Origin of the sequence: Rhodococcus sp. 21391 (genome assembly GCF_016772255.1) — a bacterium.
Taxonomy (GTDB): Bacteria; Actinomycetota; Actinomycetes; order Mycobacteriales; family Mycobacteriaceae; genus Rhodococcus_F; species Rhodococcus_F opacus.
In genome coordinates, this window is the sequence record NZ_CP063781.1 from 5,740,881 (window position 1) to 5,797,914 (window position 57,034).

General features: G+C 67.4%; 58 protein-coding genes (2 of these 58 only partly in view). 36 read left to right on the forward strand and 22 right to left on the reverse strand.

The annotated features are described in order from the left end of the window. On the forward strand, window positions 1-593 hold the 3' portion of the coding sequence (locus GO592_RS26440) for a C-terminal binding protein (protein WP_007300887.1). Its footprint begins 367 nt before the window's first position; only the last 593 of its 960 coding nucleotides appear in the window; its start codon lies off the left edge, out of view; it ends in the stop codon at window positions 591-593. 29 nt (window positions 594-622) lie between these two features. Here the strand turns inward: GO592_RS26440 and GO592_RS26445 are convergent, their stop codons facing one another. After that, entirely contained in the window at window positions 623-1,405 is a 783-nt protein-coding gene (locus tag GO592_RS26445; RefSeq protein ID WP_007300886.1) for a class II aldolase/adducin family protein, read from the reverse strand. 356 nt (window positions 1,406-1,761) lie between these two features. On the opposite strand from GO592_RS26445, the gene GO592_RS26450 reads away from it, so the two are divergent. Then, entirely contained in the window at window positions 1,762-3,297 is a 1,536-nt protein-coding gene (locus GO592_RS26450; protein WP_172652192.1) for an acetyl-CoA hydrolase/transferase family protein, read from the forward strand. Window positions 3,298-3,333: 36 nt separating this feature from the next. Here the strand turns inward: GO592_RS26450 and GO592_RS26455 are convergent, their stop codons facing one another. Then, on the reverse strand, window positions 3,334-3,918 hold the full coding sequence (locus GO592_RS26455) for a TetR/AcrR family transcriptional regulator (protein WP_005258658.1): 585 nt from the start codon (window positions 3,916-3,918) through the stop codon (window positions 3,334-3,336). Window positions 3,919-4,015: 97 nt separating this feature from the next. Between GO592_RS26455 and GO592_RS26460 the strand changes: the two genes are divergently transcribed. From GO592_RS26460 to GO592_RS26470, 3 genes are all read left to right on the forward strand, one after another. After that, complete coding sequence (locus GO592_RS26460) at window positions 4,016-5,413, forward strand: cytochrome P450 (protein WP_007300884.1); 1,398 nt, start codon at window positions 4,016-4,018, stop codon at window positions 5,411-5,413. Between the two features lie 71 nt (window positions 5,414-5,484). After that, on the forward strand, window positions 5,485-7,008 hold the full coding sequence (locus GO592_RS26465) for an MFS transporter (RefSeq protein WP_007300883.1): 1,524 nt from the start codon (window positions 5,485-5,487) through the stop codon (window positions 7,006-7,008). Continuing rightward, entirely contained in the window at window positions 6,998-7,591 is a 594-nt protein-coding gene (locus GO592_RS26470; protein ID WP_005258654.1) for an acyl-CoA-like ligand-binding transcription factor, read from the forward strand. Before GO592_RS26465 ends, GO592_RS26470 begins: the two co-directional genes overlap by 11 nt. A gap of 10 nt (window positions 7,592-7,601) precedes the next feature. Here the strand turns inward: GO592_RS26470 and lhgO are convergent, their stop codons facing one another. Continuing rightward, a complete protein-coding gene (gene lhgO, locus GO592_RS26475) occupies window positions 7,602-8,807 on the reverse strand; it encodes an L-2-hydroxyglutarate oxidase (protein ID WP_007300882.1) in 1,206 nt (401 codons plus the stop codon). A gap of 42 nt (window positions 8,808-8,849) precedes the next feature. On the opposite strand from lhgO, the gene GO592_RS26480 reads away from it, so the two are divergent. From GO592_RS26480 to GO592_RS26535, 12 genes are all read left to right on the forward strand, one after another. Continuing rightward, window positions 8,850-9,122, forward strand: a complete 273-nt coding sequence (locus GO592_RS26480) for a helix-turn-helix domain-containing protein (protein ID WP_005244633.1) — start codon at window positions 8,850-8,852, stop codon at window positions 9,120-9,122. 80 nt (window positions 9,123-9,202) lie between these two features. Beyond that, window positions 9,203-9,772, forward strand: a complete 570-nt coding sequence (locus GO592_RS26485) for an ATP-dependent Clp protease proteolytic subunit (RefSeq protein ID WP_007300881.1) — start codon at window positions 9,203-9,205, stop codon at window positions 9,770-9,772. 145 nt (window positions 9,773-9,917) lie between these two features. Further along, window positions 9,918-12,224, forward strand: coding sequence for a carbamoyltransferase HypF (gene hypF, locus GO592_RS26490; RefSeq protein WP_007300880.1), 2,307 nt, complete (start codon window positions 9,918-9,920; stop codon window positions 12,222-12,224). A gap of 44 nt (window positions 12,225-12,268) precedes the next feature. Then, on the forward strand, window positions 12,269-13,018 hold the full coding sequence (locus GO592_RS26495; protein WP_007300879.1) for a HypC/HybG/HupF family hydrogenase formation chaperone: 750 nt from the start codon (window positions 12,269-12,271) through the stop codon (window positions 13,016-13,018). Next, window positions 13,015-13,707: a D-sedoheptulose-7-phosphate isomerase gene (locus GO592_RS26500; RefSeq protein WP_007300878.1), complete on the forward strand. Its 693-nt coding sequence runs from the start codon at window positions 13,015-13,017 to the stop codon at window positions 13,705-13,707. Before GO592_RS26495 ends, GO592_RS26500 begins: the two co-directional genes overlap by 4 nt. Then, on the forward strand, window positions 13,704-14,804 hold the full coding sequence (gene hypE, locus GO592_RS26505; protein ID WP_007300877.1) for a hydrogenase expression/formation protein HypE: 1,101 nt from the start codon (window positions 13,704-13,706) through the stop codon (window positions 14,802-14,804). Before GO592_RS26500 ends, hypE begins: the two co-directional genes overlap by 4 nt. A gap of 26 nt (window positions 14,805-14,830) precedes the next feature. Next, window positions 14,831-15,103: a HypC/HybG/HupF family hydrogenase formation chaperone gene (locus tag GO592_RS26510; protein ID WP_005244643.1), complete on the forward strand. Its 273-nt coding sequence runs from the start codon at window positions 14,831-14,833 to the stop codon at window positions 15,101-15,103. A gap of 25 nt (window positions 15,104-15,128) precedes the next feature. Further along, window positions 15,129-16,256, forward strand: a complete 1,128-nt coding sequence (hypD, locus tag GO592_RS26515; protein ID WP_007300876.1) for a hydrogenase formation protein HypD — start codon at window positions 15,129-15,131, stop codon at window positions 16,254-16,256. 24 nt (window positions 16,257-16,280) lie between these two features. Continuing rightward, window positions 16,281-17,072 (forward strand): DUF6390 family protein, encoded by a 792-nt coding sequence (locus GO592_RS26520; protein ID WP_039952890.1) that lies wholly within the window; start codon window positions 16,281-16,283, stop codon window positions 17,070-17,072. Between the two features lie 36 nt (window positions 17,073-17,108). Next, on the forward strand, window positions 17,109-17,609 hold the full coding sequence (locus GO592_RS26525) for a hypothetical protein (protein ID WP_007300874.1): 501 nt from the start codon (window positions 17,109-17,111) through the stop codon (window positions 17,607-17,609). 27 nt (window positions 17,610-17,636) lie between these two features. Further along, window positions 17,637-18,209 carry a hemerythrin domain-containing protein gene (locus tag GO592_RS26530; RefSeq protein ID WP_007300873.1) on the forward strand — a complete coding sequence of 191 codons (573 nt, stop codon included), beginning with the start codon at window positions 17,637-17,639 and terminating at the stop codon, window positions 18,207-18,209. A gap of 97 nt (window positions 18,210-18,306) precedes the next feature. Next, the gene (locus GO592_RS26535) at window positions 18,307-19,254 is read left to right on the forward strand and encodes a ScbA/BarX family gamma-butyrolactone biosynthesis protein (RefSeq protein WP_082325049.1); all 948 of its coding nucleotides are present in this window, start codon (window positions 18,307-18,309) and stop codon (window positions 19,252-19,254) included. Here GO592_RS26535 and GO592_RS26540 read toward each other — a convergent pair. Further along, complete coding sequence (locus GO592_RS26540; protein ID WP_005244660.1) at window positions 19,251-19,898, reverse strand: ScbR family autoregulator-binding transcription factor; 648 nt, start codon at window positions 19,896-19,898, stop codon at window positions 19,251-19,253. The two genes, GO592_RS26535 and GO592_RS26540, sit on opposite strands and share 4 nt — an antisense overlap. A 35-nt stretch (window positions 19,899-19,933) precedes the next feature. Between GO592_RS26540 and GO592_RS26545 the strand changes: the two genes are divergently transcribed. Together GO592_RS26545 and GO592_RS26550 are read left to right on the forward strand one after the other, a co-directional pair. After that, the gene (locus GO592_RS26545) at window positions 19,934-20,911 is read left to right on the forward strand and encodes an NAD-dependent epimerase/dehydratase family protein (protein WP_039952888.1); all 978 of its coding nucleotides are present in this window, start codon (window positions 19,934-19,936) and stop codon (window positions 20,909-20,911) included. 132 nt (window positions 20,912-21,043) lie between these two features. After that, window positions 21,044-21,835 (forward strand): hypothetical protein, encoded by a 792-nt coding sequence (locus GO592_RS26550; RefSeq protein WP_007300870.1) that lies wholly within the window; start codon window positions 21,044-21,046, stop codon window positions 21,833-21,835. A gap of 9 nt (window positions 21,836-21,844) precedes the next feature. Here the strand turns inward: GO592_RS26550 and GO592_RS26555 are convergent, their stop codons facing one another. The 11 genes from GO592_RS26555 to GO592_RS26600 all read right to left on the reverse strand — a co-directional run bounded on the left by GO592_RS26555 (window position 21,845) and on the right by GO592_RS26600 (window position 30,630). Next, complete coding sequence (locus tag GO592_RS26555; RefSeq protein WP_007300869.1) at window positions 21,845-22,099, reverse strand: HypC/HybG/HupF family hydrogenase formation chaperone; 255 nt, start codon at window positions 22,097-22,099, stop codon at window positions 21,845-21,847. Window positions 22,100-22,102: 3 nt separating this feature from the next. Further along, window positions 22,103-22,615 (reverse strand): hydrogenase maturation protease, encoded by a 513-nt coding sequence (locus GO592_RS26560; RefSeq protein ID WP_007300868.1) that lies wholly within the window; start codon window positions 22,613-22,615, stop codon window positions 22,103-22,105. Window positions 22,616-22,622: 7 nt separating this feature from the next. Then, the gene (locus tag GO592_RS46600; RefSeq protein ID WP_016884051.1) at window positions 22,623-22,742 is read right to left on the reverse strand and encodes a DUF6893 family small protein; all 120 of its coding nucleotides are present in this window, start codon (window positions 22,740-22,742) and stop codon (window positions 22,623-22,625) included. Beyond that, entirely contained in the window at window positions 22,739-24,196 is a 1,458-nt protein-coding gene (locus GO592_RS26565) for a hypothetical protein (RefSeq protein WP_007300867.1), read from the reverse strand. Before GO592_RS26565 ends, GO592_RS46600 begins: the two co-directional genes overlap by 4 nt. Beyond that, a complete protein-coding gene (locus tag GO592_RS26570; protein WP_007300866.1) occupies window positions 24,193-24,840 on the reverse strand; it encodes a DUF6084 family protein in 648 nt (215 codons plus the stop codon). The genes GO592_RS26565 and GO592_RS26570 overlap by 4 nt, the downstream gene beginning before the upstream one ends. Further along, a complete protein-coding gene (locus GO592_RS26575) occupies window positions 24,837-25,481 on the reverse strand; it encodes a DUF5947 family protein (RefSeq protein WP_007300865.1) in 645 nt (214 codons plus the stop codon). Before GO592_RS26575 ends, GO592_RS26570 begins: the two co-directional genes overlap by 4 nt. Then, window positions 25,481-26,437, reverse strand: coding sequence for a NifU family protein (locus GO592_RS26580; protein ID WP_050998709.1), 957 nt, complete (start codon window positions 26,435-26,437; stop codon window positions 25,481-25,483). The genes GO592_RS26575 and GO592_RS26580 overlap by 1 nt, the downstream gene beginning before the upstream one ends. A 10-nt stretch (window positions 26,438-26,447) precedes the next feature. Next, complete coding sequence (locus GO592_RS26585; RefSeq protein ID WP_007300863.1) at window positions 26,448-28,241, reverse strand: nickel-dependent hydrogenase large subunit; 1,794 nt, start codon at window positions 28,239-28,241, stop codon at window positions 26,448-26,450. Window positions 28,242-28,298: 57 nt separating this feature from the next. Beyond that, entirely contained in the window at window positions 28,299-29,354 is a 1,056-nt protein-coding gene (locus tag GO592_RS26590; RefSeq protein ID WP_005244678.1) for a hydrogenase expression protein HypE, read from the reverse strand. Window positions 29,355-29,514: 160 nt separating this feature from the next. Beyond that, entirely contained in the window at window positions 29,515-30,294 is a 780-nt protein-coding gene (gene hypB / locus GO592_RS26595) for a hydrogenase nickel incorporation protein HypB (RefSeq protein ID WP_007300862.1), read from the reverse strand. Window positions 30,295-30,300: 6 nt separating this feature from the next. Beyond that, window positions 30,301-30,630 (reverse strand): hydrogenase maturation nickel metallochaperone HypA/HybF, encoded by a 330-nt coding sequence (locus GO592_RS26600; protein ID WP_007300861.1) that lies wholly within the window; start codon window positions 30,628-30,630, stop codon window positions 30,301-30,303. Window positions 30,631-30,771: 141 nt separating this feature from the next. Here GO592_RS26600 and GO592_RS26605 point away from each other — a divergent pair, with 141 nt between their 5' ends. After that, on the forward strand, window positions 30,772-32,034 hold the full coding sequence (locus GO592_RS26605) for an ATP-binding protein (RefSeq protein WP_007300860.1): 1,263 nt from the start codon (window positions 30,772-30,774) through the stop codon (window positions 32,032-32,034). Between the two features lie 39 nt (window positions 32,035-32,073). Here GO592_RS26605 and GO592_RS26610 read toward each other — a convergent pair whose 3' ends face one another. The 4 genes from GO592_RS26610 to GO592_RS26625 all read right to left on the reverse strand — a co-directional run bounded on the left by GO592_RS26610 (window position 32,074) and on the right by GO592_RS26625 (window position 35,958). Further along, entirely contained in the window at window positions 32,074-33,222 is a 1,149-nt protein-coding gene (locus GO592_RS26610) for an acetyl-CoA C-acetyltransferase (RefSeq protein WP_007300859.1), read from the reverse strand. 13 nt (window positions 33,223-33,235) lie between these two features. After that, window positions 33,236-33,850, reverse strand: coding sequence for a TetR/AcrR family transcriptional regulator (locus tag GO592_RS26615; protein ID WP_005569817.1), 615 nt, complete (start codon window positions 33,848-33,850; stop codon window positions 33,236-33,238). Between the two features lie 90 nt (window positions 33,851-33,940). Continuing rightward, window positions 33,941-34,741, reverse strand: coding sequence for an SDR family oxidoreductase (locus tag GO592_RS26620; protein WP_005569818.1), 801 nt, complete (start codon window positions 34,739-34,741; stop codon window positions 33,941-33,943). After that, entirely contained in the window at window positions 34,738-35,958 is a 1,221-nt protein-coding gene (locus GO592_RS26625; protein WP_007300858.1) for an acyl-CoA dehydrogenase family protein, read from the reverse strand. The genes GO592_RS26620 and GO592_RS26625 overlap by 4 nt, the downstream gene beginning before the upstream one ends. Before the next feature lie 48 nt (window positions 35,959-36,006). Here GO592_RS26625 and fadD3 point away from each other — a divergent pair, with 48 nt between their 5' ends. From fadD3 to GO592_RS26650, 5 genes are read left to right on the forward strand one after another with little or no spacing between them, the layout of a single operon-like run. Continuing rightward, window positions 36,007-37,554 carry a 3-[(3aS,4S,7aS)-7a-methyl-1,5-dioxo-octahydro-1H-inden-4-yl]propanoyl:CoA ligase gene (gene fadD3, locus GO592_RS26630; protein ID WP_007300857.1) on the forward strand — a complete coding sequence of 516 codons (1,548 nt, stop codon included), beginning with the start codon at window positions 36,007-36,009 and terminating at the stop codon, window positions 37,552-37,554. Further along, a complete protein-coding gene (locus GO592_RS26635) occupies window positions 37,551-38,423 on the forward strand; it encodes an enoyl-CoA hydratase (RefSeq protein WP_005254492.1) in 873 nt (290 codons plus the stop codon). The genes fadD3 and GO592_RS26635 overlap by 4 nt, the downstream gene beginning before the upstream one ends. After that, on the forward strand, window positions 38,424-39,584 hold the full coding sequence (locus GO592_RS26640) for an acyl-CoA dehydrogenase family protein (protein WP_007300856.1): 1,161 nt from the start codon (window positions 38,424-38,426) through the stop codon (window positions 39,582-39,584). Further along, window positions 39,581-40,549, forward strand: coding sequence for an acyl-CoA dehydrogenase family protein (locus GO592_RS26645; RefSeq protein ID WP_007300855.1), 969 nt, complete (start codon window positions 39,581-39,583; stop codon window positions 40,547-40,549). Before GO592_RS26640 ends, GO592_RS26645 begins: the two co-directional genes overlap by 4 nt. Then, window positions 40,546-41,595: an acyl-CoA dehydrogenase family protein gene (locus tag GO592_RS26650; protein ID WP_007300854.1), complete on the forward strand. Its 1,050-nt coding sequence runs from the start codon at window positions 40,546-40,548 to the stop codon at window positions 41,593-41,595. Before GO592_RS26645 ends, GO592_RS26650 begins: the two co-directional genes overlap by 4 nt. Window positions 41,596-41,646: 51 nt before the next feature. Here GO592_RS26650 and GO592_RS26655 read toward each other — a convergent pair whose 3' ends face one another. Next, window positions 41,647-42,459 (reverse strand): HAD family hydrolase, encoded by an 813-nt coding sequence (locus GO592_RS26655; protein ID WP_039952882.1) that lies wholly within the window; start codon window positions 42,457-42,459, stop codon window positions 41,647-41,649. Window positions 42,460-42,525: 66 nt separating this feature from the next. On the opposite strand from GO592_RS26655, the gene GO592_RS26660 reads away from it, so the two are divergent. After that, window positions 42,526-43,407, forward strand: a complete 882-nt coding sequence (locus GO592_RS26660; RefSeq protein ID WP_039952881.1) for an aldo/keto reductase — start codon at window positions 42,526-42,528, stop codon at window positions 43,405-43,407. A gap of 68 nt (window positions 43,408-43,475) precedes the next feature. Here the strand turns inward: GO592_RS26660 and GO592_RS26665 are convergent, their stop codons facing one another. Continuing rightward, entirely contained in the window at window positions 43,476-44,651 is a 1,176-nt protein-coding gene (locus GO592_RS26665) for a cytochrome P450 (RefSeq protein WP_007300851.1), read from the reverse strand. 141 nt (window positions 44,652-44,792) lie between these two features. Here GO592_RS26665 and GO592_RS26670 point away from each other — a divergent pair, with 141 nt between their 5' ends. The 3 genes from GO592_RS26670 (at window position 44,793) to GO592_RS26680 (ending at window position 48,561) form a co-directional block, all read left to right on the forward strand. Continuing rightward, window positions 44,793-45,644, forward strand: a complete 852-nt coding sequence (locus GO592_RS26670) for an SDR family oxidoreductase (RefSeq protein ID WP_172649859.1) — start codon at window positions 44,793-44,795, stop codon at window positions 45,642-45,644. Further along, complete coding sequence (locus GO592_RS26675; protein ID WP_007300849.1) at window positions 45,641-46,369, forward strand: acetoacetate decarboxylase family protein; 729 nt, start codon at window positions 45,641-45,643, stop codon at window positions 46,367-46,369. Before GO592_RS26670 ends, GO592_RS26675 begins: the two co-directional genes overlap by 4 nt. Window positions 46,370-46,524: 155 nt before the next feature. Next, window positions 46,525-48,561 carry a neutral/alkaline ceramidase gene (locus GO592_RS26680; protein ID WP_007300848.1) on the forward strand — a complete coding sequence of 679 codons (2,037 nt, stop codon included), beginning with the start codon at window positions 46,525-46,527 and terminating at the stop codon, window positions 48,559-48,561. Between the two features lie 17 nt (window positions 48,562-48,578). Here GO592_RS26680 and GO592_RS26685 read toward each other — a convergent pair whose 3' ends face one another. Further along, a complete protein-coding gene (locus tag GO592_RS26685; protein WP_007300847.1) occupies window positions 48,579-49,478 on the reverse strand; it encodes a LysR family transcriptional regulator in 900 nt (299 codons plus the stop codon). Window positions 49,479-49,588: 110 nt separating this feature from the next. Here GO592_RS26685 and GO592_RS26690 point away from each other — a divergent pair, with 110 nt between their 5' ends. From GO592_RS26690 to GO592_RS26720, 7 genes are all read left to right on the forward strand, one after another. Then, complete coding sequence (locus GO592_RS26690; protein ID WP_007300846.1) at window positions 49,589-51,070, forward strand: aldehyde dehydrogenase family protein; 1,482 nt, start codon at window positions 49,589-49,591, stop codon at window positions 51,068-51,070. After that, window positions 51,067-52,785, forward strand: coding sequence for a hypothetical protein (locus GO592_RS26695; protein WP_007300845.1), 1,719 nt, complete (start codon window positions 51,067-51,069; stop codon window positions 52,783-52,785). The genes GO592_RS26690 and GO592_RS26695 overlap by 4 nt, the downstream gene beginning before the upstream one ends. Further along, complete coding sequence (locus GO592_RS26700) at window positions 52,785-53,789, forward strand: membrane dipeptidase (protein ID WP_007300844.1); 1,005 nt, start codon at window positions 52,785-52,787, stop codon at window positions 53,787-53,789. Before GO592_RS26695 ends, GO592_RS26700 begins: the two co-directional genes overlap by 1 nt. Continuing rightward, window positions 53,786-54,538 (forward strand): hypothetical protein, encoded by a 753-nt coding sequence (locus GO592_RS26705; RefSeq protein WP_007300843.1) that lies wholly within the window; start codon window positions 53,786-53,788, stop codon window positions 54,536-54,538. The genes GO592_RS26700 and GO592_RS26705 overlap by 4 nt, the downstream gene beginning before the upstream one ends. Next, a complete protein-coding gene (locus tag GO592_RS26710) occupies window positions 54,531-54,935 on the forward strand; it encodes a RidA family protein (protein WP_007300842.1) in 405 nt (134 codons plus the stop codon). Before GO592_RS26705 ends, GO592_RS26710 begins: the two co-directional genes overlap by 8 nt. 110 nt (window positions 54,936-55,045) lie before the next feature. Further along, entirely contained in the window at window positions 55,046-56,386 is a 1,341-nt protein-coding gene (locus tag GO592_RS26715) for an MFS transporter (protein ID WP_007300841.1), read from the forward strand. Between the two features lie 250 nt (window positions 56,387-56,636). Next, window positions 56,637-57,034, forward strand: the 5' portion of a protein-coding gene (locus GO592_RS26720) for a hypothetical protein (protein ID WP_005572080.1). Its footprint extends 451 nt past the window's final position; only the first 398 of its 849 coding nucleotides appear in the window; the start codon lies at window positions 56,637-56,639; the stop codon falls past the right edge of the window.

A 57,034-nucleotide genomic window follows, 5' to 3' on the forward strand; every position in this document is an offset into this window, starting at 1 on the left:
TGCATGCCGGCGGGTGGGACGTCACCGCCACGCCGCCGCGGCGGATCGCGGGAACAGTGCTGGGCCTCTACGGCTTCGGCCGGATCGCCGGCGCTTTCGCATTGCGCGCCCGAGCCGTGGGGATGACCGTCCTCGTCAGCGGCCGCGGACTGGGCGACCGCGTAGGGGAACTGGCGGCCGAGGGTATCGAGGTGGTCGGGTTCGAGGACCTGCTGCGCCGTTCCGACGTGCTGAGCCTGCATGTTCCCCTGACTCCCGAGACGCAGGGTCTGATCGACGCCCGTGCGCTGTCGACGATGAAGCGCGGCGGGTATCTGGTGAACGTCTCCCGTGGCGGGCTCGTCGACCACGACGCGCTCGGAGCCGCGCTGCGCGGTGGGCACCTCGCCGGTGCGGCCGTCGATGTTCTTCCGAACGAACCGCCCGCACAGGACGATCCGATCCTGCAGATCCCGAACCTCGTGATCACCCCGCACGCCGCGTGGTACTCACCGCAGGTCGCGCACACCCTGGCGCAGCAGTCGGCGCGCAACGTCGCGGCGGTCCTGACCGGCACATCCCCGGCGGGAGTCGTTGCCGCACCGGGGATGTGATCGCCCCTGCCAGTCCTCGTGAGCCGCCGTCAGTCCTTGTAGTCAGGGGCGGTGCGGTCCAGCATCCGCAACAGCGCCGCCCACGCCATCTCGTAGGCCTGATCGTCGGTGTAGTCGTCCGTGGCCTCGCCGGCGAACTGGCGGGCGGTGTGCTCGGCGATCTCGGGCGACGGAACGCGCAGTTCACCGGACGCCTGGGCAGCGATCTGGATGTCACACGCCTTTTCCAGATAGAACATTCGCAGAAACGCCTCGGCGGCGGATGCGCCCACGGTGAGCAGTCCGTGATTGCGCAGGATCATCGCGGGGTGGTCGCGTAGGTCCTCGACCAACCGCACACGTTCGGCCGTGTTGAGCGCGATGCCCTCGTAGTCGTGGTAGCCGACCCGGTTGTAGAACTCCATCGAGATCTGGTTCAGCGGCAGCAGTCCGTGCTCCTGCGCGGCCACCGCGCACCCGGCCTTCGTGTGGGTGTGCAGCACGCACTGCGCGTCCGGCCGGGCCTCGTGAATCGCGCCGTGGATCACGAACCCCGCAGGGTTGACGTGATATTCGGACGGTTCGACGAGTTCGCCGTCGAGTCCGATCTTCACCAGGTTGGAGGCTGTGACTTCTTCGAAGAGCAGACCGTACGGGTTGATGAGGAAATGATGTTCGGGCCCGGGAAGCCGGACCGAGACGTGCGTGAAGATGAGGTCGGTCATCTTGAAATGCGCCAGCAGGCGGTACACCGCCGCGAGTTCACGACGCAGTTCCGCCTCGGTCTTCGCCGGGCTCGTTCGGGCCTGCGATGTAACGGTGGGTGCACTCATGCGGGATCTCCTTGATCACCGAAGGGATTTCGGCTTAAATATATCAACTGATTTATTTACATGCCAGCGTTCTGCCGATCCCGTACCCTCCGCCTCTCCATCGGCGTTCTCGCCGAGCTTTCACACGGGAAGCGCTCTCATGTGACCAGAATCACGATACGAGGCGGCCGCGTGCGCGATTCGACGGGTGACCTCGCAGAACCGACGAGCGGCGGGCTCGCCGCGACGAACGGTCGCGGACGACGCGCAGTGGCGAACACCGGATGTGATCCGACGAACTTTCGGGTGTTCGCGTCACGTCGCCCACTTCTACACTGGCCGCCGTGAGCCTCCAGATCAGTGATCCCGCGTCCCCGTTGCAGTCGAACCGGATTAGACATTCGGCGTTTCAGCAGAAGGTGACGTCGGCGGAGGAAGCGGTGAAGGCCATCGGTCCGGGTGACACCGTCGCTGTCAGCGGTTTCGCCAGCGCAGGGACACCCAAGGCGGTCATCCCGGCCTTGGCTGACCGGATTCACGCCGCCCGGGCGGCCGGCGCGAATTTCACCATCGACTTGCTGACCGGGGCGTCCGTGTCGACGGAGACCGAGAGGATGCTCGCCGAGATCGACGGAATCGCCCTGCGGATGCCCTACCAGGCGGAATCCACGGCGCGGCAGAAGATCAACCAGGGGCGGATGGATTACGTCGACATCCACCTCTCGCACGTGGCCCAGCAGGTGTGGGAGGGCTACTACGGCGTGGTGAACGTCGCGGTCGTCGAGGTTTCCGGCATCACCGAGACCGGTGAGCTCATCCCCTCCGCGTCGGTCGGAAACAACAAGACCTGGCTCGACGTCGCGGAGAAAGTCATTCTCGAGGTCAACTCGTGGGTCCCGGACGCGATGGATGGTATCCACGACATCTACTACGGCACAGCGCTGCCCCCGCACCGCCGGCCGATCGAACTCACCGACGTCGAGGACCGCATCGGGCAACCGCATTACCGGGTGGACCCGGCCAAGGTTGTTGCGGTGGTGGAGACGAATGCCCCCGACAGTGCGAGTGCGCTGACCGCTCCCGATGCGGTCAGTGAGGCGATCGCGGCCCACGTGCTGGACTTCTTCGACCACGAGGTGAGGCGTGGCCGGCTCCCGGAGAACACCCTGCTGCCACTGCAGGCGGGCGTCGGAAACGTGGCCAATGCCGTGCTCGGGGGACTCGATCGCGGCCCGTATCGGGGTTTGACCTGCTATTCCGAGGTCATCCAGGACGGGATGCTGCACTTGATCAAGCACGGCACCGTCCGGTTCGCGTCGGCTACCGCGTTGGCGCTCTCGGAGGCGGGGATCGAGGAGTTGACCTCCAACATCGACTTCTACCGGCAGCACATCCGGCTCCGTCCGCAGGAAATCAGCAACCACCCCGAGGTGGTCCGCCGATTGGGAATCATCGCGATGAACGGGATGCTGGAGGCCGACATCTACGGGAACGTCAATTCGACGCACGTGATGGGCACCAAGATCATGAACGGCATCGGCGGTTCCGGGGACTTCGCGCGCAACGGGTACCTGTCGATGTTCCTCAGCCCGTCCACGGCGAAGAACGGGGCGATCTCGTCGATCGTCCCGATGACCCCGCACGTCGACCACACCGAGCACGACACCCAGGTGCTGGTCACCGAGCAGGGCCTCGCCGACTTGCGGGGGTTGTCGCCGCGCCGGAGGGCACGGGTGATCATCGAGCGCTGTGCGCATCCGGAATTCCGGCCGCTGCTCACCGACTACGTCGAGCGGGCGACGGCCACTGCGGGAGCCGGCCAGACGCCGCACCTGCTCGGGGAGGCGTTCTCGTTCCACCAGCGGTACCTCGAGTCCGGCTCGATGCGGCTCCAGGACGGTCCCGCCCGGTAGCCCGGACCCCCGGCAGAGCCGGACGCTGAGCGCGGCTCAGTCGAGCCGCCCACCCAGCATTCCGCGCAGCGAGCGCAGGCAGAGTTCACGTAGTTCACCCTCGGCGATCGACGGGTGATCGAGCCAGTCCATGCACACGGCGCGCACGAAGGCGATCCACCCGCGCACCGCGACGCCGACGAGTTCCCGTTCGCCGTCGGGGGGATCGAGCGCGTCGACGATGCGGCGCTGCTGGGCGTCGAGTTCCCGCTCGACGATGGCCCGGATGTCGGCGTCGGCCGACAGTGCGCCGTGGTTGATGGCCCGGACTCCGTGCCGGTGGCTCGCGACGTGCTCGAAGTACGCGTCGAGGCCGGCCGCGACCTGTTCCTCGACGGGGAGCGTGGAGTCGGGGGCCGTCACCTCGAGCAGTCGTTCGGATTCGCGTTCGACGATCGCGGCGAAGAAATCCCGCTTCGTCGGGAAGTAGTGGTACATCAATCCGCGCGACACCTCGGCGAGTTCCGCGACCTCCTCGATCCACACGTCCTCGTAGGGGCGGTCCGCGAACAGCCGCGCGCCGATGTCGAGCAACTGCGCCCGGCGCTGCTCCGGGGCGAGCCGACGGCGGGCGCTGGTCATGCCAGTCACAGTACTGCTTGACACCGGTTCAGTAAGGCGTACCTTGCGTACTAGACATCAATTCAGTAACGCAGGCCACATCGACACGGGGGTCGACATGAGCGTCGAATCACTGCACACCACATCGGAGGCGACCATCCCGCATCCTCGATGGCGGCTTCCCGTCGTCGGGGACGTCTTCGGGATCAGCGTCCGCACTCCCGTGCAGAATTCGATGGAGATCGGCAGAAAGCTCGGGCCCATCTTCGAGCGCAACGTCCTCGGCAATCGGTTCGTATTCGCCTCCGGGGCAGACATGGTCGCGGAACTCTCCGACGAATCCCGGTTCGCGAAGCACCTGGCGCCCGGTGTCGCGTCGCTGCGTGAGGTGGGTGGCGACGGGTTGTTCACCGCCTACAACCACGAGCCGAACTGGAGCAAGGCGCACAACCTCCTCGCCCCGGCATTCACCAAATCCGCGATGCGGTCGTATCACCGCACGATGCTGGATGTCGCAGGCGAACTGGCGGAGCACTGGGACGAGCGGGTGGACGGCTCCCCCGTCGACGTCTCCTCCGACATGACGAAGCTGACGCTCGAGACCATCGGCCGCACCGGCTTCAGCTATTCCTTCGACTCGTTCAGACGCGAGCGGCCGCACCCCTTCGTGCAGGCTATGGTCGGAGCGCTGAGCCATTCGCAGCGCACCACGTTCGTGAAGTCCAGCGCGCTCGGGCGCCTGCTGATGCGACGGTCGGATCGACGCAACGTCGCCAACCTCGAACACATGGCCGAAGTCGTCGACGAGGTGATCCGTGCCCGTCGCGACAGCGCCGAGGCCGGCCCCGAGGACCTGCTCGAACTCATGCTGCGGGCAGCGCGGGAGGACGATCCCCATCGGATCGACGAGTTGAACATCCGCCACCAGGTGGTGACGTTCCTGGTCGCGGGGCACGAGACCACCTCCGGCGCATTGTCGTTCGCCCTGTACTATCTGTCGCGACATCCCGACGTCCTCGCGAAGGCGCAGGCGGAGGTCGACGCGGTCTGGGGCGACGAAGAGCCTGCGTTCGAGCAGATCGCGAAACTCCGCTACGTGCGCCGGGTGCTCGACGAATCGTTGCGGCTGTGGCCGACAGCCCCCGCCTACGGCAGGGAGGCGACCGTCGACACCACCCTCGTCGGCAAGTACCCGATGAAGGTTGGCGACTGGGTTCTCGTCCTCATCCCCGCCCTCCACCGCGACCCCGTGTGGGGTGACGATCCCGAGGCGTTCGACCCCGACCATTTCCTGCCCGAGCGCATCCGGTCCCGTCCCGCGCACGTGTACAAGCCGTTCGGGACCGGCGAGCGCGCCTGCATCGGACGACAGTTCGCCCTGCACGAGGCGGTCCTGGTTCTCGGCACGATCCTGCGTCGATACGACATCGTGGGCGACCCGAGCTATCGACTGAAGGTCGCCGAGCGGCTCACCCTCATGCCCGAGGGCTTCACGCTGCAGCTCCGCCGGCGCTGACCGGTCCCTTGACAGCCACAAAGTGAAAGTTACTATCAAAATATAGTAACTTCCTTTCGAGTGGAGCTGTCATGAGTGAAACGACGGTCATCGAAGTCGCCCCACGCCGCTGGTGGGCGCTCGGAGCCCTGTCCGTGGCCATGCTGACCATCGGTCTCGACATCACGGTCCTGACGGTGGCACTGCCGACACTGGCGGTCGATCTCGGAGCGGACAACTCGCAATTGCAGTGGTTCAGTTCCGCATACACGCTGGTCCTCGCGGCCGCACTGCTTCCTGCGGGTGCGCTCGGCGACCGGTACGGCCGCAAGAAACTCCTGCTCGGCGCCCTCGTCCTGTTCGGTGTCGCGTCGCTGCTCTGCAGTTACGCGACCACGTCGGGTCAACTGATCGCCGGACGCACCCTGCTGGGGCTGGGGGCCGCGGTGATGATGCCGCTGTCGATGGCGGTGCTGCCCGTACTGTTCCCCGACGCCGGCGAACGGTCGCGGGCACTGACCATCTGGGTGACGTCCACCGCGATCGGCCTGCCCCTCGGCCCGATTCTCGGCGGGTGGTTGCTCGAAAACTTCTGGTGGGGATCGGTGTTCCTGATCAACGTGCCGCTGGTCGTCGTCGGCGCGATCGCCGTCGCGACCCTGGTCCCGGAATCGCGCAGCGAGGAGCAGTCGCCCACCGACTATCTCGGCGCCACACTGTCGTCATTCGGATTACTCTGCCTCACTTACGGTTTCATCAAGGCAGGCCAGGACGGCTGGGGCGACACACTGGCATTGACGTCGATCGCGGCGGCCGTGGTCGTGCTCGGACTGTTCGCGATGTGGGAGCGTCGGTCGCGTCATCCCCTGATCGACACGTCGCTGTTCGCCAGTCCCGGATTCCGCTGGGGCACGATCTTCACGACGCTGGTCAACTTCGGGATGTTCGGGCTGTTCTTCACGGTTCCGCAGTACTTCCAGGCCGTGCTCGGGGTCGACGCGCTGGGTAGCGGCCTCCGTCTGCTGCCGTTGATCGGCGGACTGCTGGTCGGCACCCGGCTCTGCGACCAACTGCTTCGGCGCGCCGGCGCCCGGCCGGTCATCGTCATCGGGTTCGCCCTCCTCACGGCGGGACTCGCGACCGGCGCCCTGACCTCCGTCGATTCCGCGTACTGGTTCACCGCGACATGGATCGCACTCGTCGGCGCGGGAATGGGTTTCGTGATGCCGGCGGCGATGGGTGCGGCCCTGGGCGCACTGTCGGCCGAACGGTCCGGTTCCGGCTCGGCGCTGATCCAGGCGCTGCGGCAGGCAGGCGGAACGATCGGGGTCGCGGTGCTGGGCACCGTGCTCGCCACCCGCTACCGGACCGAACTGGGCGCACTCGACGTGGATCCGGTCCGCGACGGCGTCAACGCCGGCGTCGCAGTGGCCGAGGCGACCGGCGACCCGTCGATGCTCGCGCACGTCCAGGCGTCGTTCCTGTCCGGGATGGGGCTCATGCTGTGGGTGTGCGCGGGCATCTGCGCCGTCGCGATGGTGCTCGCAGCGCGGTTCACGCCCCGCGATACCCCGGCCCGGGAGCAGGATGAGTCAGAATCGGTACATGTCCATTGACGCTCGACCAGGCCTGCGGGAGCGGAAGAAGGCGCGCACCCGGCTGACCATCCGTTCCGAGGCGTTTCGGTTGTTCCGTGAACAGGGCTACGCCGAAACCACGATCGAGCAGATCGCGGAGGCGGCGGACGTGTCGCCGAGCACGTTCTTCCGCTACTTCCCCACCAAGGAACAACTGGTGCTCGCCGACGACCTCGATCCGGTCATGATCGAGGCGATCGAAGCGCAACCGCCGGACGTCCCGCTGATCACCGCATTCCGGAAGGCGGCCGAGTCCGTGTTCGCCGGCCTGTCCCAGGCAGACTTGGACTTCGAGCGGAAGCGTCAGGAACTGCTGTACTCGGTCCCGGAACTTCGCGGTGCCATCATGCAGGAAATGGTGCGCAGCATCGACATGATCGCGGGTGTCATGGCGCGCAGGGTCGGACGCACCGCCGACGACTTCGAGGTCCGCGCGCTCGCCGGGGCGATCGTCGGGGTCATCCTCGGTGTGGTCGATCTGCTTCCCGGTGATCTGCCGCTCGCCCTGCGCGCATTGGAGTTCCTCGAGGACGGGTTGCCGCTCGGGCGTGCCACGTCGTAGACCCGGCAGGTCACGCGGTCGCGCGGGCGATAACCTCCGTCACGACGTGTTCGGCGATGGCGAGGGACGACGTCGCACCCGGTGATGGCGCGTTCCGGACATGAACGACGCGTCCCGCCCCGGTGATGACGAAGTCGTCCTCGAGGCTGCCGTCGGCGTTCATCGCCTGAGCGCGGATGCCCCGAGGTCCGCGGGTGACGTCGGAGCGGCGCACGTCGGGCACGTACTTCTGCGCCTCCTTCACGAACTGTCCCGTGCTGAAGACGGTGCGGGCCTCACGGACTGCCGCCGCGGTGTTGTGCACGGCGAACCGCCAGAACCCGGGAAACCCGACCGCCGACATCACGTCTGACGCCGACCAACCCCGACGGTCGTATGCCTCCCGCCCGAAGGCGAGAAAGGCGTTCGGTCCGAGCATGATTCGTCCGTCGATCCTCTTGGTGAGGTGGACGCCGAGGAACGGGTATCGCGGGTCCGGAACCGGGTAGATCAGCCCCTTCACGAGCGAGGACCGCTCGGGCTCGAGCAGGAAGTAGTCGCCGAAGAAGGGCACCACCCGAGGTGATCGCGGTTCACCCGACATCAGTGCCACCCGGTCGGACTGCAGTCCCGCGCACGTGACCACCAGGTCGAAGGCCTCGCTGCCCTGCCGGGTGGTGACCACCGTTTCCGCGGTCCGGTTGTCCAGGCCCACGATCTCCCGGCCGAGGAGGACGCGTCCGCCCGCGGCGGCGATGTCCGCGGCGAGAGCCTCCGCGACCGCCACGTAGTCGATGATCGCGGTGTGCGGCGAGTGCACGGCGGCGACGCCGCGTGCGTGCGGTTCGATCTCGGGGATCTCCTCCCCCGGGACCTTGCGGATGCCGGGGACGCCGTTGGCCACCGCTCTGTCGAAGATGGCGTCCATCCGCGCCACTTCGGACGAGTCGTGGGCGACCACCACTTTGCCGCATTCCTCGTAGGCCACACCCTTGTTCTCCGCGTACTGCTGCAGGAGGGTGACGCCACGGCGGCACAGGCGCGCTTTCAGGCTGCCCGGCGGGTAGTACAGGCCGGCGTGGACGACGCCGCTGTTGTGGCCGGTCTGGTGGGCCGCGACCCGCGATTCCTTCTCGAACAGCGTTACCTCGACGCCGTCCATCCGGTGCAGAAGTTCCCGGGCGACCGCCAGACCGATGATGCCGCCGCCGATGACGGCCGCACGAACCTTCGCCATGAGCACCCCTCCGTATACCGTTTTCGAGATACCATCGATGGTATGTCGACCACCCCTCGACGCACGTCTTTTCCCGGACTGGAGCACCTGTCCGATCGGCGTCGAGCGCTGCTGGACGAGCTCGTCAGCACTCGCCGCGAGCGCGGTCTGACGCAGACGGAGATCGCCGCCCACATGGGCACGTCGCAGTCGGCCGTGGCCCGGCTCGAACGCGGCGACGTCGACCCCCGCCTGTCGACGCTCGAACGGTATGCGGAGGCCGTGGGCCGGACGGTCGACTGGACGATCTCAGCGCACCGGGAGTCATCACCATGATCTGGCCACCACCCACCCCACCACCGGTCCCGCCGTTTCACACGCCCTGGCAGCCGGATCCCCGGCAGCCGCCCGCACCGATGCACGTCACGTCGGTGCCCGCTCCCGGTCCCGACTGGCTGGCCGAGCGCCTGTTCGACAAACGGATCGTGTCGCTCACCGGCCGACTCGACGCCGAGGCCACCAACCGCGCGGCGGCGTCGCTGGCGTTGCTCGACGCCTCGGACGACGGGGAGGTCCAGCTGTGGCTGCACGGCGTCGACGCCGACATCGACGCGGCCGCCACCCTCCTCGACACCCTCGACCTGATGAGCGTCCCGCTGCACGTCCACTGCCGCGGCGACGTTCGGGGAATGGCGATCGCCCTCCTCGCGCCCGCCGATCGCCGGACGTCGGCGTCGCACGCCACGTTCCACCTCCGCGAGCCGCAGACGTCCTGCGCCGGTCCGGCGTCGGACGTCGCCATCGCCGCCGAACACCACGAGCAGCAACTGCGGAGGCTGCAGCAGCGCATCGCCGACTCCTGCGGGCGCCCCGTCGACACGGTGATCGGTGACATGCGGGACCACCGGATCCTCACCGCCGACGAGGCGCGCGACTACGGGTTGATCGATGCCGTCACCGGCGCGCGCTCGGTCGACGGGGAGTAATCCGGCGGACGCACTCGTTGTCGGCTCCCGCGCACGAATTCGGCGCAATTTCGAGTGCGCGAACCGAGGAAGGGTGCGGCTGTGCGGCTGGACGTCAACGGGCGGGCTCTTGCGCCCCGCACCTCGACGGGGGAATCATCCGAGGATGACGGTCGAACGATCGCGCATCACGGTCCACGGGGTCGTGCAGGGGGTCGGCTTCCGCCCGTTCGTCGCGCGACTGGCCGACGACCTGGGACTGCACGGCCACTGCGGCAACGACGACGTCAGCGTGTTCATCGAGATCGAGGGCAAGTCCGCGTCGGTGTCCGAGTTCGTGCGCCGGCTCCGCGCGGACGCGCCGCCGATGGCCGTGATCGTCGACGCGACCGCCCAGCCCGTTCCGGTGCGCGGGGACCAGTCGTTCCGGATCATCGACAGCCGGCACGTCCCCGGCGCGCGGACACTGGTGTCGCCGGACGTGGCGACGTGCGCGGATTGTCTTCGAGAACTGGCCGATCCGCACGATCGGCGGTATCGCCACCCGTTCGTCAACTGCACCAACTGCGGGCCGCGGTTCACGGTGATCACCGACCTGCCCTACGACCGGCCCAACACCACGATGTCCGAGTTCCCGCTGTGCGCGGCGTGCCTCGCCGAATACCGCGACCCCGCGGACCGACGGTTCCACGCCCAGCCGGTGTGCTGCCCCGACTGCGGTCCGCACCTGTTCGCCGAGATCGACCGGCACCGGATCGACGGGGACGACGCCGTCCTCACCGCGGTGCAGGGGGCGTTGCGGGACGGCCGGATCGTGGCGGTCAAAGGCCTTGGCGGGTTCCACCTCGTGTGCGATGCCGCCGACCCGACCGCCGTCGAGACTCTGCGGGCGCGCAAGCACCGCCCCGATAAACCGTTCGCGGTGATGACCGCGGACCTGTCCATCGCCGCCGAGCTGTGCGAGATCTCCGAGCCCGAGAGCGCGCTGCTGCGACACGCGGCCCGGCCGATCCTGTTGCTGCGCAAGAAGAACACTGCGTCGATTGCCGACGGCATCGCGCCCGGGATCGACGACCTCGGGGTGATGCTCCCCTACACCCCGCTGCACCATCTCCTGTTCACCCGGACCCCCGGCAGCGACGTCGACCCACCGCGGGTGCTGGTCATGACGTCCGGCAACCTGAGCGGCGAACCCCTCTGTTTCGACAACGACGACGCCCGTACTCGATTGGCGGACATCGCCGACGTGTTCCTGATGCACGACCGCCGCATCGCGGTGCCCTGCGAGGATTCCGTCCTGGCGGTGGCGGCCGGGGCGGTACTGCCGATCCGCCGCTCGCGCGGGTTCGCACCGCTGCCGGTCGTGCTGCCTGCGCACGGCCCGGAGATCCTCGCGGTCGGCGCGGAGATCAAGAACACCTTCTGCCTGACCCGGCAGGACTACGCGTTCTGCTCGGCGCACCTCGGCGACATGGGCAGCCTGGAGAGTCAGCGCGCCTTCGAGACGTCGGTGCGGCAGTTGACGCATCTGCACGGCATCTCCCCGGAGGCCGTGGTCGCCGACCGGCACCCCGGATATTCGACGCACCACTGGGCCCGGCGCTACAGCGAGAGGACCGGCGTCCCCCTGCTCACCGTGCAGCACCACCACGCGCACGTCGCGTCGCTGATGGCCGAACACGGACTGGTCGGGACGACGGTGCTCGGTGTCGCGTTCGACGGGACCGGGTACGGCTGCGACACCACCGTGTGGGGCGGCGAACTCCTCCTGGTCGGCCCGAACATCCTCGACACGAGGCGGGTGGGTCACATCCAGCCCTTCTCGTTGCCGGGCGGTGACGCCGCCGTCCGGAATCCGGTGCGGGTGGCGCTGGCTCTCCTGCACGAGTGCGGGATCACCGACGTCGACGGGCTGCCGTGCGTGGAGGCGGTCCCCTCGGCGGAGCGCGCGGCCGTGGAGTCGCAACTTCTGTCGGGTCTCGGTTGCGTCAGGACGACGAGCGCGGGCCGCCTGTTCGACGGGGTCGCGTCGCTGCTCGGGGTCCGGCACCGGGTCACCTACGAGGCGCAGGCGGCCGTCGAACTCGAGGCCCTCGCCCGGACCGCCCCGCACCCGGCTCCCCTGGCCATGGGCGTGGAGAACGACCAGCTCAGGCTGCCTCTTCTGGTGTCCGGACTGGTTGCCGGCCTCCGCGACGGGACCCCACCCGCGGCGCTCGCACTGGGCTTCCACCATGCCCTCGCCGCCGCGACCGCCGGCCTCGTCGACCGGGCCGCCACCGCGACCGGCGCGTCGACGATCGGACTCACCGGAGGAGTCTTTCAAAACCGTTTATTCCTCGCACTGGTGAGAGCACACTGGGAGAGCAGCGGTTATCGAGTCCTCACCCACCACCGGGTGCCTCCCAACGACGGAGGACTCTCCCTCGGCCAGGCGGTGATCGGTGCCGCGGCAACCATGCGCGGACCGTGACGTCGGCAGCCCCCGACCGGCCGGTCCGGGACGGGAGCTAGTGAATGACCACCACCGCAGAGGCGGGCGGGCACCTTGTCGACACGGACCTGTCTGCGGATCTCGCTGCCGCAGCATTGTCACTCGCCCGCAGATTCCATGACGGCGCGACGCTCTGGGTGATCTCACCCCAGTGGGAACCGCACGCCCATCACGTCGCCGTCGAATTCGTGCATCCCGTGATCATGGGTAAACGGGCGCTGCCGTCGGTGGCCCTCGTCGAACCCGATCCGGTCGCGCAGGCCCGGGTGGCGAGCAGGCCCGGCGACATCCTGCTGGCCGTGGCGTCGGCGAACGAGCCCGCCGTGGTCGACGCGATGCGCCGCGCACCGGCGTGGGGCGCGATGACGCTGTGGATCGGGGCGGGCCCCCGACCTCCGGCCGGTGCGGCGAACCACATCCTCTGGGTCGACTCGGAGGATCCGATGGTGCCGGCCACCGGGCGGTTCGTCCTCATGTATCACCTGCTGTGGGAACTCACCCACGTCTGCTTCGAGCACTCGGGACTGCTGAAGCCCGAGGCCGAGGAGTGCGACGAGACGGTCTGCGTCACGTGCAGCGACGAGGGCCGTCTCGGTGAGGTGGTGATCGAGCCGGCCGAACCGCTCGGACCCGCCCTGGTCCGCACCGCCGCGGGCGAGGAGTGGGTGGATGTCAGCGTCCTCGGCGACGTTCAGCCGAACGACCTCGTCCTGGTGCATGCGGGTGCCGCGATCACCAGACTGGACGACGCCGGGCAGGAGGCGAACCGATGACGACGCACGATTCGGAGAGCACCAGCTTCCTCTACCCGTTCATCGATTCGGAGGAAACCGACGCCCAGAGCCTCCTCGACGACCTCGCCGCCTCCGCGCGGGGGAAGGCCGCCGAGAGCGCGCGGCTGCAGAAGGAGTCCCTCGACGAGTACGGCGACGGCCTGATCGCGGCCGGCATCGACATGGCCGACAGGTTCCGTCGCGGCGGCCGGCTCTACACGTTCGGCAATGGTGGCAGCTCCACCGACGCCGCCACGCTGGCATCGCTGTTCAGCCGTCCCGCCCGCGGACGGCCGGTGGCGGCGTGGTCGCTCGCCGCCGATCAGGCCGTGGTGACGGCGCTCGGCAACGACGTGGGTTTCGATCTGATCTTCAAGCGGCAGATCATCGCGCACGCCCGGGACCGGGACGTCGCGATCGCACTGTCGACGTCGGGCAACTCCGACGATCTGATGACCGCGCTCACCGAGGCGAAACAGCGGGGGCTGCTGACCATCGGGTTCGCCGGGCACGAGGGCGGCCGGATGGCGGCGATGGCGTCCGCCGGCGAACTCGACTTCTGCTACACCGTCCACTCGCAGAGCATCCACCGGATCCAGGAGAGCCACGCGATGCTCGGGTACCGGCTGTGGTCGGTGGCCCAGGAACACATGGCGCGGCCCGCTCCCAACTCCGTGGAGGCTTCATGAGCACCACCGAACCGGCAACCTCGGCGGAACGCGAAGACCGGGTCCTCGAGCGGATCGACAAGTTCCGGCAACGCCGGCCGCGGCTGCTGGACGAGGTGGTGACCCTCGCTCACGGTGCGGGCGGGAAGTCGTCGGCGGCCCTCGTCGACGCGGTGTTCGTCGAGGCGTTCCGCAACGAGGAGCTCGAGCAACTCGGTGACGCGGCCGCGCTCACCATGCCCTCGGGTGAGCGGCTCGCGTTCTCCACCGACTCGTACGTGGTTCAGCCACTGCGTTTTCCCGGCGGTTCCATCGGGCATCTCGCGGTGCACGGGACGGTGAACGATCTCGCCGTGTCCGGTGCGCGCCCGCGGTGGTTGTCGGCGGCGTTCGTCATCGAGGAGGGTTTCCCGATCGCCGAACTGCGGGAGATCGTCGCCGACATGAGCGAGGCGGCCGTCCTGTCCGGAGTGCAGATCGTCACCGGCGACACCAAGGTCGTCGGCAAGGGCGCCGCCGACGGCGTCTACATCTCCACCGCCGGTGTCGGTGTCATCCCGGAGGGCAGGCGGCTGTCGGCGGATCTCGTGCGCGCCGGCGACAAGGTGCTGTTGTCGGGAACCATCGGCGCCCACGGCATGGCGGTCATGCTCGCCCGCGGTGACCTGGCGATCGAGGCCGACATCGCCTCCGACACGGCCCCGGTGAACTCGTTGGTGGAGACGCTTCTGAAGGCGGCACCGTCGACGCGGTGGATGCGGGACGCCACCCGCGGCGGCGTCGGCACCGTGTGCAACGAACTCGCTCACGCCTGCCAGCTCGCCGTGATCGTGGACGAGCAGTCCCTGCCCATCGAGCCGCAGGTGCTGGGCGCCTGCGACATGCTCGGCATCGACCCGCTGTACGTCGCGAACGAGGGGAAGTTCGTCGCGATCGTCGCGGCGGACGAGGCGGATGCGGCCGTCGCGGCGATGCGATCCCACCCGAGGGGAGCCGATGCCACCGTGGTCGGCGAGATCCTGGCCGAACCGCCCGGCATCGTCGCACTGCGAACCTCGTTCGGCGGCAGCCGGATCGTCGACATGCTCGTCGGTGACCCGCTCCCCCGAATCTGCTGAAGAACAGCCCGAGAAGGAGAACCACGATGTGTCTGGGGATACCCGGTCAGGTGGTCGACATCGTCGACGCCGAACAGCATCTGGCCAAGGTGGACGTGAACGGCGTCCAGAGAACGATCAGTGTGCGACTGCTCGCCGAAGAAGGTCTCGTCGTCGGTGACTGGGTACTCGTGCACGTCGGTTTCGCGATGGCGAAGATCGACGAGATCGAGGCGCAGCTGACGTTGGATCAGGTGCAGAAGATGGGCGCCGACTACGTGAACGAGATCGACGCGTTCAACTCGTCCGAAATCGCGTGACTACAGCAAGAACGAGGTAACAGGGATGAAGTTCGTCGACGAATTCCGGGACCCGGCGGCGGCACGCGCCCTGGTCAAATCCATCACCGAACTGGCCCGTGGCGACGAGTTCAAATTCATGGAGGTGTGCGGCGGCCACACCCACACGATCTACCGGCACGGCATCGAGCATCTCCTGCCGGAATCGGTCGAACTGGTGCACGGACCGGGATGTCCGGTGTGCGTCATCCCCATGGGCCGCGTCGACGACGCCATGTGGCTGGCCGAACAGCCCGGCGTCATCTTCACGACGTTCGGCGACATGATGCGGGTGCCCGGATCCAAGGGCAACCTCATCGAGGCCAAGGCCCGTGGCGCGGATGTCCGCTTCGTGTATTCGCCGCTGGACGCGCTGAAGGTGGCACTCGACAATTCCGACCGCCAGGTGGTGTTCTTCGCCGTCGGGTTCGAGACGACGGCACCGTCCACCGCGGTGACGTTGGTGCGCGCGCGGGCGCTGGGCGTGAAGAACTTCAGTGTGTTCTGCAACCACGTCACCATCGTTCCGCCGATCAAGGCGATCCTCGAGTCCCCCGACCTGCGGTTGTCGGGTTTCCTCGGTCCGGGCCACGTGTCCACCGTGGTGGGGCTGCGGCCGTACCGGTTCGTGTCCGAGGTGTACGGCAAACCGATGGTGGTCGCGGGCTTCGAGCCGCTCGACATCCTCGCGTCGGTGCACATGCTGCTCCAGCAGATCCGGGAGGGCCGCTGCGAGATCGAGAACCAGTACAAGCGCGTGGTGCGCGCAGAGGGCAACGTGCAGGCGCTGAAGCTGATGGCCGAAACGTTCGAATTGCGCCCGCACTTCGAGTGGCGCGGGCTCGGGTTCATCTCGCAGAGCGCGCTCAAGGTCCACCGGAACTACGCGGAGTTCGACGCCGAGGAGAAGTTCTCGATGCCGGGTGTGCGGGTGGCGGATCCGAAGGCGTGCCAGTGCGGTGAGGTTCTCAAGGGCGTCATCAAACCGTGGGAATGCAAGGTCTTCGGGACGGCCTGCACACCGGAGACGCCGATCGGCACGTGCATGGTGTCCCCCGAGGGCGCGTGCGCCGCGTACTACAACTTCGGTCGGCTCCACCGCGAGACGGCGCAATTGCTGGGTCAGCGAGGCTGACCGGTGATGCCGCGCGAACACAGGATGCCGTCCGGGCATCGCGTGTTCGCGCAGTATGCGCACGCCCCGAATGCCTTGGGCTACTGCGGCCCTCCCGGTTCGGAGCGACTGCAGGCGGTCGCGTGCGGTGCGGCGCCGGATACCGACGTGGTGGCGTTGGCGAAGCAGTTCAGCGGCGCCTGGCCGTACCAGAAGGTGATCGCCCAGCTCGCCGGAATACCGGACCCCTTGGACGAGAGAGTCGTTCGAGCCTACTGGACCTCGGACGAACTCTCGGGCCGCATCGACCGCGCCGAGTTCGGCGCGGCACTGCTCGCCCGCCTCGCGTCGCAGGCCGGCCACTACTGGAAACACCTCACCGAGGATCTGCTCGGGGAGGCGGCGCCCACCCACAACTTTCACGTGTTCGGCGTGTATCCGTGGTCGCGGCTTCTGGACACCGGAATGCCGCAGCCGCTGCAGGTTCTCGACTCGTGCCGCATCCGCTGGGGTGAGGTGGTCGGCATCGATCACGACCGGGCCGTCGTCCGGTCGCGTCGCCTGTCGTGGGACGGCACCCGGTTGTCCCTCGGGCCCGAACAGGAAGACCCGGCCGACTACCGCGTGCCCGAAGGTGCTTTCGTCGCCGACCTCACCGTGGGTGACCGGGTGGCGGTGCACTGGGATTTCGTGTGCGACCGTCTCGACCCGGAGCGGGTGGACCGGTTGCGCGGGCAGACGGAATGGCAACTTGCACAGACCAATCAGCGACTGCTTCGGCAATCGACCCCGACCTCACGGAAACGGACCGACACGAACGTTTCCCCGCTACCATGACTACAACTCACGGCCTGTGGCCGGATCGGAGCCGACATGAAGAAGATCCTGAACTCGTTGTCCGAAGAAGAGTTCGTGCTGATCCGCGAGACCAAGAAGGCGCAGATGGCCGACTTGGACGAAGACAAGCTGATCACATTGCACACCCGCATCCGCCGTGCCCGCAACAAGCACGTCAAGCTGTACCGCCAGGAAGGCGCAGCGAAGGTCGCGGACAAGGGCGCGCGCGGAGCCGGTAAAGCGGCCAACACGCGCAATGCCGACAAGGTGGAAGTCTTCGAGGCAGCACTCAGCAGGGTGAGCGGCCAATTGGCGACGGCGGCCCGCGCGAGCGCCCGCGAACTGAAAGACGAACGCCTCGCCCGTGCCCGCAGCGACTCCCCGTCCTTCAGCAAACTCGGCGACAGCAACGGCAAGGTCGGCTCGTCCGGCAAGGCACGCGCCGACGCCACCCGGAAATCATCCGGGCGCAAGAAGTTCGAAGCATCCACCATCGCCGCAGGCGCACGACGGCAAGCGAAGAAGGACAAGCGGTAAGTCCGAATTGCGACGATGGGTCGAATCATGCCTGACATCATCGAGTTGATCTTCGACGACCACGAGTGGTTCCGACGACAGTTCGCCACACTGGACGAACTGAAGGCTCGCCGCCGGGTGGACATCACTGCCGTCGAGGCGGTGTGGACCCCGTTGGCGAAACGCCTGGATCTGCATGCCGCGGCCGAAGAGGAAATCTTCTATCCCCACCTTCTCCGCGTCGGTGAGGAGGCCGCGGAGGAGGAAACCCTCGACGCGATCGGGGACCACAACGACATCCGCGACGGCGTCCGTGAGGCGGCGGGGTATCCGATCCTCTCCGAGGAGTGGTGGGCGGCTGTCGGCCGAACGCGCCGGGCCAACGATGAACACATGGCCGAGGAGGAACGCGAGGGGCTGGCAGATTTCCGGACCGCCCCGGCAGAACTTCGCGAATCGCTCGGGCGACGCTTCGCCGAGTACTTCCTCGTTCACCGTTCCACGCGGGATGTGGACACCTCGGACAAGGATCCGCAGGAGTACGTCCGGGAGGTCGAAGAGGGGCTCGACGAGGACAGCAGCGCGGGATCGCTTCGGATCGGAAGCTTGAAGGGCCGGTAACGACGCACTCCCCCCACATCACAGACCGCGCGGTCTGTGTTCTATAGTTCGGCGGTCCGCGGCATCGGGCCGACCGGTTCTGTGGGGAGATGGGGTTGTGGCGCGAGTTTCCCGTCCGATGCCCGATGCGCTTCCCCCGATGTCGTTCGAGCGGAGCGTGCCGCGCAGGTACGTCCATCGCCAATCCGTGGCCGAGGTCTTCCTCACCGACTGTGTGTCGCTGCCCGGGCCGGATCGGTTCGTGGTCGCCGCGCAGTGGCCCCGCCTGCACGGGTTCTACCGCGCCCGGGGCGGGAGCTACGACACGATGCTGCTGGCGGAAACGCTCCGGCAGACCGCGATCTACCTGGGGCACACCCGCTTCTCCGTTCCGCTGCCGAACCGGTTCGTCATGCAGCACCTCCGGGTGCAGGCGGTGCCCGGCGCGCTCGAGGTGGGCGCGGCGGCCGCCGAAGTGATCGTCGAGGTCACCGTGTCCGAGCACGTGCACCGCGGCGGGGCGCTGTCCGCATTCCGCGTGGACCTGCGGTTCCGGCTCGGCGGACAGGACGTCGGCACTGCAACGGGTCATGCGGCAGTGTTTCCTCCGGCCGCGTACTCACGGGCCCGATGGGGTGAGCGCGGACCGCGGTCGATCGGGGCGTCGTGGTGTCCCGCGCCCGTTCCGGCGGGGCTGGTCGGTCACGTCGACGACGCGCACGTGGTCCTGGGTTCACGGCGTTCCGAGAACGAGTGGGAGTTGCGGATCGACGACACGCACCCCGTGCTGTTCGACCATCCGTGTGATCACATTCCCGGGATGCTGCTGCTCGAGGCATTGCGGCAGGCCGCCTGCGCCCGGCTCGGCGTGCCGGAAGCGCACCTCGTTTCGCTGGGCGCCACGTTCCACCGTTTCGCCGAACTCGACGAGCGGGCCACGATCCGCCTGGACGTGGTGGACGACGGTGCGCTGTCGATCCGCGGATCGTTGGTGCAGGGCGGAGTGGCGGTCGTGCAAGGGACCGCGGCGCTGGCCCCTACCGCGGTGAGCGCATGCGCGCGCTAGTCGGCGTCGTCGGGTGTCCAGCGGGCCCGGCGGATTCGGGCGATGTCCTGATGCCGGGTCGCGGGCATGATCCCGGGGAGCAGGAACCCCCACATGTCGTCGACACGTTGTTCGAGGTCCGTGCGCTGCGTCAGCACCTGGGAGACGGTCTGGACGCCGGTGAAGGCGCCGATGACGAACCGCGCCAACCTCGGCGGGTCGATGTCCGGGAGGAGATCTCCCTGCTCGACGGCCCGCGTGGCGAGCATCTCGCAACTGTTGATCCAGTCGAGATAGGGGTCGGCGGGGCCCTGGTCGTCGGCACTGAGTTCGAGGGTGATCCGGATACCGGCCCGCACGATCGGATCGTTCACGATCTGCCGGGCCATCTCATGACAGAGCATCACGATCTGCTCGATCGCCGAAACCTGCTCGCGGCCGATCGCCTCGACGGACGCGATGGAGATCCGGTGTTGCTCGCCGATGATGAATCGTGCCAGATCCTCTTTGGAGCGGAAATGGAAGTACAAGGCCCCCTTTGTGATTCCGGCATTCTCGACGATGTTGCCGAGTCTGGCTCCTTCGAACCCCGACTTCTCGAACATCTCCGCCGCCCCGCGGACGATCTGCTGTCGGGTCGCCGCAGCACGCGCCTGCTGAACCACGTTCACACCTTTCCCTGCCGCACGAGAGAAGAACGATGACGATGAAAGCACGGACTATGCGCCCATTGCCCGGAGAGACGGTACCAGCGTCGACCGCGACCGACCGCGGTCGAACACGTTCCACGCCGGTCCGTGTCGCGGTGGTGGGAGCCACGGGCTTCATCGGATCGGCCACCGTGACGGCACTGGCGTCGGCCGGGATCCCCTGCACCGCGGTCGCACGCGCACCTTCACGCTCGGACCTTCCGGACGTGGTGTCCGCCCGAGCGGACCTGACCGACCCGGCGAGCCTCGAAACGGCACTCACCGGCGTCGATGTCGTGATCCATGCCGCCTCCTACACCGGCGCCGACCCGGCGCACTGCACCGCCGTCAACGTCGCGGGCACCGAGAATCTGCTTGCCGCCGCGGCCCGGAACGGCATCGGCCGGGTGATCTACGTCAGCACCATCGGCGTGTACGGGTCCGGGCCGCACAGCGGAATCGGTGAGTTCGAGGCCACGCCCGCACCCGTCTCGACGCTGAGCGCGAGCAGGCTGGCCGCCGAACACCGCGTCCTCGAACGGGGTGGTTGCGTCGTCCGGCCCGGCTTCGTCCACGGCCCCGGCGACCGCTGGTTCGTTCCCGGCCTCATCCGGATCCTCGAGGCATTGGAGGCCTGGGTCGACGAGGGACGATCCCGGATCTCGATCATCGCAGTGCACGACCTCGCCCGGCTCCTCGTCGCCCTCGCAACGCAGCCTTCCGCACGCTCCGGCGACGTGTTCCACGCCTGCCACCCCGACTCGGTGACCGTCCGCGGACTCGGGGAGGCACTCGCGAACGCGGGCCGTCTCCGGTTGCCGGCCACGAGTCTCACTTTCGACGACGCGTTGACCGCCGGCGCCCGGCACGGCCTCACCGAACGACACCTCGACCTGATCGGCCGCGACCACTGGTACGACCCCACCCGCCTGTGGACCGCCACGGATGCGAGCGTCGACCACGGGCCCCTGGACCACTTCCGGGCGTGACGTCCGTCAACGAGTGGACGGCCACGGACTCGGACTCTCCGTCGAGCGGAACATCCCGTCTTCGTCCGCCGTCCACGAGCGGGGTGTATACCCGGATAGAGGATGATTTCCCCCACCTGACGGAGTGTCGAGATGGCCCTTCTCGCCGAGATCGTCGTGGACACCGAAGGCGACAGCCGGGTAGTGGTCCTGTTTCCCATGATGTGGTTGTTCTTCGCGGTCCTGGTCACGTTCGTCGTCACGCGGACCATCACCCGCCGTATCCGGTCGCGGTCGGGGGCGGCGCCCACGGACGACGGCGCGGAGGCGGGGGGCGGTCTGATCAACGACATCACGGTCGGCGGCGTGCACCTGCACCACCAGGTTTTCGGGATCCTGCTCATGACGCTGGCCGGGCTGGCGCTGATCGCCACCACCCCGGAGGGCACAGCACTCAACGTGTTCGCCGCCCTCTTCGGAGTGGGCCTCGCGCTCACGTTCGACGAGTTCGCGCTGTGGGTGCACCTCGACGACGTGTATTGGAGCACGTCCGGCCGGAAGTCGGTGGACGCGATCTTCTGCGCGCTCATGATCACCGGTCTGATGATCGGCGGCGCCGAACTCGTGACCGGCCGGATCGGCACCCCGGAGTGGTGGTCGTCGATCGGCTATCTGGCCATCTCCCTCGCCATCTCGGTGATCTGCATGCTCAAGGGCAAATTCGTCACCGGGATCGTGGGGATCGTGTTCCAGCCGGTGGCGATCATCGGCGCCATCCGCCTCGCCAAACCCGACTCCTGGTGGGCGATGCGCCGCTACCCGAACAAACCGCGCCGGATGGCCCGCGCCCGGTCACGATTCGGCGAGCGCTACCACGCCCGCTGGAACCGGGCACGCGACTTCGTCGCCGGACCACCGGACGTCCGTGAGGCCGGGATGCGGTGATCTGCGCCGTCAGTCGTCGTCGGCCGTCCGCGACCGCCCCATCATCTCCAACCCGGCCATCGCCTTCTCGGCGCCGGCCTCGTCCACCTTCTCCATCGCGAAGCCCATGTGGATGACGATCCAGTCGCCCGGTTCCAGGCTGACGTCCTCGGGCAACATGCCGACGTTCACCTTGCGCTGTTCGCCGACGACGTCGACGAGCGCGAGTTGGTTGCCGTAGCCCTCCAGCATGCGCACCACCTGACCGGGGATACCGAGACACATGATTCAGCCCTCCGTCCCGTCCGGTTGCAGCGTTGCCGCGGAGTCGGACTCCAGCAGTTGATCCACGATCTCGAACACCATGTCGACGGCCGGTCCGACGGCGGCCTCGACCCGCGGTGAGAGCCCGATTCCCTCGCCGGTGTTCTCCACCTGGCAGCCGAGGACCACGGTCCGCGGCAGGGTTCCGCCGAGCGCGCGCAGGCTCCCGAACACCGCCCCCGGATCCATGCTGTGCGCGTCCAGCGGCGCCGCCGGGACGGAGTCGGGGCCCACCTCGAACGCCCTCAGCGCGCCTGGCTCACCACGGCCGGGCACCGCGTCCACCAGCAGCAGGGCGCCCCAACCGTCGAGCAACTCGTAGGCCAGATGCGTTCCCCGGATGCCGAAATCGACGGCGCGAACGCCCGGCGGCAGCGACCTCCTCGCGACCGCGCGCAGCACCTCGGGACCGAAACCGTCGTCGCCGAAGAAGATGTTGCCCACACCGGCAACCAGAACCCGCCTGCCCACCGTCACGTGCGTCTCACATTTTCCGGATACGCAGATATCGCCTGATGTCGGGTATCGCGATGACGGCGACCGCGACGCCCGCGACCGCAACCAACGCCAGAGCCGCGGTGGTCATCTCTCCGAGAATCTTCATGGCTGTCCATCCTTTCCGGTGTCTGCCGAGACCGGCTCCACCTCGTCCGGGGCGAAGTACAGATACCGTCCGTACCACTCGTGCAACTCCGACGCAGGGTCGTCCTCCAGCACGACGCCGACGTGGGTGCCACCGTCGACGTCGGCGTGCACGGTCACCACGCGAGCCAGCTGTCCCGCGAAGAACAGGTCCTGGGCGTCGGCGCGCCGCGACGGGTGGATCCGCACGACAGTGCCCTTCGCCACCCGGACGCCGTTCACGATCACGCCGTCGACGTCGGGGCGAACGGCTGTGTCGGCGTCCGGATCCCACCACGGCGTGTCGTCGGTCAGTTCCGGGACGAGACCCATGTTGGGTAGGCCCGTATCCGGGAGGTGCGGGTCCGGGAAATCCGGGTCCGGGAGGTGCGGATCTCGGAGGATGCCGTGCATCTGGGCGAGCGTCGCCGGCGACATCTGGTCGCACCGGTCGATGATCTGGGCGGCGAGCGGATCGGTGGCGCGGGCCTGCCGCTTCTCGTCCTCGGTGAGGGTCATGACGCGCAGTGTGAGGATCTCGTCGATCTCGGTGGCGTCGAACAGTGCCCCGTCGCTCTGCTCGGCCACCTCGGGGTGGTCGTACAGGATGATCGGCGATACCAGGACGAGGTCCGTCTCCCCCGGCAGCCCGGCCAGCACCGGGTAGCACCGTTCGTGCGCGCACGTGCCCGCGAGTTGCTCCGCCTCCGCGGGAGGTTCGAGGAGTGAGACGAACTCGGTGTTCTCGGCTGCCAGGATCAGATGGGCACCGATCAGCGACTGCCGGATCGCCGAGTCCTTGCCCCAGACTCCCGCGTCCCGCGGTTCGGTGTCCCAGCCGGCGGCGTCTTGCGCGGTGGTCACGTTCTCGACCGACACCCGCACCCGGTTCAACCCGTCGCCGCTGTCGCTGCCCACCGTCACGACCGCGTGCGCGGGCCACCGGGTGCGCACCACGCGGCCGGCGAGGGATCCGTCCTCGCCCCGCAGTTCCTCCACCTCCGTGCCGCCGTCGATGTGGACGTCGAGGCGCCGTTCGCCCGACCACTCCGCGGGGTGCAGGACGCCGAGATCGAATTCGCGCTCCACCGCCTCGTCCCAGCTGAGCCAGCTCGAACCCGCGACGGTCAGTTCGTCGACGGGAACGAATTCCGCCGAGTCAGCGACCGCGCGTTCGATGCTGCGCACCTGGAGTTGCAGGAATCGGAGGGTGACGTTCACCCCCGCTCCGGTGCCGGCCCGCATCAGGGTCTGACAGGACATCCGCGGTTCCTCGCCGACCCCCGACTCCGCCGCACCCGACGGTCCGAGGACGCCGAACTGCCACCGCGACTGGTTCTTCGACGAACTCGCACGATACGGATACAGCAGATAACCCTCGTACAGGACCGCGTCGGCCACGGCACGTACTCGCTGCAGGGACGCCGGGGAGATCATGCGATCACCTCCCCGGCTCCCTGCAGCAGGTCCGAAATGGCGACGTCCAGTCCGATCAGACCGTGCGCCGCCTTGTAGCGCGCCAGCGCGGCGAGGGTGTCGTGGTCGAGGCGCACCCACCCCGTGTTCGGGTAGTGCGCCTGAACCAGTTCGCGCCACACCGCCACCGGCAGGTCGTAGGTCGACTCGCGGTCCCACGGGATCCGTTCCACGCCGAAACCGGCGACCCCGCGGGTGAACACCGTTCCGCTGAACAGGAACACCAGCGGCACCGTCGACCCGGCCTCGTCCAGGGCGTGCAGGTACTTCGAGGCCGTGACCTCGAAGTCGTACGTGCACGGCAGCGGCAACTCCATCACACTCGACCCGGTGAACCCCTGGGCCACGGTGCTGGTCTGCATCCACTGGAAGGGTTTGAGCGTGGCCGTCCACCGCTCGCGGGGCCCGAACAGATCGAGGAGGCCCTCCGCCTCGCCGTCCGTGTAGCGGCGGCGTTGCGGGTCGATGCGGACCTGGCACCGGACGGCCATCGCGTGCACGGCAGCACCGCTCGACTCCGTCACCTCCACTCGCGCAGTGAGATTCGGCGCAACCGCGAACGGTTCCGGAAACACGTCCTCCACGTGGAACGACAACTCGGTCACGACGGCTCCTTCGCGACGCGACTGCGCGCACGCACCGTCTCGAAGAACGTGTCGATGACCCGGCGAGCATCCTGGCCGCCGTCGAACCCCCGCCACACCTGCCGCAACTCGCCCACCAGCTGATAGCAGGCGTCGATGGGGACGAGGTAGCACTCGGGGTCGCCGCCGCCGTGCTCGGGGACCCGCAGCAGCAACGCTTCCGTGTCGGCGGACAGCCGGCCGAGCGCCGGGTTTGCCGCGAGAACGCCGTCCCAGGCGTCGAGTGGCAGCTCCGATTCGGTGGCACCTGCCGGACCGGGATAGAACGCGACGGTCTTGGCCAGCAGCGAGTTCCGGAACACGAAGGCGAGCCCGACGGGGATCTCCAGTTCGTCCCAGCGACCCGGTGCGAGTTCGAAGTCGGGAAACGACAGGTAGCGTTCCGGGACGGCCCGGAAACGCAGTTCAGCGCTCTCGTCGGTGAACAACAGGTAGCACCCGCGGCACACGCACATCAGTTGCCGGTCCTGGACGTTCACGACGTGCTGATGGGCGTCGGCGATCGGCACGGCGCACATGTCGCACCGTTCGCCGACCACCGGTTTGGGTCGCTCGGACGCGATGCGCTGCAGGATGCGCAGTCCGTTCCCCGACGGGCTCATCACGCCACCTCCGCGGCGGGCACCGCGACGGAGACGACGCCGTCACGCACGAGGACCGGAAGCGGCGACAGCGTCTCGGCGTCCGCGTCACCGTCCAGACGGAGTCCTGCCCGGCGCGGGTCGAAGTGCGCCCGGCACGACGGACAGCGCAGCACCGCGTCCCCCACCTGCCCGCCCGCCTTTCGTTGCAGCGTGGCCCCGGCCAGCGAGTTAGTGCAGGCGGCGCAGCGGTCGCGGTAGGCGAACAACTGCTCCCCGATCCGGCACACCAGAATCGGGAGCCCGGCGACGGCGAACCCGGCCACCTCCCCGGGCGCGAGGTCCTCGAGTTCGGGCACCGAGATCCACGTCCCCGTGCCACTCGACCCGTCCGTTCCGTTCGGATGAACATGGGAGAACAACGATTCCGCGGCAATCAGCCCGGAGCCGGCCGCGGGGGTGGCACCCACCACCTCGATGTCCACGGTCTCCGGTGCCGCCGCCAGCACGGCGTCCTTGACGGCGAGTTCCAACGTCACCGCCGAGGACGGGCAGCTTTGACAACTGCCGGTCAGCCGAAGCCGCACCACACCGTTCACCACACCGAGCAGTTCGACGTCACCGCCGTGGGACCCCAGATAGGGGCGCACACTGTCGAGTGCGGTGGCGACCCTCGTCTCGACGTCGTGCGGATGGAGCCCGTTCACCAGCAGAAGGCTCGCGACGAGTTCGTCGGCGGCCAGTCGTTCGACGAGGTCGTCGTCGCGGTCACCGATGATCTGGAGGACGCGCTGCAACCCGGCGCCGTAGAGTTCGACCACCTCGCGGACCAGTTGCTCGGCGCGATCACGTGCCACCGAGCCACCTGTCGAACTCGCGTCCAACAGGCTGTCGATCCTCTCGCCGGCTGTCCGCCACCGATCGGGGTCGTCTCCTACTTCGTCACTCCCCCACGTCTCCGATCCGCCACTCTCCATGCGTACCCCGTCACTCACCGGTCACGGACTGGGTGGGAGAATGCAGCTTCTCCAGCGTCTTTCCCTCACCGAGATACATGTGCACACCGCAGGGCAGGCAGGGATCGAAACTGCGGACGGTCCGCATGATGTCGATGCCCTTGAAATGCTCCCGGTCGTTCTCCTCGAAGATCGGCTGACCCTGCACCGCGTCCTCGTACGGCCCCGGCGTACCGAAGCTGTCGCGGGGGTTGGCGTTCCACGGCGTCGGCGGATACGGGTGGTAGTTCGCGATCTTGCCGTCGCGAATCACCATGTGGTGCGACAGGACTCCGCGCACCGCCTCCGTGAAGCCGCAGCCGATTCCCTCGTCGGGGACCTCGAACTTCTCCCACGTCTTCGTGTGCCCGGCCCGGATCTCGGCGAGCGCCTTCTCCGCGAAGTGCAGCGCACACGCCGCCGCGTACGCCTGGAAGTAGGTCCGCGCCCGGTCACGCTCGATCGTGTTGCTGCCGTACTGCGGGATCTTCCACTCGAACTCGACCGGGCCCTTCAGCGCGGTCTTCGGCAGGTTGATCTTCACGCTGTGACCGGTCGACTGCACGTACCCGATGTCGACGAGGCCGGCGAGGGCGGTACTCCAGAGCCGGGCCAGCGGCCCGCCGCCGGTGTCCAGCGCGAGGTGATCGGTGCCGTCGAACCACCGCGGCGACATCACCCAGCTGTACTTGTCCTCCATGTCACGTTTCTGCGGGTGCGGGTTGGTGTGCTGGTTCCACGGGTGCCTGCGGTCGACCGGGTTCCCGAGCGGATCGTTCTTCACGAACATCTCCTGATCGGTCCAGTCGTCGTAATACGAACTGCCCAGCAGGATTCGGATACCCAGATTGATGTCGACGAGGGACGTCGTGACCAGTTTTCCGTCCACCACGATGCCGGGGGTCACGAACATTGCCCGTCCCCACTTCTCCATGTCCTTGTAGGAGAAGTTGCACACCGCGGGATCCTGGAAGGACCCCCAGCAGCCGAGGAGAGTCCGGCGCAGGCCGACCTTCTCGTAGCCGGGCATCGCCTCGTAGAAGAAGTCGAACAGGTCGTCGTGCATGGGGACGACCTTCTTCATGAACTCCACGTAGCGCATCAGACGCGTCGTGTAGTCGGTCATCAACTGGATCGTCGCGACCGTACCCACGCCACCCGGATACAGGGTGGACGGATGGACGTGCCGACCTTCCATGAGGCAGAACATCTCTCGCGTCCATCGGCTGACCTGCAACGCCTCCCGATAGAACTCACCGGTGAACGGGTTGAGCGAACGCATGATGTCGGCGATGGTCTTGTAGCCGTGCTCGCCGGCGTGCGGCGCCTCGGTCTTCTCGGCCTGCGCGAGCACTCCCGGATTGGTCTCGGAGACCATCTTCTCGCAGAAGTCCACACCGACGAGGTTCTCCTGAAAGATGTTGTGGTCGAACATGTATTCTGCGGCCTCGCCGAGGTTGACGATCCACTCGCCGATGTGCGGCGGCTGCACGCCGTAAGCCATGTTCTGGGTGTAACACGAACACGTCGCATGGTTGTCACCACAGATACCGCAGATGCGGCTCGTGATGAAGTGGGCATCGCGCGGGTCCTTACCCTTCATGAAGATCGAATAGCCTCGGAAGATCGACGAGGTGCTGTGGCACTCCACCACTTCCTTCTGCTTGAAGTCGATCTTCGTGTAGATACCCAGGCTGCCCACGATGCGCGTGATCGGATCCCACGCCATCTCGACCAGGCCGTCGGATTCCGACTTGTGCGAAGGTTCCGGAATGATCGTTGTCATCGACGTACCTCTCAGTGTTCGAGGCCGGCGGACTACCGCCCGAGACCCCGAGCGGGACTACCAGGTGCGTGTGGCGCCCGTGGTCAGTTTCGTACCGCGACTGCGCCAGTGCGGCTCTTTGTCCAAGGTGGTCTTGGTGATCTTGCGGAGACTCCGAATGGCGGATCCGTACAGTCCGGACGCCGCGGTGGAGATCTTGCCGCCCGGGGGTTCATCCATGAACGGCATGAACTTGTCCGGGAAGCCCGGCATCGTGCACCCGATGCAGATACCGCCCACGTTCGGGCACCCACCGACACCGTTGATCCAGCCCCGCTTCGGGACGTTGCACTTGACGACGGGACCCCAGCACCCCAGCTTCACGATGCACTTGGGTGAGCCGTACTCGGTGGCGAAATCACCCTGCTCGTAGTAGCCGGCGCGGTCGCAGCCCTCGTGCACCGTGGCACCGAACAGCCATTGCGGGCGCAAGGCGTCGTCGAGCGGGATCATGGGCGCCTGCTCGGTGGCCATGTAGAGGAGATACGTCAGCGTCTCCGACAGATTGTCCGGTTGGATCGGGCAGCCGGGAACGCAGACGATGGGGATGCCCGCCTTCGACTTCCAATCCCAGCCGAGATAGTCGGGAACGCCCATCGCACCGGTCGGATTACCCGCCATCGCGTGGATACCGCCGTACGTGGCGCACGTCCCGGCCGCGACGATCGCCGTCGCCTTCGGAGCGAGACGATCGAGCCATTCACTCGTCGTCACCGGCTGACCGGTCTCGGGATTGTTGCCGAAACCGCACCAGTACCCCTCGTCGTGAAGTTGCTCGTTCGGGATGGAACCCTCCACCACCAGGACGAACGGTTCGAGCTCGCCGCGATCCGCCTTCCAGAACCACTCCAGGAAGTCGTCGGCGCCGCCCTCGGGGCCGTTCTCGAAGTCGATCAGCGGCCAGTGAACGGCCACTTTGGGCAGGCCCGGCAGGGCTCCCAGAGCAATCTCCTCGACACTGGGCTGCGTCGCAGCCGTCAAGGCCACCGAATCGCCGTCGCAACTGAGTCCCGCATTGATCCACAGCACGTGAATCAGGGTGTCCTCGGCGTTGATTGCTTCCTGTGTCGGCATATCAGGTCGCTTTCCGGAGTGAACACAACTCCTGTCGCCACCGGAGTCGACCGTCGGCCCACCTGTGTGGCGCTGATATTTATTTAGCTCCGCCGCCGAGCGGATGTCAACGGTCCTCGGCGCGTCGCACCGCGCGGCTCCGCCCGGTCGTGTAGGGGCGTCATTGCTTCGCAATCCAGTCGTACCACTGCGCAATGCCCTGGCCCGTCGTCGCCGACAACGTGATCATCTGCAGGTCGGGGTTCACGGACCGGGCGTATTTCGTGCAGAGATCGACGTCGAAGTCCACGTACGGCAACAGGTCCGCCTTGTTCACGATCACCAGGTTCGCCGCCGCGAACATGTGCGGATACTTGAGCGGCTTGTCCGTCCCCTCGGTCACCGAGATCACCACCACCCTGCTCTTCTCACCGAGATCGAACAGTGCCGGACAGACGAGGTTCCCCACGTTCTCGATGAACAGCAGCGAGTTCGGTTCGGGGTCGAGAGCGGTCAGCGCGTCCCGCATCATCTCGGCGTCGAGATGACACCCGGCGCCCGTGTTCACCTGCACCACAGAACATCCCGTCGCCTTGATTCGGTTGGCATCGAGCATCGTCTCCTGATCACCCTCCACCACCGAGACGCGCCGCTGCCCACCGATGTCGGCGATGGTGCGTTCGAGCAGCGTCGTCTTCCCCGACCCCGGCGAACTCATCACGTTCAGCGCGAGCACCCCACGTCCGGCCAGCCAACCCCGGTTGCGCTCCGCCGTGAGGTCGTTCTTCGCCAGCACCTTCTGCTCGAGGGTCACCGTCTCGGTCGCGTGCTCGTGGGGGTGTTCGTGAGTGTGGGGGTGGTCGTGGTCGTGGTCGTGCGAATGATCGTGGTCGTGCGGGTGCTCGTGGGGCACCGTGATCCTGGTTCCGGTCTCGTCTCCGCATCCACAGGTGGCACACATTTTGCGTCAGCTCACTTCCATCGAGAGGATTCGTAGTTCCCGACCCGACGTGACCTCCACGTCCGCACTTCCGCACGGGCACAGCAACACCAGGTCCGTGAGCGCGAAGTCCGCGCCGCACTCACGGCAGTGCGCACCGCCCGGGGTGTGGTCGATGTCGAGACGGGCACCGTGCGCGACGGTCCCTTCGGTGACCAGTTCGAAACAGAACTGCATCGAATCGGCGACCACAGCCGTCAACGCCCCCACCTGCACGCGCACACTGTGGACCGTCCGTCCCGCGGCGGTCTCGCAGACGGCGTCGACGACGCTCTGGGTGATTGCCAACTCGTGCATCACGGCCCCGTTCAGGACTCGTCACCTGTGGATTCGAGCGTAGCGCTTCCCGCCCGTGAGTACTTATTAACCGCGGGCGGTTAATAAGTACTCACGGCAGACGTAGTCTGAGGAATCCGCCATCCACTTCAGGGAGGGCGCATGGACGCCTGGACCATCCGAGACTTCGAACCGGAGGATCTCGAGGCTGTCGTGCGCATGGACAGCAGTTCCACCACCACGGACCAACTGCCCCTGTTCGCGCTCTCGGACGTGGTCGGGAGTCTGCTGAATCGTCACCCCGCGGTCGTCGCGACGAGGGACGGGCACATCATCGGGACGGCGGTCGCTCGCGTCGACGAGGACCGCGCCTGGGTCATGCGGATCTCCCTCGATCCCGAATGGCGTGGGCAGGGGCTCGGCAGCGCCCTGTTGTCGCAGCTCGAGCACCGGCTCCTCGCCAGAGGAGTGCGACGGGTGACCGCCCTCCTCCCCGAAGGGGAGACCGGTGCGACGGCGCTGACCAATTCCGGATTCACGGCCCGCACCGGAGTCACGTACTACGAGAAGCTCGGAACGGTGTCACCCCGCACGGCCGGGCTTCTGGCGACGCTCGGCGGTGCGGTACCGCCCGCCGGACTGTGGAAACAGGTCGCCGGCATGACCCGGGAGAAATCGCTCATCGAACGCAAGATCGTGCTCCCACTGTCACGGCCGGCGCTGGCCGCCGACCACGGGGTGGCAGCACCCCGCGCGGTGGTGCTGTTCGGGCCTCCGGGAACCGGGAAGACGACGTTCGCGCGTGCCATCGCCAGCCGGCTCGGCTGGCCGTTCGTCGAACTGTTCCCGTCGCGGCTCGCGGCCGCCGAGAGCGGTCTCGCCGCCGGCCTCGGGGAGGCGTTCGCGTCGATGGGCGAACTCGAGCACGTCGTCGTCTTCATCGACGAGGTGGAGGAGGTGGCGGTGCGGCGCCGGCCCGGGGCGCAGTCCGTCGGGGTTGTGAACGAACTGCTGAAGTCGATCGTCAACTTCCGTGAACGCAGCGGACGGTTACTGGTGTGCGCCACCAATTCCGTTCGAGCACTGGATGATGCGTTCCTTCGACACGGACGTTTCGACTACGTGCTGCCGATCGGCGCACCCGACGCGGAGGCCAGACACGCCCTGTGGGAGCGCTATCTCGGCAACGAGCAGGTCGACGTGTCCGCCCTCGTCGCCGCGACCGAGGGCTACACGCCCGCCGATGTCGCGCACGCGGCACGGACCGTGGCGCAGGCGACCTTCGAGTGCAGCGTCGACTCGGGTGGACGCTGCCATGCCGGCACCCAGGACTATCTGGACGTGATCGGCACGGTGCGTCCCACCCTCACCGCCGAGATGATGCGGGCCTTCACGGAGGACATCGCCGGTCATGCCCGCACCTGACCTGTGAGTACTTGTTAACCGCCCGCGGTTAACAAGTACTCACAGGCGTTCGATGAGGGTGGCGTTGGCTGTGCCGCCGCCCTCGCAGATGGTCTGCAGACCGTAGCGGCCGCCGGTGCGCTCGAGTTCGTTGAGGAGGGTGGCCATCAGCTTCGTGCCGGTCGCGCCGAGGGGGTGGCCGAGGGCGATCGCGCCGCCGTTGACGTTGACCTTCGCCGGGTCGGCGCCGATCTCCTTGATCCACGCGAGGACGACCGGCGCGAAGGCCTCGTTGATCTCGACCAGGTCGATATCGTCGATGCTCAGACCCGTCTTCTCCAGCGCGTAACGCGTGGCCGGGATCGGGGCGCTGAGCATGAAGATCGGGTCGGCGCCCCGGGCGCTGAGGTGGTGGATGCGGGCACGGGGAGTCAGGCCGTACCTCTCGACCGCTTCCGGTGAGGCCAGCAGCACCGCGCTCGCGCCGTCGGAGATCTGGCTCGCGACCGCGGCCGTGAGGCGTCCCCCGTCGGTGAGGGTCTTCAAGGCGGCCATCTTCTCGAGGCTGGTCTCGCGGGGACCCTCGTCCGTCGTCACGTCACCGAACGGGACGATCTCGCGGTCGAAGCGACCCTCGGCGATGGCCGTCCGCGCCCGCTGGTGGCTCTGCAGCGCCCAGCGCTCGAGTTCCTCGCGGCTGATGTCCCACTTGTCCGCGATCAGTTCGGCGCCGTTGAACTGCGACACTTCCTGGTCGCCGTAGCGTTCCGTCCAGCCCGTCGATCCGCCGAAGGGGGTGTCGAATCCGTACTGCTGACCGACCACCATCGCCGAGGCGATCGGGATCTGGCTCATGTTCTGCACCCCGCCGGCGACGATCAGGTCGGCGGTGCCGCTCAGGATCGCCTGCGCACCGAAGTGCACGGCCTGCTGACTGGACCCGCACTGCCGGTCGACGGTGACCCCCGGGACTTCTTCCGGGTAGCCGGCGGCCAGCCACGCGGTGCGGGCGATGTTGCCCGCCTGCCCGCCGATCGCGTCGACGCAACCGAAGACGACGTCGTCGACACCGGCCGGGTCGATGCCCGTGCGCTCGACGAGGGCCTTGATGACGTGCGCACCCAGGTCGGCGGGGTGCACGCCGGACAGGCCACCGTTCTTCTTGCCGATCGGTGTGCGAACGGCGTCGACGATGTAGGCCTCGGTCATGTGAAACTCCTAGTCAGTTACGGGGACTCGCAAGTCCGTCGAGGACGATCGAGAGATATTGCTTGGCGACGGTGTCGACCGTGACCGAGCCGCCGGGCCGGTACCAGCGGACGGCGACCCAGGCGGTGTCGCGGAGGAATCGGAAGGCGAGCTCGACGTCGATGTCGGACCGGAAGCTGCCGTCCTTCACACCCGCCTCGAGCACACCCATCCACAGCTCGCGGAATTCGGTGTTCAGTTCGGACAGGTACGCGAAGCGCTCGTTGGCGACGAGGTGCTTCACCTCGTCCTGGTAGATCGCGACCGCGGAATGCGACGCGTCGATCGCCTCGTAGGACGTGGTGACCAGCGCTTCGAGGGTGGCGCGACTGTCGAGTCCGGACGCGACGATCTCGCGGTACTTGCCGAACAGGTCGTCGAGGAAGCCCCGTAGGATCTCGTCGACCATCGACTCCTTCGAGTCGAAGTGGTGGTACAGGCTGCCCGACAGGATGCCCGCGGCGTCGGCGATGTCGCGCACGGTGGTGGCCCGCAGGCCGCGTTCGGCGAACAGGGTGGCCGCGATGTCGAGGAGTTCGGTCCGGCGTCCGGACTTGCCGGACGTGTCGTCGGCGGGGGGTGGCGTCATCGTCACATCCTATCAACCAAGCGCTTGTTAGGGCCTTCGGCCCCGTGCGCCTTTCTGGTTGCTCGAGCTACCGAAAAGGCGCACGGGCGGCTACGCCCTCTGCGACGAGACCGACACGACCTCACCGGTGAGGTAGGTGGTGTAGTCGCTGGCGAGCATGGCGATGGTGGCGGCGATTTCCCACACCTCGGCGGCGCGGCCGAACGCCTCGTCGGACGCCAGCTTGTCGAGGAGTTCCTCGCTGGTCACCTTCGCGAGGAAGGCGTGCCTCGCGATGGACGGCGCGACGGCGTTGATCCGGACGCCGTACTCGGCGGCCTCGATCGCGCTGCACCGGGTCAGCGCCATGACGCCGGCCTTCGCGGCCGCGTAGTGCGCCTGCGAGTGCTGCGCCCGCCACCCGAGGACGGACGCGTTGTTGACCAGTACGCCGTTGTGCGGGGCCTCCTTGAAGTAGCGCAGTGCGGCGCGGGTGGCCCGGAACGTTCCGTTCAGGGTGATGTCGAGGACGCGGTCCCACTCCTCGTCCGTCATGTCGACGAGCGGGGTCTCGCCGCCGAGTCCGGCGTTGTTGACGAGCACGTCGATCCTGCCCAGCGCGTCGGCGGCGCCGGAGATCAGAGCGTCCACCTGCTCCGTGCTGGACACGTCACACGTCAGCGCTTCGACCGCCTGACCGGGGAACTCGGCGGCCAGTTTCTCCTTGGTCTCGAGGAGTCGACGCTCGTGCCAGTCGGACACCAGCACGTCGGCGCCCTCGAGCAGGGCGCGTCGCGCGGACGCGAATCCGATGCCGGTGCCCGCCGCGGCGGTGACGACGACCTTCTTGCCTTTCAACAGGTCGTGACCCGGAGTCTCGACGGGCGCGGTGGCGAGCGGAGTAGTAGTCATGAACGGGCCTCTCGGGGAAGTCCGAGCACGCGCTCGGAGATGATGTTGCGCTGGATCTCGTTGGATCCGCCGTAGATGGTGTCGGCGCGGGTGAACAGGAACAGTCGCTGCCAATCGCCCAGTTCCAGGTGTTCGGGGTCCGTGACGTCGGACGCCGGATCAGCCGGGGCGAGCAGCGACGCCGCGCCCTGCACTTCCATGGCCAGCTGTCCGAGGTCGCGGTGCCAGTTGGCCCAGAGCAGCTTCGCGACGGACGCCTCCGCGCCGGACGTCCCGGCGTCGACCGCCTCCAGGGTGCGCAGGGCGTGTGCCCGCATCACCCGCAGCCCGACCCACGCGCGGGCGATCTTCTCGCGGATGTTGGGGTCGGTCGCCGCACCGTTGGCTTTCGCGAGGTCGACGACGCCCTGCAGTTCGCGGGCGAAACCGATCTGCTGGCCGAGCGTGGACACGCCGCGCTCGAAGGTGAGCAGACCCATCGCGACCCGCCAGCCGTCGCCCGGTTCCCCGACCACCAGATCCGCGTCGGTGACGGCGTCGTCGAAGAACACCTCATTGAACTCGGACGTGCCGGTCAACTGCTGGATGGGCCGGACCGTGACGCCGGGCTGGTCGAGCGGGACGAGCAGGAAGCTCAGGCCCTGGTGCCGCTTGGATCCCGGTTCGGTACGGCAGAGGACGAACGCCCACTGGGCGACGTGCGCGAGGGACGTCCACACCTTCTGCCCGTTGATCACCCACTTGTCACCGTCGAGGCGGGCGGTGGTGGATACGTTCGCGAGGTCGGAACCGGCGCCCGGCTCGGAGTAGCCCTGCGCCCACAGTTCGGTCACGGTGTTGATCCCGGGAAGGAAGCGGTGCTTCTGCTCCTCGGTGCCGAAGGCGATGAGCGTCGGCCCGAGCAGTTCCTCGCCGACATGGCTGACTCGCGCCGGCGCCCCCGACTTCGCATACTCCTGATGGAACACCACCTGTTGTGCCAGCGTGGCTCCGCGCCCGCCGTGCTCTGTCGGCCAGCCGAGGCAGGTCCATCCCGCTGCGGCGAGATGACGGTCCCAGGCGAGCCGTTCCTCGAAGAACTCGTGCTCGCTGCCGGGGCCGCCTTTGCCTTTCAGCCGGGCGAAGTCGCCGGTGAGGTTGTCGTTCAGCCACGTCCTGACGGTCTGCGCAAAGTCGTCGTCGGTGATCAGCCCGTCCGGGCTCTCGCTCTGGTCCACGTCTGTAAGATAACCTACCAAGCACTTGCTAGGTAGGTAGGGAGCCCAGTGACCGAACAACCGACAACCACCCCGTCCGCCCTGAAACGGGCCGCACGCGAATTCGGCGAGCTCACAGCCGTGGCGGACGGCGACGTCCGTCTGACCTTCACACAACTGCACGACCGTGTCCGCGATTTCGCCGCAGCACTCAGCTCACAGGACGTGCGCCCCGGCGATCACGTCGCGGTGTGGTCGCCCAACACGTATCACTGGGTGGTCGCGGCGCTCGGCATCCACTACGCCGGCGCGACTCTCGTCCCGATCAACACCCGGTACACGGCCACCGAGGCCCTCGACATTCTCGAGCGAACCAAGACCACCGCACTGGTGGTCGCGGGCAAATTCCTCGGCACCGACCGGTATGCGGCGCTGCGCGACGAGTCGAGCACCCTCGACCTGCCGACCGTCGTCCGGGTTCCGGTCGACGGCGGCGACGTCGAGGTTCCCGGCGTCTTCGACTTCGACGACTTCCTCGCCCTCGCCGACGAGGACACGCGCGCCGAGGCCGACGCCCGCGCGGCCGCCGTCTCCCCCGACGACGTCTCCGACGTCATGTTCACGTCGGGCACGACGGGCCGCAGCAAGGGCGTGATGAGTGCGCACCGGCAGTCGGTGGGCATCGCGCAGGCGTGGGGCGAGTGCGCCGAGGTGACCTCCGACGACAACTACCTGATCATCAACCCGTTCTTCCACACCTTCGGGTACAAGGCGGGGTTCCTAGTGTGCCTGCTGAACGGGGCGACGGTAGTCCCGATGGCGGTGTTCGACGTTCCGAAGGTGATGGCGACCGTGCACGACGAGCAGATCACCGTGCTCCCCGGCGCCCCGACGATCTTCCAATCGATCCTCGACCACCCGGACCGCCCGAAGTATGACCTGTCCAGCCTGCGGGTCGCGATCACGGGCGCGGCCGCGGTTCCGGTCGCCCTGGTGGAACGGATGCAGTCGGAGCTGAGCTTCGACGCCGTCCTCACCGCCTACGGTCAGACGGAGGCGGTGGTGGTCACGATGTGCCGGACCGACGACGACCCGGTGACAGTCTCGACCACTTCGGGTCGCGCCATCCCCGGGATGGAGGTCCGGATCGGCGACCAGGGCGAGATCCTGGTCCGCGGCGAGAACGTGATGCTCGGTTACCTCGACGACCCCGAATCGACCGCCAAAACCATCGATGCGGACGGCTGGTTGCACACCGGCGACGTCGGGACCCTGGACGACCGCGGTTACGTCGACATCACCGACCGCCTCAAGGACATGTACATCTCCGGCGGTTTCAACGTGTATCCCGCTGAGGTGGAGAACGCTCTTGCCCGACTCGACGGCGTCGCGGAGTCTGCCGTCATCGGCGTTCCCGACCAGCGCATGGGCGAGGTCGGGCGGGCCTACGTGGTCGCCAAGCCGGGCTCGACGCTCGCCGAGGACGACGTGGTCGCGTTCTGCAAGGAGCGACTCGCCAACTTCAAGGTGCCCCGGTCGGTGCGCTTCGTGGACTCCCTCCCCCGGAATCCCTCCGGGAAGGTCATGAAAAACGTTCTGCGTGAGGAGAAGAAATGACGGTTCCGGACGAGGGTGACGTCGTCACCTATGAGGTGCGTGACGGTGTCGCATTCGTGACGCTCAACCGCCCCGACTACCGCAACGCCCAGAACTCGGTGATGACGTACGCCCTCGACGCCGCGTTCGAGCGGGCGGTCGAGGACGACGACGTGAAGGTGATCGTCCTCGCCGGCAACGGCAAGCACTTCAGCGCCGGGCACGACATCGGCACCCCGGGCCGGGACCATCACGTGCATTACGACAACAAGGCCGTGATGTGGTGGGACCACGTCGACAAGCCGGGTGGCGACCAGCGGTTCGCCCGCGAGATGGAGGTCTATCTCGGGATGTGCCGTCGCTGGCGCGAGATCCCGAAGCCGACCATCGCGATGATCCAGGGCGCCTGCATCGCCGGCGGTCTGATGTTGGCGTGGGTGTGCGACCTCATCGTGGCGTCGGACGACGCTTTCTTCTCCGATCCGGTCGTACGTATGGGCATTCCGGGGGTCGAGTACTTCGCGCACCCGTGGATGCTCGGACCGCGGTTCGCGAAGGAAATCCTCTTCACCGGCGACCGGTTCACCGCGCAGCGCGCCTACGAGGTGGGCATGGTCAACCGCGTCGTGCCCCGCGAGGACCTGGAGCAGGAGACGCTCGCGATCGCCGGACGCATCGCCGCCATGCCCCGGTTCGGGCTCGCGCTCACCAAGAAGGCCGTCAACCAGTGCGAGGACCAGATGGGCATGCGGAACGGCATGGACTCCGTCTTCGGTCTCCACCACTTCGCGCACGCGCACAACGCCGAGATCGACACCGATCCGCTCGGCGGCATGGACGCCAAGTCGATGGCGGCCAGTGCGCGCAACTCGAACGAAGGGGCGAAGTAAGTGGATCTCGAGTTCGACGACGCCACCGTCGCCTTCCGCGAGGAGGTGCGGACCTTCCTGCGCGACAACGTTCCCGCCGAGCCGCTGCCGTCGATGGATACCGCCGAGGGTTTCGAGGCGCACCGCGAGTGGGAACGCACTCTCGCCGACGCCCGGCTGTCGGTGGTGTCGTGGCCGGAGGAACTGGGCGGACGGGACGCGTCGCTCCTGGAATGGGTGGTGTTCGAGGAGGAATACTACCGCTCGGGTGCGCCCGGGCGCGTCAGCCAGAACGGCATCTTCCTGCTCGCCCCGACACTGTTCGAGCACGCGAACGCCGAGCAGTTGGCCCGCATCATGCCGCGGATGGCCCGCGCCGACGACATCTGGGCGCAGGCCTGGTCGGAGCCGGAGTCGGGTAGCGACCTCGCGTCGCTCCGTTCCACCGCCCGGCGCGTCGACGGCGGCTGGGTGCTGAACGGGCAGAAGACGTGGAGTTCGCGGGCGAGCTTCGCGGACTGGGGTTTCGGGCTGTTCCGGTCCGACCCGGACGCCCAGCGGCACAAGGGCATCACGTATTTCATGTTCGACCTGCGCTCGAAGGGTGTGACCGTGCGCCCGATCGATCAGCTGGACGGCGAGCCCGGTTTCGCGGAGATCTTCCTCGAGGACGTCTTCGTCCCGGACGACCCCGCGAACCCCGGCGAGTCCGGAGTGATCGGCGGCGTGAACGAAGGCTGGCGCGTGGCGATGAGCACCGCGTCCAACGAACGCGGACTGTCGCTGCGCAGCCCGGGCCGTTTCCTCGCGACGGTCGACCGGCTGGTCGAACTGTTCCGGGACAGCGGCCGCACCGACGACGCGGCCCTGCGAAACAAGGTCGCCGACGCCTGGATCGGCGCCCGCGCCTACCAGCTGAACACGTTCGGCACCGTCACCCGGCTCGCCGACGGCGGGCAGCTGGGCGCCGAATCGTCGATCAACAAGGTGTTCTGGTCGGAGTGGGACATCGCCACCCACGAGACCGCACTCGAACTGCAGGGCGCCTCGGCGGAGCTCGCGGACAACTGGATGGACGGTTACCTGTTCTCCCTGTCCGGTCCGATCTATGCCGGCACCAACGAGATTCAGAAGAACGTGATCGCCGAGCGGCTGCTCGGCCTACCGAAGGCGGATCGATGAGATTCACACTCGACTCCTCCCATCAGGACTTCGCGTCCAGCATCGACGCCCTGCTGTCGAAGGCGGACATGCCGGCGGTGATCCGGTCGTGGAACACCGGTGACACGGGTCCGGGTCTGAAGGTATGGCAGCGCCTTGCCGAGACCGGCGTCAACGGACTGCTCATCGCGGACGAGCACGACGGACTGGGCGCCGACGCCGTCGACCTCGTCGTGGCCGTCGAACAACTCGGCCGCCATGCCGTTCCCGGCCCCGTGGCCGAGACCGTCGCGGTCGTGCCGGTGCTGCTCGCGCAGGTGGCCCCGGACCGGTTGGCGGCGTTGGCATCCGGTTCACTCGCCACGGTCGCGGCGGCCCCGCACGTGCCGTTCGCCGTCGATGCGGACTCCGCCGATCTGGTCCTGCTCGTCGATGGTGCGACGGTGAGCCTCGGACAGGCCGGGGTGGTGCAGAACTCGGTGGATCAGTCGCGACGGCTGTTCCCCCTCACCGCCGGGGTCGCCCTCGGCGACGTCGACTTCGGGCCCGCGTTCGACCTCGGGGCGTTGGCCATCGCCGCCCAGTTGCAGGGACTCGGGCAGACCCTGCTCGACGTCACCACCGACTACGCCAAGCAGCGCAAGCAGTTCGGCAAGGTGATCGGACAGTTCCAGGCCATCAAACATCATCTGGCCGAGGTCGCGGTCGGGCTGGAGATGTCGCGGCCGTTGCTGCACGGTGCGGCGCTGTCGGTGCGGGACGGGTCCGTCGACAGTTCCCGGGACGTCTCGGCGGCGAAGGTGGCGTGCGGGGATGCCGCGTACCGGGCGGCGCGGGTGGCGCTGCAGGTGCACGGCGCCATCGGCTACACGCAGGAACACGACCTGTCGAAGTGGCTCACCAAGGTCCGGGCACTGGTCACGGCCTGGGGCACGCCGGCGTTTCACCGTGGCCGCGTCGTCGACTCGCTTGTGGAGGCGTCATGAGTTTCGACAACGAGGAGCGGGCGGCGCTCCGGTCGTCGGTCCGGGATCTGCTGGGTAAGCACTCCGACTCCGCCGCCGTCCGCCGGGCGATCACCACCGACCACGGTTACGACGACGCCCTGTGGTCCACGTTGTGCGAGCAGATCGGCGTCGCCGCCCTCGCCGTTCCGGAGAAGTACGACGGCGTGGGGGCGTCGCTGCTGGAAGTGCATGTGGTGCAGGAAGAACTGGGCCGCACGCTGACGCCGTCGCCGATGCTGGGCAGCGCCGTGCTGGCCGCGCAGGCGCTGATGCTGTCGGGGGACGACGACGCGTGCGCCCGACTGCTGCCCGGCATCGCGGCGGGTTCGGTGGCCGCGCTGTGCTGGGCGGGTGCGGACGGCTGGTCCGGTTTCGGGGTCACTTCGTCGGGCGAGGCGCTGTCGGGGACGGCGTCGTACGTGCTCGGCGGTGACGTCGCGGACGTGCTGTTGGTTCTCACGTCCGAAGGCCTGTTCGAGGTCGACACGGCGGCGGACGGCGTGACGCGTCGTCGCGTCCCGGCGATGGATCCGACGCGTCCGCTGTCGGAGGTGATCTTCGACGGCGTCGCGGCGCGCAGGCTCGTCTCCCCCACCGACCTCGTCGACCAGGTGCGCACGGTCGCACTGGTCGCGTTGTCGGCGGAACAGGTGGGCGCGGCGTCCGCGGCGCTGGAGCAGACGGTCGAGTACGCGAAGTCGCGCAAGCAGTTCGGCCGGGCGATCGGGTCGTTCCAGGCGCTCAAGCACCGCATGGCCGACATGTACGCCCTCGTCGAGACGGCCCGGTCCATGTCGTACGCCGCGGCGCTGTCGGGGACGCACGAGGACGCCGTCATCGCGAAGGTGTACTGCTCGGAGGCGCTGCAGCACGTCGCGGCGGAGGCCATCCAGTTGCACGGCGGCATCGCGATCACGTGGGAACACGACGCGCAGCTGTACTTCAAACGTGCGCACGGGAGTGCACAGCTCTTCGGGCAGCCGCGCGAGTACCTGCCCGAGCTCGCCACCACCGCCGGGCTGTAGGCGGCTCCGCCGCCCGTGCGCCTTTCTGGTAGCTGGAACGACCAAAAAGGCTCACGGGCGCAGCCCCTCCAAGTAGCTCGCGACCCCGTCTTCATCGTTGCTGGGCAGGACGTGGTCGGCGAGGGCGAGGACTTCCGGCAGCGCGTTGGACGGGCAGAGTGCCGTGCCCGCCCACGTCAGCATCGGGACGTCGTTGATGGCGTCCCCGGCCACGGCGACCTCCTCCGTCGAGATCCCGTCGACCGCGCAGAGCTCGGCGAGCGCACTCGCCTTGGACACGCCGGACGCCGCCATCTCGACGTACGGCGCGCCGGAGTGCGTCAGCTCGACGCCGTCGACCCCGGCCGCCACCGCCGCCCGGTACAGCTCCGCGCTGGGAACCTCCGGGTGCCGGGCAACGATCTTCACCATCGGCTCGTCGATGTCGGGCAGCAGTTCCGACAAAGTCATCTCGTGCGGGTGCCGGTGGTGGTCGGCGAACTCGCACAACGCCGCGTACGCCGGTTCTGCGACGAAGCGCGTCGGGCCGATGTTCGCGAACACGACACCGGGCACCAACGTCCGCACCCGGTCCATCGCCGCCGCGGCCGACGCCATCGCGATGGTCGTCGTCGCCGTGATCACCGGGGTTCCGTCGGCCAGATCGAGGACCACCGCCCCGTTCGCGCAGATCGCCTTGCCGCGGAATCCGCACGACTGCGCCAGCTCGTGCACCGAATGCCGGGCGCGGGCCGTTGCCCACACCACCTCGACCCCCGACAGTCGCGCATCTTCCATGGCCTGCGCGGTGCGCGGGGAGATCGTGCGGTCCGACCGCAGCAGGGTGCCGTCGAGGTCCGTCGCCAACAGCCGAATTTGCGTCACCTCCGCATGATGCCAGGCGGCGCATGTACCCCTCACGACCCCACCGCAGTCGATAGCCTGGACAGCATGAGTCCTCGAGTACCCAGCATCGTGCTGAATTCCGGAACCATCCTCCCGCAGCTCGGCTTGGGAGTCTGGCAGGCGGACAACGACGAGACCGAACACGCCGTCGGCTTCGCCCTGGACGAGGCGGGCTACCGGCACATCGACACCGCCGCCGCATACGGCAACGAGGAGGGTGTGGGACGCGGCATCGCGAATTCGGGTGTCGCCCGCGAAGACATCTTTCTCACCACCAAGTTGTGGAACGCGGATCAGGGCTACGAACCGGCGTTGAAGGCGTTCGACGCCAGCCTCGGACGACTCGGCGTCGATTATGTCGACCTGTACCTGATCCATTGGCCGCTGCAGGACGACGACCGCATCCTCCGCACGTGGGATGCGCTGGAGAAGATCGCCGAGTCCGGTCGCGCGAAGGCGATCGGTGTGTGCAATTTCGAACCGCGTCACCTGCAGTTGCTGATCGACCGGGGCGGTGTCGTTCCGGCGGTCGATCAGGTGGAGTTGCACCCGCATCTGGCGCAGCAGGAGATCCGGACGTTCGCCGTCGAACACGGCATCGCCGTCGAGTCGTGGAGCCCGCTCGGTGGCACCAGCAACTCGGGGTGGGGTGACGACTCGAAGCCGAACACGCTGCTCACCGACCCGATCATCACCCGCATCGGCGACCGGCACAGCAAGAGCGCCGCGCAGGTGCTGATCCGCTGGCACCTGCAGAGCGGGCTGATCGTCATCCCCAAGTCGGTCCACGAGTCGCGGATCCGCGAAAACATCGACGTGTTCGATTTCGAGCTCAGCGAGCAGGACCTCAGCGAGATCGAGACGATGGACGACGGCACCCGTGTCGGCGCCCACCCGGACGAGTTGAACATCGACGCACCGGAGTAGGCGGCTTCGCCGGCCGTGCGCTTTTTTGGCTGTTCCAGCAACCAAAAAGGCGCACGGGCGCGGAGCGCCTAGAGCTTCACCGGCATCTCCTCGAGCCCGGACACGAAGTTGGCAGGACGACGCCGCAGCGGGCCGTCGTCGACGAGCACCATGCCCGGCAGCCGCGACAGCAGTTGCTCGAACATGATCTTCGCTTCGAGCCGGGCGAGTTGGTTGCCGAGGCAGAAGTGGGTGCCGAAACCGAACGCGACGTGCGGGTTCGGCGACCGTTCGATGTCGAACACCTCGGGATGCTCGAACACCGACTCGTCGAAGTTGGCGGATTCGAACAGCAGCATCATTTTCTCGCCCTGGCGCAGATCGGTTCCGAAGAATTCGACGTCGCGGGTGACCGTGCGGCACATGTTCTTGATCGGCGACGACCAGCGCAGCATCTCCTCGACGGCCGCCGGAATACCGTCGGGGTCGTTCACGAGACGCTGTTGCTGGTCGGGGTGACGCATCAGTTGTTCCATGCCGCCGCTGAGGACGTGCCGGGTGGTCTCGTCGCCGCCGATCAGGATCAGCAGGGTTTCGCCGATGATGTCCGGGTCGCTGAGCCGGTGCCCGTCGATCTCGCTGTGCACGAGGATGCTGGTGAGGTCGTCCGTCGGATTCTGCCGCCGCTCCTCGATGGTGCGGAGCGTGAATTCGTTGAATGCCAGGTACGCGTTGGCCTGTGCCTGAAGTTCCTCCGGGGTGGCGTTGCTGCCGAGGGCGTTCATCAGGTCGTCGGACCATTGCAGGAACGTGTCGCGTTCCTCGGGCCGCACGCCGAGCATGTCGCCGACGACGGCCATGGGGAGCGGCGCGGCCAGGTCGCGCACGAAGTCCACTTCGTCCTTGTCGCGCGCGGCGTCGATGAGGTGATCGCAGATCTCCCGGATCCGGTCGATCTTCGCTTCCACCTGCTTGCGGGTGAAGCCGGCGTTGACGAGTCGGCGATGCTGCAGGTGCTGCGGGTCGTCCATGTCGATCATCTGCGGCAGCGGGCCTACCCCGGGCCGGATTCCGCCCGCGTTGGAGAACAACTCCGGATTGCGTTCGGCCGCCAGGACGGCCTCGTACGATGCGGCGCCGAGAATCCCGTCCGCGCGATACACCGGTTGGTGGGCGCGCATCCATGCGTAGGCCTGCCGCGGGTCGCCGAGCTCGCCCGAGTAGAACCGTCCGTCGATCAGATCGAACTGCGGTCTGTCCGTCATCGAGGTACTCCTCAGCATTGAATCCCGCCAATCGTGCCCTAATAATAGAACGTGTTCTTACTATGACGCAGTGGTATAGCGGCGAGTTTCAAGGATCCTCGGCTCGAGAATTGACACGAGTTCTATTACCTGGAGGTGGACGTGGTTACCAACGACGGCAGCAGCGGGCTCGCGAAGACGTCCGTACTCGTCACCGGCGGCGGCAGTGGTATCGGACTGGGCGTCGCCACCGCCCTGGCGGCCGAGGGCGTCCACGTCACGATCTGCGGTCGCAGCGAAGAGAAACTGACGCGTGCAGCGGAGCAGATCACCGCCGACAATCCCGCGGGGACGGTCGACACGATCACCGCCGACGTCACGAACGAGGACGACGTCATCCGCGCGGTCGCCAAGGCGAGCGAGCGCACCGGGCAACTCGACGGCGTCGTCACGTGCGCAGGCGGGAACGAAACGGTGGGACCGGTGACCCAGCTGGACGTCGACGCGTGGCGGCGGACCGTGGACCTGAACCTCACCGGCACCATGCTGACGATCAAGCATTCCGCCCGGGCGCTCGTCGCCGGGGGCGGCGGTTCCATCGTCACCATCTCCTCGATCGCGAGCAGCAACACCCACCGCTGGTTCGGCGCGTACGGTCCGTCCAAGGCGGGAGTCGACAACCTGACGCAACTCGCCGCCGACGAACTCGGGGCCAGCAACGTCCGCGTCAACTGCATCCGCCCCGGCCTGACCCGCACCGACCTCGTCGCGCTCATCACCGACGGCGGACCCGTCCTCGACGACTACATGGCCAACACCCCGATCGCACGGGTCGGCGAGGTCACCGACATCGCCGCGCTCGCCAAGTTCCTCCTCGGCCCCGACTCCACCTGGATCACGGGGCAGATCATCAACGTCGACGGCGGCCAAATGTTGCGTCGCGGGCCCGACTTCACGTCGATGTTCGAGCCCATGTTCGGCGCCGACGGTCTGCGCGGGGTGGTCGCGCCGTGACGTCGCATCAGGTTCTCGGCAAGCAGGTCGACATGCCCGTGCAGATCCGGGCCGCGTCGGCGTTCATGGCGATGTATTCGGTGCCGACCGCCGCCGCCCAGTCGCTGATCGACTCCTCCGGACTGGAGATCCTGCAGTTCCGGCCCGGACGCGGCATCTGCGTGCTCGTGTTCGTCGACTACGTGGACGGCGACCTCGGCCCGTACAACGAATTCGGGGTGGCGTTCCTCGTCCGCGACCATCGGGCCGACGGCACCTCGGTCCGCCGGGACCTGAAGGCGCTGGCCCAGGGCCGGGCCGGGGCGCTGATCCATCAACTGCCCGTCGACGGCGACTTCACCCTGGCCGCCGGTCGCGGCATCTGGGGCTTCCCGAAGGTCCTGGCCGATTTCGACGTCGACCACACCGGTTCCGTCAAGCGCGGTTCGGTGAGCCGGGACGGCCGGTTGATCGCCCAGTTGAGCGTCAAACCGGGCATCGCGGTGCCGGGTTCGGGGACCGGCACGTCGCTCGCCGCCTATTCGCACCTCGACGAACTCACCCGGTTCACCACCTGGGACATGAACCCGACCGGGGTCCGCTCCCGGCCCGGAGGCGCGGAGCTGAAACTGGGCAGCCACCCGATCGCGGACGAATTGCGGTCGCTGGGACTTCCGAAACGGGCACTCCTCACGTCCTCGATCCCCGAATTGAAGATGACGTTCGGGGACGCGCGGCCCGTCTGACCGCACGTGAGTGGCGAAGCGTGCCCGCGCACGCTTCGCCACTCACATGGGGGTTGCGCCGATTACCGAACTGGGGTCCAATACCGGCTACGGTTCTGGACGCTTGACCAATTCGTGGCACCCCCGGGGGGCGGCCGCCGAAAGGACGATCGGTAGTGCAGATCAGACGACGCAGCGTGCTCGCGGGGGCGGCCCTGACTCCGGCGTTCGCCGCGCTCGGTTCCGGGACGGCGGCCGCAGAACCCGCGACCGACGGCGACGGCGAATTCCTCGTCGGTGTCGGCATTTCCGACGCCACCGGGCCGGTCGCCGACGTCGGGATGATGGGGTACTCCAGTTTCGAGCAGCGCGCCGAGGGACTGCATCAGCGGACCCGTGCGCGGGCGTTCGTGTTCGCCGAGCCCGACAGGCAGCGCGTGGTCTACGTGTGCGTCGACGTGTGCATGATCTTCCAGTCCGTGCACGACGCCGTACTCGCCCGGCTCGCGGAACTCCACGGCGACCTGTACACCGAGCGGAACGTCATGCTCACGGCGGTGCACTCCCACGCGGCGTGCGGCGGCGCGTCCCACGACTACGCCTACAACCTCGCCGTGCTCGGCCACAACCGTCAGGTGTTCGACGCCGAGGTCGGTGGCATCGTCGAGGCGATCACCGCCGCGCACGATTCCCTCGCCCCCGGTTCGGTGTCGTACGGCCGCAGCGAACTCACCGATGCCAGCGTCAACCGTTCGCGGATCGCCTTCGACCGCAACCCCGCCGAGGACCGGGACTACTATCCCCTGGGCATCGACACGTCGATGCGGGTCCTGCGAATCACGCAGGGCGGCAGAGACGTCGGGGCGATCAACTGGTTCCCGACCCACGGCGCTTCGCTCACCGACACGAACCATCTGATCTCCGGTGACAACAAGGGCGCGGCCGCCTACTTCTGGGAGCACGACCACGAGGGTGTCCGTTACCTCGACGACCAGAAGCCGCATTTCGTCGCCGCGTTCCCGCAGACGAACACCGGCGACATGTCCCCCAACCTCGATCTCCGGCCCGGCCGCGGTCCCACCGACGACGAGTTCGAGAACACCCGCGTCATCGGGCAGCGGCAGGTCGCGGCCGCACGGACGGCCTGGGTGTCGGCGTCGGAGACCCTCACCGGCGGCGTGGACAGCCGAATCATGTACCTCGACATGGCCAATCAGGAGGTCGGCGGCGAATTCACCCCCGACGGCCGCACATACCGGACGTCCCCCGCGTGTGTCGGGGCCGCCATGAGCGCGGGCAGCACCGAGGACGGTCCCGCCATCCCGATCTTCCCGGAGGGCACCACCAATCCGCTCGTCGACGCACTCGGTGGGATGGACGCGCCGATCCCGCAGTGGCTGCAGGATGCGCAGGCCCCGAAACTCGTGCTGGTGGCCGTCGGCCTGCTGCCACCCGACGGGTGGGTTCCGCACGTGCTGAAGATTCAGATCCTCCGCATCGGCGGCGTGTACGTCGTGGGCGGCCCAGCGGAATTCACGATCGTGTCCGGGCTGCGGATCCGCCGCACCGTCGCCGACAGACTCGACGTCCCGCTGGAGAACGTGATCTTCCAGGGTTACGCCAACTCGTACGCGAGTTACTGCACCACCCCGCAGGAGTACGACGCGCAGCAGTACGAGGGCGGCTCGACCCTGTTCGGCCGATACACACTGCCCGCGTACCAGCAGGGATTCGCGGCGCTTGCGGGTGCTTTGCGCACCGGTCGCGACGTTCCCCGCGGCCCGGCACCCCGCGACCTGTCGCGGTTCCAGCCCTACCTCGGTCCGGGCATCGACCGCGACGAGCCGCCCGCAGGCCGCGTCTTCGGCGACGTGCTGACCCAGCCCGCCGCGAAAGCGTCGGCGGGCGAACAGATCGCGGCCGAGTTCGTCACCGGCCACCCCCGGAACGACCCGCGCCGACGTGGCACGTTCCTCGAGATCCAGCGCCGCGGCGGCGACGACTGGGTGCGTCACGCCGACGACGGCGACTGGTCCACCAAGTTCCGCTGGACGCGCACCGGGCCGAACCAGTCGGTCGCGCGCATCACGTGGGACGTCCCGGACGGAACCCCCGCCGGACGCTACCGTGTGCAGCACTTCGGCAACAGCCGCGACGCGGCGGGCACGATCACCGCGTTCACCGGGACGTCGAACGAATTCGAGGTCGGTTAGCCACCGGGTCTGCGCACCTACCGGGTTTCGTCCGTCAGGTCGAGGGACGATGCGACGTCGAGGAAGTGCCGGATCGCCGGGACCTGTTGCCTGTCGGCGCGATACGCGACCGAGACGGTCGACGCCGCCTGCGGATCGGAGAGCGCAACGTACCGCAGGTCCGGTAGGTGCAGGGCCCTCAGACTGGCGGGGACGATGGTGACGCCCGTGTTCGCGGCAACCAACCCGAGGAGGGTGGGAAACTGCACTGCCTCCTGGGCGGCCTCCAACCGGAAGCCCGCGTGGTGGCACAGGGCGGCGATGTGGTCGTAGAGTCGCGAAACCTGGCCTCGCGGAAAGGTGAGAAACCGCTCGTCGCGCAATTCGACGAGCCGCACCGACGTCCGGTTCGCGAAGGGATGCGACGAGTGCATCGCGACCAGTAGCGGTTCGCGGGTCAGCGGGCGCACCACGATGCCCTCCGCGCGGTCGACTTCCCGCACAAGTCCGATGTCGAGAATTCCGTCGGCGATCCCGGACAGCTGACGGTCGGTCGTCGACTCGGACAGTTCGACCTGGACTCCGGGCCACGCCTTCTGCAGGACGAGCACCGTGGCGGGAACGATCCTCAACGCGGCGGAACTGACGAATCCGATGCGGAGCAGCCCGACCTCACCGTGCGCGACCTGCTCCACTGCCGCCAGTGCATGCTCGGCTTCCGCAAGGACGCGTCTGCCCTCGTCCAGGAGCACCCGGCCCGCGTCGGTCAGCTCGACGCGTCGCGTGGTTCTCTCGAACAGAGTGGTTCGCAGTTCCTTCTCGAACTTGCTGATCTGCTGACTGAGCGCCGGCTGTGCGATGTGCAGGCGTTCCGCAGCGCGCCTGAAGTTCATCTCCTCGGCCACCGTGACGAAGTATCGAAGCTGCCGCAGTTCCACGCGATTGATACTTGCAACTTATCAGTCGGTTGACAATAGGTACTTCTGCACGGTGTGTGCCCGGCCTAGCGTTGAGGGCACCGAATCACCATGCCATCGAGGAGTCAGCAGTGGAGCACCACGTCACCGCGCCGGACACGGACAATTATCTACGCCACCTGATCGGCGGTGACTGGGTGGACGGGGAAGGTCCGGTCACCACGACGACGAACCCGTCCGACGAGAGCACCGTTGCCGAATACCACCAGGCCGACACCCGTCTCCTCGACGCAGCGGTGTCCGCTGCAGTGTCGGCTCGGCGGGAGTGGGACGACCGCGGGATCATCGCCCGCGGACTGGTCCTGCGCCGGGCCGCCGAGATCCTGGCCGAGCGTGCGGACGAGATCGCGGAGCTGATGACCCGAGAGCAGGGCAAGACCCTCCCCGAATCGCGCGCCGAAGTCGGGGCCACCGTCGAGACTCTCCACTACCACGCAGCGCAGGCGAGGAACGCCGACGGCGCCACCTACCCTTCTTCTCATCCCGACGAGGTGATTCGGACGGTCCGCCGGCCGCTCGGCGTGGTCGCCGCCATCACCCCGTGGAACTTCCCGCTCCAGATCCCGGCCTGGAAACTGGCGCCTGCACTTCTGTGGGGCAATACGGTCGTCTGGAAACCCGCCAGCGACACCGTTGCGGTGGCCGCGGCCTTCGCCGAAGTCCTTGCCGCAGCGGGTGTCCCGGCTGGTGTCCTCAACATGATCCTGGGTCCCGGCCCGATCGGCGCCGAACTGGTTGCCCGGGAAGAGGTCTCCGGAGTCACCTTCACCGGGTCGGTACCGGTGGGCAGGTCGATCCAGGCTGCCGCCGTGCCCCGCGGCGCGAAGGTCCAGATGGAGCTCGGTGGCCACAACGCCGCAATAGTGCTCCCCGACGTCGATCCGCACGACGCAGCTGCCGTGTTGATCGCCGGTGCCATGGGAAGCACCGGTCAGAAGTGTACGGCGACGAGAAGGATCATCGCGGTCGGCGATGCCTACGACGCACTCGTTCCCGAGCTCGTCGCCCGTGTCGAGGAACTGGTGGTCGGCGACGGACTGGCACCCGAGTCGCAGATCGGCCCGCTCGTCTCCCCCCGCGCGGCAAAGGAGGTAACGGCCGCGGTCGACCAGGCGCTGTCCGAGGGCGCCGAATTGCTGGCGCGTGCACCGCTCCCCACCTCCGGTGCCGCGTTCGTCGCCCCCACGCTGCTCACCGGAAGAACCGAATTGACCATCTGCCGAGAGGAGGTGTTCGGCCCGGTGACCACGGTGTTGCGCGCGAAAGACCTCGACGAGGCCGTCACCATCGCGAACGGCACGCCCTTCGGCCTCACCGCCGCGGTGTTCACCTGTGACGAGCGCGCCGTTCGTCGCTGCATTCGTGACCTCGAAGCAGGACTGATCAAAGTCAACGCCCCCAACACCGGGTCCGAACTCCACGCTCCCTTCGGCGGACTCAAGGACTCGTCCTTCCCTGCTCCCCGAGAGCAGAATGCGGCAACCAGCGCCGAGTTCTTCACGTGGAGCAAGATCGCCTACGCCCGCACCGGAACGCCGAGGAGCGACGCATGAGGCCGACCGACACGCTCCGCCGGACGCAGACCCTGGCGCGATCGCCCGAACAGGTCTTGGACCCGGCCGACATGGGAGCGGCACGCTACACCCGTCACAGCTTCGCCCGGTCCTTCCTCCGAACGGCGGCCGCGCAGCGCTGGCGGGTGGAACGCGAGCGGTGGGACGTCGACGGCGCCGGCCGCGGCGAGATCGTGTACCGCGTCGTCATCGGTTCACACGAGGTGCGATTCGTCGTGTTCTCGACGACCCTCACCGAGAGCGATCGAACCGATCGTGTCATCGCCAAGGCCTGGGACGTCACCGGCGCCCTGATCGAGGGACCGCTGACCGAGAGCCGGATGAACGCATTGCGGGTGCAGGTACCGCGTCAGGAAGAAGGCCGGGCGGACGACGGCACTCTCATCTGGACGCGGGCGAACCGCAGTGCCCGATTCTTCGACTACGTCGTCGACCGCCTCTCCGAGGGCAACCAACCGGACATCACGACCATGGGCGATGCCGCCTACATTCTGCGGAGCACCGCGTTCTACAGCAACGGAAAGTTCGGGCTCGCAGATTTCGATCGGCTCGACGCCGACCATCCCTTGTGTCTGCCCTACCGGGCACACATGCTGACCGCCTGGCTGTTGCGCGAGCTAAGTTACGACCTCGTCGAGCACTGTGCCCGCGCTCGAAACCCTCTGTCGGTGCGGCTGTCCGGAGACTGGCGACGCTACCTCGGGCTGGGCAACGCAACAGGTCTCGGCATGGTGCCCTACGTGATCAACCACCCACACGTGCTCGACGCCTGGTGTGCCACGCGGGAACTCCCACTCGCCCACGCGCTGGCACAGGCGACCACGCCCGCCGATCGACGCATCCACACTGCCGCTGACCTGCTCGAGCGAGCCACCCATTACTTCCGCGAACGCGCAGACCTGGCGACTGCACCCTTCGTACCGTGCGGCGAACTCTCCTCCCGACTCGAACCGCTCCGGGCCATGTTGGCCGAGTACGTCGACAGCGGGACGATCGGCGGGGAGGCCACGACCCATGCGTGGCGGACGCTCCACGAGCACGCGGCGACAATCGGTCCCGAGGTCCGCGCCGTCGTGGACAGCGTGATCGTCGAGGTACATCCTCAACTCGACGCCGAGGTCGAGGAGTTGCTGTGCTGCGATCAGCGGCAGGACGTCGATCCCGCGCAGACCTGCACCCAGTTGCGCTCCGCCCTCCGAGACCGCTACGGGTGGGTGCGGCGCTTCGACTTCGACGATCCCGACGAACTGGCCCATTTCTGGTTCTCCTCGGAGAACAACGAGGAGCCGCGTCGCGGACGCAGGGGCATCGATCCCGGTGAGAACGTCGAGCATCCGATCGACATCGCCCGGTCCGTCGCCTCTCTGGACCGGGATCTCGCGGCGGCACATGGCGAAGCGTCCGTCGCCGCCTTTCTCGTCGAGCATCCATGGCACCGCGGCATCGTCGCCCGAGTCCAGACGCTCGCCGATGTCCCGTATTCGGAAGCACACGACAACCTGCTCGCCGAGAAGTTCCTTCCCCTGAATCTGCAGAGATTCCAACTGGCGATGTACGGAATGGACAACTACAGCCCGCAATCGACCGACTGGCTCCGCGTGACCCTCTACTCGGGAGCCCCACGGGCCGACGACGTCGCCGCCGGAGTCGACGACGACTGGATCTTCACCCGCAAGCCGCGAAAGGATTCCTAGTGCACACGCTCACCCACTCCGACCTGCTGGTGGTGGACGGACTTCAGATCAACAACTGGGATCGGAAGGTCCTCGAGGAACTCCGAGCCGGTGGCGTCACGGGTGTGAACGCCACCTGCGCGGTGTGGGACGGGCCGACCGACACCCTCGGCGCCGTCGCGCAGTGGTATCAACTCGCCGCCGACAACAAGGACATCGTCACCCTCGCGGAGACCTCCGAAGATATTCGCGCTGCGAAGCGGGACAACCGGATCGCAGTACTCCTCGGGTTCCAGAACTCCTCGCCTTTCGGAGACGACTACCGGATGGTGGAGATCTTCCATCGCTTGGGCGTTCGTGTCGCGCAACTCACCTACAACATTCAGAACCTGGCGGGCGGCGCCTGCTACGACGAGCACGATTCGGGACTCACCGCGTTCGGACGAATCATGGTCGCCGAAATGAACCGGGTGGGGATGCTCGTCGATCTCTCCCACGTCGGTAACCGCACCTGCCTGGATGCGATCGACGCATCCGAAAAGCCCGTCGCGATAACCCATTCGAACCCGACCTGGTTCGTCGACAGCCCCCGCAACAAGCCGGACGAGGTCATCGATGCGCTGGCCGCCCGCGGCGGCGTGATCGGCTGCTGCCTCTACCCCAACGTCCTCGGAGGGGAAGCCACCTCCAGTTCCGACTTCGCGGTCATGGTCGCGCGACTCGTGGACCAGATCGGACCCGACCACGTCGCGATCGGGAGTGACTGCACCCGAAACTGGTCGGAGGACTACGTCGCGTGGCTGCGCAACGGTCGCTGGCGACCGCCCAGCCAGAATCCTGTCGAACCCGAGTGGCCCATGTGGCCGAACTGGTTTTCGGGCCCGTCCGACTTCCCGGTTCTCACCGAGTGCCTGCAGGAGGTCGGACTCGCCGACGAGACCGTCGCGAAAATTCTCGGTGAGAACTGGCTGCGGATATTCGACGAAGTCTTCCCTGGCCTGCAGCAGACACAGGAACGCCGATGACCGACATGCTCACTCACACATCCGAGCAGGACGCGCTCCCCACCATGAACAACCGAATCAGGTTGGCGGTGCGAGAGGTTCGCGAGACCGCTTTCCGCGCGCTGTACGCCACCGGGGTCAGCTCCGGCGAGGCCGCCGCCGCGGCCGACACCGTGACGGCGATGCAACTCCACGCGCGTACCGGGATCGACACTCTCCTGGAAACGCTGGACCGGCTCGATTCGACGAGGACTCCCGCCGGTGTGTCGCTGTCGAGAAATTCCGCCGTCGACATCGTCGACCACTCGCCCCGGAGCGGTCTGCTGTCGGGACCCCTCGCGGTCGACCTCGCGCTGTCGCAATCACGACCGGTTCTGGTGTCCCGGATCGACGACCACGAGGCAGTCGACTGGTACGCCCTGCGCGCTGCGTCCCGTTCCGGCACGACGCTGCGGCTGGTCACTCTCGATGACCGCGGGCGGCACACGAATGCGACAGTCGTGACAGCAGCCGGCGACATGTACCGCGACATCGCTGTCCCAACGGCGCTCGAATCCGACGTGACAGTCCACGACGAATACGGTGGAGGCACGCTCGTCCTGACCGCACCACACGCCACGGACGCGTCCCGTCCCGTCCACACCGCGGTCGAACGCGAGACGCGATACCGCCATGCCGTCTCCTACGGCGTCTTCGTCGACACTGCGAAGTGGTCGCGGGCCTACGCGCTCGGCAGGCGATTCCTCGTTCCGGAGGCAAACCATGACTGACCAGCGTGAACTCGTCGCACATCCGCGCGGCACCGAACGACCGTATTCGAGAGCCGCAGTGTTCGCCGGCACCATCTGGGCCTGCGGGCAGATCCCCACCACCGCGGACGGACAGACCCCGGCCGCGATCGGAGATCAGGTGAAGGTCGCACTGGACAACCTGGAAGCGACGCTCCTGGCCTCGGGTGGCGGGCTGCACACGCTCCTGAAGACCACCGTGTACCTGGCGGATCTCGCGGAGTTCGACGAATACAACGCCGCGTATCTCGACCGGCTGGAAGGGATTCCACTACCGCCACGGACAACCGTGGAGGTCGCGCGCTTCCGCGGCAGCAAGAGAATCGAAATCGACGCGGTTGCCGCCGTATATCAACGAATTGATAAGCGCGAAGCATGAATTGGTAGGAGACTGGTAATTCCGCGCCGCCGATTCACTTCCTAATGTGGCAGCAACCACATCACGTGGGGACCGACCCTCAAGCCCACACCCCCGATGGGATTCCTCAGATGAACCTCGACACCACCGTCACCGCCCGATCGGGCGTCACACTGGACAACGCCAGGCTCAACGGCTTTCACGCCAAACTCGCCCTCTTCTCCTCGGGCGGACCCTTTCTCGACGGCTACATCCTCAGCATCATCGGCATCGCCATGGTTCAGATCCAGGCGCAATGGGACATGAGCGCACTGTGGGCCGGCCTCATCGGGTCTTCGGCTCTCATCGGCGTCTTCCTCGGCGGTGCCGTGTTCGGCGCAGTGACCGATCGGATCGGCCGAAAGTTGATGTACACCATCGACCTGATCGTGATCATCGTCTGCTCGGTCCTGCAATTCTTCGCGGCGGACGAAATGCAACTGTTCATCCTGCGCTTGATCATCGGCATCGCGGTCGGCGCCGACTACCCCATCGCCACCGCCCTCGTGACGGAGTTCGCACCGAAGGCCTGGCGCGCCAAACTCGTCGGCGGCCTGAACGCCATGTGGTTCGTGGGCGCTACCACCGCCGCGTTCGTGGGTTACCTTCTGCTCAGCCATCCCGATGGATGGAAGTGGATGCTGCTGTCCTCGGCGGTTCCCGCCACCCTGATCGTGATCGCGCGCACGAGCATCCCCGAGTCGCCGCGCTGGCTTCTCAGCAAGGGACGTTCCGCGGAGGCGCTGACGGTGTTGCGGAAGACGATCGGAAACGATGCGACTCTGGACGATCTGCCCGACGAGGAAGGGACCACATCGATTCGCGGACTGATGCGCGGAGGGTACCTGCGGCGGGTCGTCTTCATTTCGATCTTCTGGACGTGCACGATCGTGACCCTGTTCGCCATCTACGCGTTCGGGCCGCAGATCCTCGAGCTCTTCAACCTCGGTTCCGGAAATCTGGCCCACATCGGCTACGGGCTCATCAACCTGTTCTTCCTCATCGGCAATGTCGTCGCGCTGCTGCTCGTCGATCGGCTCGGTCGCCGGCCGATCTTGATCTGGGGGTTCGTCCTCTCCGGTCTCGGATTGCTCTTCCTCGCGATCAAGCCGGACGCAGGCCTGTGGGTGATCGCATTCGCATTCGCGATCTACGCACTCTTCAACGGCGGGCCCTCCATCCTCGAATGGATCTACCCCAACGAACTGTTCCCCACCGAGGTACGGGCCACTGCGGTCGGCCTCTGCACGGGGATCAGCCGGATCGGCGCGGCGATCGGCACCTTCGCCACCCCGTGGGCGCTGTCCAACCTCGGACTCTCCGCAACGATGTACATCGCCGCGGGCATAGCCGCGGTGGGAGCACTCGTCAGCTTCCTCATGGCCCCGGAGACCCGGGGAACGGACCTGAGCGACGCCGCCGCACTGCGCTGAGCGCTCCGAATCACTGCGCTGAGCGCTCCGAATCACGCCGCTGCTGCCGGGTGCCAGTCCCCGGCGGCAGCGGCGTCACCATGTCCACGCGCGTATCGGCGACCCCGGAGAGTGCCCCCGCTCACAAGCGCCGCCCCGGTGTCTCGCCCACCACATCGACGTTGCACCCCAACGCATTTCACGATCACCCGTCACACCACCGACCGTGCGATGAAACTACTCGGCAATACTTCCGGACGACAGTGGGTGCATGAACGATGCCGCGAGAGAACCCGGAGTTCATGTCAACGCGTGCGAGGCGTGCGGTCGGCTTCCGCACCCCCGCCGTCTCCGCCTGGCGCTCGCGAAACTGTGCGCCGTCTTTCCCGTCGAACTAGTGCTCCATGCCTTGGTCATTCATTTCCACGTCTCCTATCTGATGACCGTCACGGTCCTGACCGTCAGCACCACCGTGTTGGTGATCTGGGTGGTGGAGCCGTCGGCGATGAGACTGCTCGGTGGCTGGCTGCACGGTCCGCCCGACGGCAGGCACGGCCATCTCTCGACCGGGCAGTCACTCTGGCGTATCCGTGCCCGGGTGAGCGACCAACCGGGACAGCTCGAGTCGCTGGCCCGCAACCTCGCGAAGCTGGATGCCAACATCCTGAC

Coding starts and splice junctions, on each gene's coding strand:
- GO592_RS26445 (WP_007300886.1), bottom strand. CDS start 1,405: ATGAGTGCACCCACCGTTACATCGCAGGCCCGAACGAGCCCGGCGAAG.
- GO592_RS26455 (WP_005258658.1), bottom strand. CDS start 3,918: ATGACCAGCGCCCGCCGTCGGCTCGCCCCGGAGCAGCGCCGGGCGCAG.
- GO592_RS26460 (WP_007300884.1), top strand. CDS start 4,016: ATGAGCGTCGAATCACTGCACACCACATCGGAGGCGACCATCCCGCAT.
- GO592_RS26465 (WP_007300883.1), top strand. CDS start 5,485: ATGAGTGAAACGACGGTCATCGAAGTCGCCCCACGCCGCTGGTGGGCG.
- GO592_RS26470 (WP_005258654.1), top strand. CDS start 6,998: ATGTCCATTGACGCTCGACCAGGCCTGCGGGAGCGGAAGAAGGCGCGC.
- lhgO (WP_007300882.1), bottom strand. CDS start 8,807: ATGGCGAAGGTTCGTGCGGCCGTCATCGGCGGCGGCATCATCGGTCTG.
- GO592_RS26480 (WP_005244633.1), top strand. CDS start 8,850: ATGTCGACCACCCCTCGACGCACGTCTTTTCCCGGACTGGAGCACCTG.
- GO592_RS26485 (WP_007300881.1), top strand. CDS start 9,203: ATGCACGTCACGTCGGTGCCCGCTCCCGGTCCCGACTGGCTGGCCGAG.
- hypF (WP_007300880.1), top strand. CDS start 9,918: ATGACGGTCGAACGATCGCGCATCACGGTCCACGGGGTCGTGCAGGGG.
- GO592_RS26495 (WP_007300879.1), top strand. CDS start 12,269: ATGACCACCACCGCAGAGGCGGGCGGGCACCTTGTCGACACGGACCTG.
- GO592_RS26500 (WP_007300878.1), top strand. CDS start 13,015: ATGACGACGCACGATTCGGAGAGCACCAGCTTCCTCTACCCGTTCATC.
- hypE (WP_007300877.1), top strand. CDS start 13,704: ATGAGCACCACCGAACCGGCAACCTCGGCGGAACGCGAAGACCGGGTC.
- GO592_RS26510 (WP_005244643.1), top strand. CDS start 14,831: ATGTGTCTGGGGATACCCGGTCAGGTGGTCGACATCGTCGACGCCGAA.
- hypD (WP_007300876.1), top strand. CDS start 15,129: ATGAAGTTCGTCGACGAATTCCGGGACCCGGCGGCGGCACGCGCCCTG.
- GO592_RS26520 (WP_039952890.1), top strand. CDS start 16,281: ATGCCGTCCGGGCATCGCGTGTTCGCGCAGTATGCGCACGCCCCGAAT.
- GO592_RS26525 (WP_007300874.1), top strand. CDS start 17,109: ATGAAGAAGATCCTGAACTCGTTGTCCGAAGAAGAGTTCGTGCTGATC.
- GO592_RS26530 (WP_007300873.1), top strand. CDS start 17,637: ATGCCTGACATCATCGAGTTGATCTTCGACGACCACGAGTGGTTCCGA.
- GO592_RS26545 (WP_039952888.1), top strand. CDS start 19,934: ATGACGATGAAAGCACGGACTATGCGCCCATTGCCCGGAGAGACGGTA.
- GO592_RS26550 (WP_007300870.1), top strand. CDS start 21,044: ATGGCCCTTCTCGCCGAGATCGTCGTGGACACCGAAGGCGACAGCCGG.
- GO592_RS26555 (WP_007300869.1), bottom strand. CDS start 22,099: ATGTGTCTCGGTATCCCCGGTCAGGTGGTGCGCATGCTGGAGGGCTAC.
- GO592_RS46600 (WP_016884051.1), bottom strand. CDS start 22,742: ATGAAGATTCTCGGAGAGATGACCACCGCGGCTCTGGCGTTGGTTGCG.
- GO592_RS26565 (WP_007300867.1), bottom strand. CDS start 24,196: ATGATCTCCCCGGCGTCCCTGCAGCGAGTACGTGCCGTGGCCGACGCG.
- GO592_RS26575 (WP_007300865.1), bottom strand. CDS start 25,481: ATGAGCCCGTCGGGGAACGGACTGCGCATCCTGCAGCGCATCGCGTCC.
- GO592_RS26580 (WP_050998709.1), bottom strand. CDS start 26,437: ATGGAGAGTGGCGGATCGGAGACGTGGGGGAGTGACGAAGTAGGAGAC.
- GO592_RS26585 (WP_007300863.1), bottom strand. CDS start 28,241: ATGACAACGATCATTCCGGAACCTTCGCACAAGTCGGAATCCGACGGC.
- GO592_RS26590 (WP_005244678.1), bottom strand. CDS start 29,354: ATGCCGACACAGGAAGCAATCAACGCCGAGGACACCCTGATTCACGTG.
- hypB (WP_007300862.1), bottom strand. CDS start 30,294: ATGTGTGCCACCTGTGGATGCGGAGACGAGACCGGAACCAGGATCACG.
- GO592_RS26600 (WP_007300861.1), bottom strand. CDS start 30,630: ATGCACGAGTTGGCAATCACCCAGAGCGTCGTCGACGCCGTCTGCGAG.
- GO592_RS26605 (WP_007300860.1), top strand. CDS start 30,772: ATGGACGCCTGGACCATCCGAGACTTCGAACCGGAGGATCTCGAGGCT.
- GO592_RS26610 (WP_007300859.1), bottom strand. CDS start 33,222: ATGACCGAGGCCTACATCGTCGACGCCGTTCGCACACCGATCGGCAAG.
- GO592_RS26615 (WP_005569817.1), bottom strand. CDS start 33,850: ATGACGCCACCCCCCGCCGACGACACGTCCGGCAAGTCCGGACGCCGG.
- GO592_RS26620 (WP_005569818.1), bottom strand. CDS start 34,741: ATGACTACTACTCCGCTCGCCACCGCGCCCGTCGAGACTCCGGGTCAC.
- GO592_RS26635 (WP_005254492.1), top strand. CDS start 37,551: ATGACGGTTCCGGACGAGGGTGACGTCGTCACCTATGAGGTGCGTGAC.
- GO592_RS26645 (WP_007300855.1), top strand. CDS start 39,581: ATGAGATTCACACTCGACTCCTCCCATCAGGACTTCGCGTCCAGCATC.
- GO592_RS26650 (WP_007300854.1), top strand. CDS start 40,546: ATGAGTTTCGACAACGAGGAGCGGGCGGCGCTCCGGTCGTCGGTCCGG.
- GO592_RS26660 (WP_039952881.1), top strand. CDS start 42,526: ATGAGTCCTCGAGTACCCAGCATCGTGCTGAATTCCGGAACCATCCTC.
- GO592_RS26665 (WP_007300851.1), bottom strand. CDS start 44,651: ATGACGGACAGACCGCAGTTCGATCTGATCGACGGACGGTTCTACTCG.
- GO592_RS26695 (WP_007300845.1), top strand. CDS start 51,067: ATGAGGCCGACCGACACGCTCCGCCGGACGCAGACCCTGGCGCGATCG.
- GO592_RS26705 (WP_007300843.1), top strand. CDS start 53,786: ATGACCGACATGCTCACTCACACATCCGAGCAGGACGCGCTCCCCACC.
- GO592_RS26710 (WP_007300842.1), top strand. CDS start 54,531: ATGACTGACCAGCGTGAACTCGTCGCACATCCGCGCGGCACCGAACGA.
- GO592_RS26715 (WP_007300841.1), top strand. CDS start 55,046: ATGAACCTCGACACCACCGTCACCGCCCGATCGGGCGTCACACTGGAC.